The sequence below is a fragment of the Gluconobacter sp. OJB genome (genome assembly GCF_039638275.1).
Lineage (GTDB): Bacteria > Pseudomonadota > Alphaproteobacteria > Acetobacterales > Acetobacteraceae > Gluconobacter > Gluconobacter cerevisiae.
Map to the genome: position 1 here is coordinate 1,144,858 of NZ_JBDIWH010000001.1, position 56,292 is coordinate 1,201,149.

At 60.7% G+C, this 56,292-nt stretch carries 57 protein-coding genes, 1 tRNA gene and 1 riboswitch (2 of these 59 cut by a window edge); of the genes, 31 read left to right on the plus strand and 27 right to left on the minus strand.

The window, feature by feature from the left end; translation table 11 throughout:
• From argJ to ABDK74_RS05335, 4 genes are all read left to right on the plus strand, one after another.
• Positions 1–747: the 3' portion of a bifunctional glutamate N-acetyltransferase/amino-acid acetyltransferase ArgJ gene (argJ, locus tag ABDK74_RS05320; RefSeq protein WP_346003003.1), read on the plus strand. 489 nt of this gene lie to the left of the window's left edge; the window shows 747 of its 1,236 coding nt (coding positions 490–1,236); the start codon falls outside the window, past its left edge; its stop codon occupies positions 745–747.
• Positions 748–879: 132 nt separating this feature from the next.
• Positions 880–2,109, plus strand: coding sequence for an NAD(P)/FAD-dependent oxidoreductase (locus ABDK74_RS05325; protein ID WP_346003004.1), 1,230 nt, complete (start codon positions 880–882; stop codon positions 2,107–2,109).
• A gap of 80 nt (positions 2,110–2,189) precedes the next feature.
• Positions 2,190–2,939: a 2OG-Fe dioxygenase family protein gene (locus ABDK74_RS05330; protein ID WP_346003005.1), complete on the plus strand. Its 750-nt coding sequence runs from the start codon at positions 2,190–2,192 to the stop codon at positions 2,937–2,939.
• 52 nt (positions 2,940–2,991) lie between these two features.
• The gene (locus ABDK74_RS05335; RefSeq protein WP_346003006.1) at positions 2,992–3,531 is read left to right on the plus strand and encodes a hypothetical protein; all 540 of its coding nucleotides are present in this window, start codon (positions 2,992–2,994) and stop codon (positions 3,529–3,531) included.
• 22 nt (positions 3,532–3,553) lie between these two features.
• Here the strand turns inward: ABDK74_RS05335 and ABDK74_RS05340 are convergent.
• Positions 3,554–3,627 (minus strand) — tRNA-Gly (locus tag ABDK74_RS05340).
• 119 nt (positions 3,628–3,746) lie between these two features.
• Positions 3,747–3,826, plus strand: a riboswitch (SAM riboswitch).
• Positions 3,827–3,900: 74 nt separating this feature from the next.
• Here ABDK74_RS05340 and metZ point away from each other — a divergent pair.
• The 4 genes from metZ (at position 3,901) to ABDK74_RS05360 (ending at position 7,346) form a co-directional block, all read left to right on the plus strand.
• Complete coding sequence (gene metZ, locus ABDK74_RS05345) at positions 3,901–5,094, plus strand: O-succinylhomoserine sulfhydrylase (RefSeq protein ID WP_346003007.1); 1,194 nt, start codon at positions 3,901–3,903, stop codon at positions 5,092–5,094.
• A gap of 41 nt (positions 5,095–5,135) precedes the next feature.
• Complete coding sequence (apaG, locus tag ABDK74_RS05350; protein ID WP_194254230.1) at positions 5,136–5,609, plus strand: Co2+/Mg2+ efflux protein ApaG; 474 nt, start codon at positions 5,136–5,138, stop codon at positions 5,607–5,609.
• Between the two features lie 96 nt (positions 5,610–5,705).
• Entirely contained in the window at positions 5,706–6,872 is a 1,167-nt protein-coding gene (locus ABDK74_RS05355) for a bifunctional 2-C-methyl-D-erythritol 4-phosphate cytidylyltransferase/2-C-methyl-D-erythritol 2,4-cyclodiphosphate synthase (protein ID WP_346004166.1), read from the plus strand.
• A gap of 39 nt (positions 6,873–6,911) precedes the next feature.
• Complete coding sequence (locus ABDK74_RS05360; protein ID WP_346003008.1) at positions 6,912–7,346, plus strand: lysozyme inhibitor LprI family protein; 435 nt, start codon at positions 6,912–6,914, stop codon at positions 7,344–7,346.
• 83 nt (positions 7,347–7,429) lie between these two features.
• Here the strand turns inward: ABDK74_RS05360 and ABDK74_RS05365 are convergent, their stop codons facing one another.
• The 11 genes from ABDK74_RS05365 to aat all read right to left on the minus strand — a co-directional run bounded on the left by ABDK74_RS05365 (position 7,430) and on the right by aat (position 20,046).
• A complete protein-coding gene (locus ABDK74_RS05365) occupies positions 7,430–7,561 on the minus strand; it encodes a hypothetical protein (RefSeq protein WP_255314061.1) in 132 nt (43 codons plus the stop codon).
• Between the two features lie 154 nt (positions 7,562–7,715).
• The gene (locus ABDK74_RS05370; protein ID WP_346003009.1) at positions 7,716–8,411 is read right to left on the minus strand and encodes an ATP12 family protein; all 696 of its coding nucleotides are present in this window, start codon (positions 8,409–8,411) and stop codon (positions 7,716–7,718) included.
• On the minus strand, positions 8,408–10,903 hold the full coding sequence (locus ABDK74_RS05375; protein WP_346003010.1) for an AsmA family protein: 2,496 nt from the start codon (positions 10,901–10,903) through the stop codon (positions 8,408–8,410). The genes ABDK74_RS05370 and ABDK74_RS05375 overlap by 4 nt, the downstream gene beginning before the upstream one ends.
• Positions 10,900–11,910 carry an RluA family pseudouridine synthase gene (locus ABDK74_RS05380; protein WP_194254226.1) on the minus strand — a complete coding sequence of 337 codons (1,011 nt, stop codon included), beginning with the start codon at positions 11,908–11,910 and terminating at the stop codon, positions 10,900–10,902. Before ABDK74_RS05380 ends, ABDK74_RS05375 begins: the two co-directional genes overlap by 4 nt.
• Positions 11,907–13,292 carry a replication-associated recombination protein A gene (locus ABDK74_RS05385; protein ID WP_346003011.1) on the minus strand — a complete coding sequence of 462 codons (1,386 nt, stop codon included), beginning with the start codon at positions 13,290–13,292 and terminating at the stop codon, positions 11,907–11,909. Before ABDK74_RS05385 ends, ABDK74_RS05380 begins: the two co-directional genes overlap by 4 nt.
• Before the next feature lie 96 nt (positions 13,293–13,388).
• The gene (locus tag ABDK74_RS05390; RefSeq protein WP_346003012.1) at positions 13,389–16,577 is read right to left on the minus strand and encodes an AsmA-like C-terminal region-containing protein; all 3,189 of its coding nucleotides are present in this window, start codon (positions 16,575–16,577) and stop codon (positions 13,389–13,391) included.
• A gap of 125 nt (positions 16,578–16,702) precedes the next feature.
• Complete coding sequence (gene bcp, locus ABDK74_RS05395; RefSeq protein ID WP_346003013.1) at positions 16,703–17,206, minus strand: thioredoxin-dependent thiol peroxidase; 504 nt, start codon at positions 17,204–17,206, stop codon at positions 16,703–16,705.
• Positions 17,207–17,269: 63 nt separating this feature from the next.
• On the minus strand, positions 17,270–17,677 hold the full coding sequence (locus ABDK74_RS05400; RefSeq protein ID WP_346003014.1) for a hypothetical protein: 408 nt from the start codon (positions 17,675–17,677) through the stop codon (positions 17,270–17,272).
• 163 nt (positions 17,678–17,840) lie between these two features.
• Complete coding sequence (locus tag ABDK74_RS05405; RefSeq protein ID WP_346003015.1) at positions 17,841–18,455, minus strand: hypothetical protein; 615 nt, start codon at positions 18,453–18,455, stop codon at positions 17,841–17,843.
• On the minus strand, positions 18,452–19,372 hold the full coding sequence (locus ABDK74_RS05410) for a hypothetical protein (protein WP_346003016.1): 921 nt from the start codon (positions 19,370–19,372) through the stop codon (positions 18,452–18,454). The genes ABDK74_RS05405 and ABDK74_RS05410 overlap by 4 nt, the downstream gene beginning before the upstream one ends.
• Positions 19,369–20,046, minus strand: coding sequence for a leucyl/phenylalanyl-tRNA--protein transferase (aat, locus tag ABDK74_RS05415; protein WP_346004167.1), 678 nt, complete (start codon positions 20,044–20,046; stop codon positions 19,369–19,371). The genes ABDK74_RS05410 and aat overlap by 4 nt, the downstream gene beginning before the upstream one ends.
• A gap of 116 nt (positions 20,047–20,162) precedes the next feature.
• On the opposite strand from aat, the gene ABDK74_RS05420 reads away from it, so the two are divergent.
• Positions 20,163–20,366, plus strand: coding sequence for a hypothetical protein (locus ABDK74_RS05420; RefSeq protein WP_194254219.1), 204 nt, complete (start codon positions 20,163–20,165; stop codon positions 20,364–20,366).
• On the opposite strand, the gene ABDK74_RS05425 is transcribed toward ABDK74_RS05420, so the two are convergent.
• Entirely contained in the window at positions 20,353–20,742 is a 390-nt protein-coding gene (locus ABDK74_RS05425) for an MAPEG family protein (protein WP_346003017.1), read from the minus strand. The two genes, ABDK74_RS05420 and ABDK74_RS05425, sit on opposite strands and share 14 nt — an antisense overlap.
• 27 nt (positions 20,743–20,769) lie before the next feature.
• Positions 20,770–21,609: an EcsC family protein gene (locus tag ABDK74_RS05430; protein ID WP_346003018.1), complete on the minus strand. Its 840-nt coding sequence runs from the start codon at positions 21,607–21,609 to the stop codon at positions 20,770–20,772.
• A 154-nt stretch (positions 21,610–21,763) separates the two neighbouring features.
• On the opposite strand from ABDK74_RS05430, the gene ABDK74_RS05435 reads away from it, so the two are divergent.
• A complete protein-coding gene (locus ABDK74_RS05435; protein ID WP_194254216.1) occupies positions 21,764–22,282 on the plus strand; it encodes a hypothetical protein in 519 nt (172 codons plus the stop codon).
• Positions 22,283–22,291: 9 nt separating this feature from the next.
• On the opposite strand, the gene ABDK74_RS05440 is transcribed toward ABDK74_RS05435, so the two are convergent.
• The gene (locus tag ABDK74_RS05440) at positions 22,292–22,711 is read right to left on the minus strand and encodes an EVE domain-containing protein (RefSeq protein WP_346003019.1); all 420 of its coding nucleotides are present in this window, start codon (positions 22,709–22,711) and stop codon (positions 22,292–22,294) included.
• Positions 22,712–22,922: 211 nt separating this feature from the next.
• Here ABDK74_RS05440 and ABDK74_RS05445 point away from each other — a divergent pair, with 211 nt between their 5' ends.
• The 12 genes from ABDK74_RS05445 (at position 22,923) to ABDK74_RS05500 (ending at position 34,922) form a co-directional block, all read left to right on the plus strand.
• Positions 22,923–23,684: a heme ABC transporter permease gene (locus ABDK74_RS05445; RefSeq protein ID WP_099285589.1), complete on the plus strand. Its 762-nt coding sequence runs from the start codon at positions 22,923–22,925 to the stop codon at positions 23,682–23,684.
• Positions 23,681–23,848, plus strand: coding sequence for a hypothetical protein (locus tag ABDK74_RS05450; RefSeq protein WP_167315815.1), 168 nt, complete (start codon positions 23,681–23,683; stop codon positions 23,846–23,848). Before ABDK74_RS05445 ends, ABDK74_RS05450 begins: the two co-directional genes overlap by 4 nt.
• Positions 23,845–24,348: a cytochrome c maturation protein CcmE gene (gene ccmE, locus ABDK74_RS05455; RefSeq protein WP_062030116.1), complete on the plus strand. Its 504-nt coding sequence runs from the start codon at positions 23,845–23,847 to the stop codon at positions 24,346–24,348. The genes ABDK74_RS05450 and ccmE overlap by 4 nt, the downstream gene beginning before the upstream one ends.
• 7 nt (positions 24,349–24,355) lie before the next feature.
• Positions 24,356–26,335: a heme lyase CcmF/NrfE family subunit gene (locus tag ABDK74_RS05460; RefSeq protein ID WP_346003020.1), complete on the plus strand. Its 1,980-nt coding sequence runs from the start codon at positions 24,356–24,358 to the stop codon at positions 26,333–26,335.
• Positions 26,336–26,347: 12 nt separating this feature from the next.
• The gene (locus ABDK74_RS05465; protein ID WP_099285486.1) at positions 26,348–26,902 is read left to right on the plus strand and encodes a DsbE family thiol:disulfide interchange protein; all 555 of its coding nucleotides are present in this window, start codon (positions 26,348–26,350) and stop codon (positions 26,900–26,902) included.
• On the plus strand, positions 26,899–27,369 hold the full coding sequence (locus ABDK74_RS05470; protein WP_346003021.1) for a cytochrome c-type biogenesis protein: 471 nt from the start codon (positions 26,899–26,901) through the stop codon (positions 27,367–27,369). Before ABDK74_RS05465 ends, ABDK74_RS05470 begins: the two co-directional genes overlap by 4 nt.
• Before the next feature lie 5 nt (positions 27,370–27,374).
• The gene (gene ccmI / locus ABDK74_RS05475) at positions 27,375–28,115 is read left to right on the plus strand and encodes a c-type cytochrome biogenesis protein CcmI (RefSeq protein WP_346003022.1); all 741 of its coding nucleotides are present in this window, start codon (positions 27,375–27,377) and stop codon (positions 28,113–28,115) included.
• The gene (locus tag ABDK74_RS05480) at positions 28,112–28,393 is read left to right on the plus strand and encodes a hypothetical protein (protein WP_194254210.1); all 282 of its coding nucleotides are present in this window, start codon (positions 28,112–28,114) and stop codon (positions 28,391–28,393) included. The genes ccmI and ABDK74_RS05480 overlap by 4 nt, the downstream gene beginning before the upstream one ends.
• 78 nt (positions 28,394–28,471) lie before the next feature.
• On the plus strand, positions 28,472–29,368 hold the full coding sequence (locus ABDK74_RS05485) for a DMT family transporter (RefSeq protein WP_346003023.1): 897 nt from the start codon (positions 28,472–28,474) through the stop codon (positions 29,366–29,368).
• A 125-nt stretch (positions 29,369–29,493) separates the two neighbouring features.
• Complete coding sequence (locus tag ABDK74_RS05490) at positions 29,494–30,897, plus strand: class II fumarate hydratase (RefSeq protein ID WP_346003024.1); 1,404 nt, start codon at positions 29,494–29,496, stop codon at positions 30,895–30,897.
• Positions 30,898–31,016: 119 nt separating this feature from the next.
• Positions 31,017–32,516 (plus strand): S10 family serine carboxypeptidase-like protein, encoded by a 1,500-nt coding sequence (locus tag ABDK74_RS05495; protein ID WP_346003025.1) that lies wholly within the window; start codon positions 31,017–31,019, stop codon positions 32,514–32,516.
• A 183-nt stretch (positions 32,517–32,699) separates the two neighbouring features.
• Positions 32,700–34,922, plus strand: a complete 2,223-nt coding sequence (locus ABDK74_RS05500; protein ID WP_346003026.1) for a histidine kinase dimerization/phosphoacceptor domain -containing protein — start codon at positions 32,700–32,702, stop codon at positions 34,920–34,922.
• Between the two features lie 72 nt (positions 34,923–34,994).
• On the opposite strand, the gene purF is transcribed toward ABDK74_RS05500, so the two are convergent.
• Genes purF through ABDK74_RS05515 form a run of 3 tightly spaced genes read right to left on the minus strand, consistent with a single transcriptional unit; the run spans position 34,995 to position 37,327 of the window.
• On the minus strand, positions 34,995–36,434 hold the full coding sequence (gene purF, locus ABDK74_RS05505) for an amidophosphoribosyltransferase (RefSeq protein ID WP_346003027.1): 1,440 nt from the start codon (positions 36,432–36,434) through the stop codon (positions 34,995–34,997).
• Between the two features lie 25 nt (positions 36,435–36,459).
• The gene (locus ABDK74_RS05510; protein ID WP_346003028.1) at positions 36,460–37,023 is read right to left on the minus strand and encodes a CvpA family protein; all 564 of its coding nucleotides are present in this window, start codon (positions 37,021–37,023) and stop codon (positions 36,460–36,462) included.
• 1 nt (position 37,024) lies between these two features.
• Positions 37,025–37,327, minus strand: a complete 303-nt coding sequence (locus tag ABDK74_RS05515) for a hypothetical protein (RefSeq protein ID WP_194254203.1) — start codon at positions 37,325–37,327, stop codon at positions 37,025–37,027.
• Between the two features lie 290 nt (positions 37,328–37,617).
• Between ABDK74_RS05515 and ABDK74_RS05520 the strand changes: the two genes are divergently transcribed.
• A complete protein-coding gene (locus ABDK74_RS05520) occupies positions 37,618–38,463 on the plus strand; it encodes a hypothetical protein (protein WP_346003029.1) in 846 nt (281 codons plus the stop codon).
• Positions 38,441–39,481 (plus strand): Hint domain-containing protein, encoded by a 1,041-nt coding sequence (locus ABDK74_RS05525; protein WP_346003030.1) that lies wholly within the window; start codon positions 38,441–38,443, stop codon positions 39,479–39,481. The genes ABDK74_RS05520 and ABDK74_RS05525 overlap by 23 nt, the downstream gene beginning before the upstream one ends.
• Before the next feature lie 105 nt (positions 39,482–39,586).
• Here ABDK74_RS05525 and hemA read toward each other — a convergent pair whose 3' ends face one another.
• Positions 39,587–40,804 (minus strand): 5-aminolevulinate synthase, encoded by a 1,218-nt coding sequence (gene hemA / locus ABDK74_RS05530; RefSeq protein WP_346004168.1) that lies wholly within the window; start codon positions 40,802–40,804, stop codon positions 39,587–39,589.
• A 191-nt stretch (positions 40,805–40,995) separates the two neighbouring features.
• On the opposite strand from hemA, the gene ABDK74_RS05535 reads away from it, so the two are divergent.
• Together ABDK74_RS05535 and ABDK74_RS05540 are read left to right on the plus strand one after the other, a co-directional pair.
• Positions 40,996–41,700, plus strand: a complete 705-nt coding sequence (locus ABDK74_RS05535) for a pirin family protein (RefSeq protein WP_346003031.1) — start codon at positions 40,996–40,998, stop codon at positions 41,698–41,700.
• A 164-nt stretch (positions 41,701–41,864) separates the two neighbouring features.
• Entirely contained in the window at positions 41,865–42,254 is a 390-nt protein-coding gene (locus ABDK74_RS05540) for a YidB family protein (RefSeq protein WP_194254200.1), read from the plus strand.
• Between the two features lie 56 nt (positions 42,255–42,310).
• Here the strand turns inward: ABDK74_RS05540 and ABDK74_RS05545 are convergent, their stop codons facing one another.
• Entirely contained in the window at positions 42,311–43,282 is a 972-nt protein-coding gene (locus ABDK74_RS05545; protein ID WP_346003032.1) for an EAL domain-containing protein, read from the minus strand.
• Between the two features lie 289 nt (positions 43,283–43,571).
• On the opposite strand from ABDK74_RS05545, the gene ABDK74_RS05550 reads away from it, so the two are divergent.
• Complete coding sequence (locus ABDK74_RS05550; protein ID WP_346003033.1) at positions 43,572–44,852, plus strand: MFS transporter; 1,281 nt, start codon at positions 43,572–43,574, stop codon at positions 44,850–44,852.
• Here ABDK74_RS05550 and ABDK74_RS05555 read toward each other — a convergent pair.
• The 3 genes from ABDK74_RS05555 to ABDK74_RS05565 all read right to left on the minus strand — a co-directional run bounded on the left by ABDK74_RS05555 (position 44,849) and on the right by ABDK74_RS05565 (position 47,731).
• Positions 44,849–46,456 (minus strand): FAD-dependent protein, encoded by a 1,608-nt coding sequence (locus ABDK74_RS05555; protein WP_346003034.1) that lies wholly within the window; start codon positions 46,454–46,456, stop codon positions 44,849–44,851. The genes ABDK74_RS05550 and ABDK74_RS05555 overlap by 4 nt on opposite strands.
• Positions 46,456–47,085: a TIGR00645 family protein gene (locus tag ABDK74_RS05560; protein WP_346003035.1), complete on the minus strand. Its 630-nt coding sequence runs from the start codon at positions 47,083–47,085 to the stop codon at positions 46,456–46,458. The genes ABDK74_RS05555 and ABDK74_RS05560 overlap by 1 nt, the downstream gene beginning before the upstream one ends.
• 64 nt (positions 47,086–47,149) lie before the next feature.
• Positions 47,150–47,731 carry a DJ-1/PfpI family protein gene (locus ABDK74_RS05565; RefSeq protein WP_194254197.1) on the minus strand — a complete coding sequence of 194 codons (582 nt, stop codon included), beginning with the start codon at positions 47,729–47,731 and terminating at the stop codon, positions 47,150–47,152.
• 152 nt (positions 47,732–47,883) lie between these two features.
• Here ABDK74_RS05565 and ABDK74_RS05570 point away from each other — a divergent pair, with 152 nt between their 5' ends.
• From ABDK74_RS05570 to ABDK74_RS05580, 3 genes are all read left to right on the plus strand, one after another.
• A complete protein-coding gene (locus ABDK74_RS05570) occupies positions 47,884–48,927 on the plus strand; it encodes a cation diffusion facilitator family transporter (RefSeq protein ID WP_346003036.1) in 1,044 nt (347 codons plus the stop codon).
• Positions 48,928–48,936: 9 nt separating this feature from the next.
• Complete coding sequence (locus ABDK74_RS05575) at positions 48,937–49,830, plus strand: cation diffusion facilitator family transporter (protein ID WP_346003037.1); 894 nt, start codon at positions 48,937–48,939, stop codon at positions 49,828–49,830.
• Between the two features lie 188 nt (positions 49,831–50,018).
• A complete protein-coding gene (locus ABDK74_RS05580) occupies positions 50,019–51,461 on the plus strand; it encodes a chloride channel protein (protein WP_408874468.1) in 1,443 nt (480 codons plus the stop codon).
• 28 nt (positions 51,462–51,489) lie between these two features.
• Here the strand turns inward: ABDK74_RS05580 and ABDK74_RS05585 are convergent, their stop codons facing one another.
• Positions 51,490–52,284, minus strand: a complete 795-nt coding sequence (locus tag ABDK74_RS05585) for a phosphatase PAP2 family protein (RefSeq protein WP_346003038.1) — start codon at positions 52,282–52,284, stop codon at positions 51,490–51,492.
• A gap of 138 nt (positions 52,285–52,422) precedes the next feature.
• Here ABDK74_RS05585 and ABDK74_RS05590 point away from each other — a divergent pair, with 138 nt between their 5' ends.
• Positions 52,423–52,722 carry a SelT/SelW/SelH family protein gene (locus tag ABDK74_RS05590; protein ID WP_346003039.1) on the plus strand — a complete coding sequence of 100 codons (300 nt, stop codon included), beginning with the start codon at positions 52,423–52,425 and terminating at the stop codon, positions 52,720–52,722.
• On the opposite strand, the gene ABDK74_RS05595 is transcribed toward ABDK74_RS05590, so the two are convergent.
• The 3 genes from ABDK74_RS05595 to ABDK74_RS05605 form a co-directional block, all read right to left on the minus strand.
• The gene (locus tag ABDK74_RS05595) at positions 52,723–53,094 is read right to left on the minus strand and encodes a response regulator (protein WP_346003040.1); all 372 of its coding nucleotides are present in this window, start codon (positions 53,092–53,094) and stop codon (positions 52,723–52,725) included. It abuts the gene before it with no gap.
• Between the two features lie 25 nt (positions 53,095–53,119).
• Entirely contained in the window at positions 53,120–55,171 is a 2,052-nt protein-coding gene (locus ABDK74_RS05600) for a GAF domain-containing protein (RefSeq protein ID WP_346003041.1), read from the minus strand.
• 86 nt (positions 55,172–55,257) lie between these two features.
• Positions 55,258–56,292, minus strand: the 3' portion of a protein-coding gene (locus ABDK74_RS05605; RefSeq protein ID WP_346003042.1) for a WD40 repeat domain-containing protein. It continues 6 nt past the right edge of the window; 1,035 of the gene's 1,041 nt are visible here — the last part of the coding sequence; the start codon falls outside the window, past its right edge; its stop codon occupies positions 55,258–55,260.

Below are 56,292 nucleotides of genomic sequence, written 5' to 3' on the forward strand. Positions count from 1 at the left end.
CCGAAGGCCGCACGCCGCGATGTGAAAATTGCCGGAACGCCTGTCCGTATTCAGGGCATTGCCAAAGGATCGGGCATGGTCGCCCCCGACATGGCCACGATGCTGGCCTATGTCGCAACCGACGCAAAGCTGCCGCAAAACATTCTTCAGTCCCTGCTGGCCTCTGGCTGTTCCCAGAGTTTCAACGCCATCACCGTCGATTCGGACACGTCCACGTCGGACATGCTGATGCTGTTCGCCACCGGACTGGCTGACAATCCCGAAATCGACGATATCAACGACCCCGCTCTCGCCGAATTTACCCTTGCGCTGAACGACCTCCTGCTGGAACTCGCGCTCATGGTGGTCCGCGACGGCGAAGGAGCGACGAAGCTCGTCCGCATCGGCGTCATGGGCGCTGAAAGCAATCTTTCCGCCCATCGGATCGCGCTTTGCATCGCCAACTCCCCCCTCGTGAAAACTGCCATCGCAGGCGAGGACGCCAACTGGGGTCGCGTGGTTATGGCCGTTGGAAAAAGCGGCGAACCTGCGGACCGCGACCGGCTTTCCGTCGCTATCGGCGGGACGTGGATCGCTAAAGAGGGTGGCGTTGTCGAAAATTACGACGAAGCCCCCGTGGTAGCCCACATGAAGGGTCAGGAAATCGAAATCGTTGTCGATCTCGGCCTCGGTGACGGCGAAGCCCGCGTCTGGACCTGCGATCTGACGCATGGCTACATCGACATTAACGGCTCCTACCGCAGCTAGACGCTCCCAACACGTCAGCGAGAGCGGGGCTTGTGCGGTCCCGCCTCTGTCGATAGCAAAATCTGTTGTTGATATACTTCAGGCGCTCGCAAAACCGGGTGCCGTTCCGCACCTGATATAAGGAAAATGTCCATGTCTGCTGCAGCTCGCGTGCTTGTTCTTGGCGGTGGCGTCGGTGGGCTTGAAGCCGCTGCGGCTCTGGGCCGTCACCAGAATATTTCCCTGACACTTGTTGATCGCAGCCCCGTCCATTACTGGAAGCCTGCCCTTCACGAATTCGCTGCGGGCACCATGCAGCATCAGGGCAACTGCATCCCCTTCACCGAAACGGCAGCCAAATTCGGCTTCACCTTCGTTCAGGGCAGTCCCACGACGGTCAACCGTGACAACAAAACTGTCTCGCTCGATACGGGTGCCACGTTGCCCTACGACTATCTGGTGGTGGCCCTCGGTTCGCGTGCGAATGATTTCGGCATCCCCGGTATCGTCGATCACTGCATGTTCATCGACAGCCTGAACGACGCTGATGCTCTGTTCGCCACCTTCCGCGAAGCGGTTCAGAAAGCCCGGACGGCTGGCGAAAAGCTCTCCGTCGGCATTGTGGGCGGCGGTGCGACGGGCGTTCAGCTCATTGCTGAACTGTGCAAATCCATTGACGATGCCCGCGGTCTCGGCCCTGCCGTTCGCAAATCCCTGCTGAACGCTGTGCTGATCGAAACCGGGCCTCGCATTCTTCCGGCCTTCCCCGAAGCCGTCTCCTCGGCAGCTGCACGCCAGCTCGAAAATCTCGGCATTGCCGTCCGCACCGAAGCCATGGTCGTTGGTGCGGACGAAACGGGTTTCAGCCTCAAAACCGGTGAGCATATTCCCGCCAGCCTCCGCGTCTGGGCCGCTGGCGTCCGTGCCTCTGATGCCACGAGCCTCCTGGAAGGTCTCGAACGCGGGCGCTCAGGCCAGCTGGGCGTCACCACGACACTTCAGACCACGCAGGACCCGACCGTCTTCGCAATCGGCGACTGCTCCCGCATTGACGCCGCACCAATTGCACCCACGGCACAGGCTGCACGGCAGCAGGGCCAGTATATTGGTCGCGCCCTGCCGGACATCATCGCTGGTAAGACCCCTGCCCCATTCGCTTATAACGATCGCGGCGCCGTCGTGGCCCTTGGGGACTATAACGGCTGGGGCATGCTGGACGCCAAGCGCAGCTTCGGCGGCGGTCTGCTCTCGGGTCTGGCTGCTCGCCTGATCCATGAAGGACTGTACCGTCAGCATCTTGCGGGCATTCTGGGCATCACCCCGACGGCCTGCAGCACGCTGCGCGAGCATCTTTCTCCGGTCAAACCTGATCTGGGGGGCTGAAAACCCTTTTCAGAATTCCGTCAAAGGGGGAATGTGGAACGTAGTGTCCCCAGACCCTGCGTCCCCTGTTCCGAGGATTCATGAGCCCTACCGATCTCTCCCCACCCTTTGACAGGGTTCTGACCGACATCGAAGACACCCTGCTGGAAAAAGGGTTTGCCTTCCTTCAGGCCCAGACCACACGTCCGCTGCTCGATCATGAAGGCCTGACTGACTGGCAGGGCTTCGCAGAGAGCTGGAATCATCTGGGTCTTGACCGCTACATGGCGGATGGTGGCCGTTACCGCCGCCGCCGTTACGCGACTTTCGCCGTCTCGGGCGAGACCATCACACGCAAGAAACATCAGCCCCATTACCAGAGCCGGGACTACAACCTGCTCAATGGTGGGGTTGAACGCTGGTTTCCGGCCGTCGCGGATTCGATCGCGTCCCACCCCGCCATGATAGCCGCAATCCGCACCATCAGCACGATCGCGGATGCCCTGACCCCGCCGACGGAAAAGCCCCCGTCATGGCATGTGGAAGTACATCAGTTCCGCATTGAGGCCCGCCCCGGCAATGAAGGACGCCCCACGCCAGAAGGTCTACACCGCGATGGCGTGGACTGGGTTCTGGTCCTCATGGTTGCCCGTCACAACGTTGAACAGGGCGTCACCACAATCCATGATATGCGCAAAGAGCCTTTGGGGTCTTTCACCCTCATCAACCCGCTCGATGCCGCAATCGTGGACGATCACCGCGTCTATCACGGCGTTACAGCGGTGCAGCCCGTAGATCCGTCGCAACCAGCCTATCGGGACGTGTTGGTGGTTACGCTGCGCCATGAATGACATCAAAACCTTCACAGATGCCCGTTTTCAATTCCGTGTTATGACAGGTCTTATGTCCATCCAGCAGATTCCTTCCCGTCTTGCAGCGGTTCTGGCCCTGTCCTTCATGCTTCCAGCAGTTCTGTCCTGTGCGGACGCTGCGACGGGCAAAAGCCATCACCACACGCGCCATGCCGCGCAGCCCGCCAATGCGGGTGCAGCGCCCGTCATCCTGACGGCGCATCCGGGCACGAAGCTGGATGAAGACGCCCGCAAACTGAACGAGGACGATCTTCAGGACGCAGCCAAACATCACGATCAGCCGGTCGTGCTTGTCGGTTCCGCATCGCTGTCATCAGGCAAGAATGACGAAGCCCTGTTCGTTCAGCTTCAGTCCGCCCGTCTGTGCGGCTCCGCAGGCTGCACGACCTCGGTCTATCTGAAGCACAATGACACCTGGAACACGGTTCTGGACTCGGTGAACGGCGATATCTCCGTCCTGCCCACACGCCATAAGGGTATGCACGACCTTCTGGTTAGCCCGAACGACCGCTGGGTCTGGAACGGCAAGGAATATCAGGACACGCTCAGCGCACCGCCGATGCCAAAATAACCGCTGATTTTTCTGGAAATTCTGGAGCGGGCGAGGGGAATCGAACCCCCGTGTGCAGCTTGGGAAGCTGCCGTTCTACCATTGAACTACGCCCGCACTCGGCATGAAGCATAACCGCTCCACCCTTCTTTCGCAATCCACCCCGTCCGAACTTCAGGGTGTTGACGCAAAACCGAAATACAGCCCATAGTCTTGGTGTCACAAACGCCCTTGGCGTGACTGACCCTCGTGATTTGAGCGGCCGGCTTGCGGCGAGGTTAAAAAATTGCGCTAAAGAGGCCCTGCGTCGTTATCGAACGATTCCCAGGACTTCCACGGCCCGCCACATGCGCCCTTCCTCTACGAGGGCGTCTTATGGAGGGACACATCATGTCTTCAGAAAACTGGCGCACCGCCACGCGCCTCCTGCACGAAGCCCCTAACCGCACCGAATTCGGCGAGACGTCGGAAGCGCTCTTCCTGACATCTGGCTTCGTCTATGACAGCGCCGAACAGGCCGCCGCGACCTTCACAGGCGACGTCCAGCACTTCCAGTATTCCCGCTTCGGCAACCCGACCGTTGATACGCTTCAGGAGCGCCTCGCCCTCCTCGAAGGCGCTGAAGCCTGCGTTGCCACCGCGACCGGCATGGGCGCCGTCTCCTCGGCCATCCTGTCGCATGTAAAAGCCGGTGATCGTGTCGTGGCCTCCCGCGCTATTTTCGGCTCTTGCTACTGGATCGTGACCAATCTCCTGCCCCGCTACGGCATCGAGACCGAACTGGTGGACGGCACGGATTACAACACCTGGGCGCGCGCCCTGTCCAAGCCGACAGCCGCGGTTTTGATCGAAAGCCCGTCCAACCCGATGCTCGACGTCCTCGACATCGCGCGCGTGGCCGAACTGACGCACAAGGCTGGCGGTCTGCTGATCGTGGACAACGTGTTTGCAACACCGCTCGGACAATCCCCGCTCAAGCTGGGCGCCGATGTGATCGTCTATTCCTGTACGAAACATATCGATGGACAGGGCCGCGTGCTCGGTGGCGCGGTACTCGGTTCCAGCGCATGGATCAACGAGACGCTTCAGCCCTATACCCGCAATACCGGCAATGCTCTGTCGCCATTCAACGCCTGGGTTCTGCTCAAGGGTCTGGAAACGCTCCAGCTCCGCACGGATGCCATGGCCCGCAATGCCGCTGCCGTGGCCGATGCGCTGGCCGAACTGCCGGGTGTCGTTCAGGTCCGCTATCCGGGTCGCGCCGACCATCCGCAGCATGACCTCGCCAAAGCCCAGATGAGCAATGGCGGCTCCATGGTGGCGTTCGTGGTGGACAAGGGCCGTGAAGGCGCATTCGCCTTCATGAACGCCTTCAAGGTCATCGCGATTTCCAACAATCTCGGCGACGCCCGAAGCCTGGCAACGCATCCCGCCACGACGACCCATATGCGCGTCAGCGAAGACGAACGCGCACGTCTTGGCATCACGGACGGGGCCATCCGTCTCTCCGTCGGTCTGGAAGATGCGGCAGACCTGATCGACGATCTCAAGCGTGGTGCCGCAGCAGTTGCGGTCCTTGCATAAGTTTTCCTGACAAAAAGCCAGGATGGCTTTACAATGGTCTTATGCCTGACAAGTCATCCCATCCCCTTCTCCATGCCGATCCCGAAACAGCGCTCGCTGAAGCCATGGAAACTGCGCCCTGCTTCAGCAAAACCACGGACGACGTGACGGTCACGGTCCGGACCTTCTGGCTGGACGACCAGTCCCACCCCGAAGACCACCAATATGCGTGGGCCTATCACATCAGCATCGAGAACGAGCGGAAGGACACCTTCCAGCTTCTGTCCCGCTCCTGGGAAATCGTGGATGGATTAGGCCGCAAGGAACATGTTCATGGTGATGGCGTTGTGGGCGAACAGCCCGTGATCGGCCCGCAGGAACAGTTCGACTATACGTCTGGCGCCATGCTGACCACGCCCTCAGGCTTTATGCACGGCACCTACCATATGCTGGAGCCACGTTCGGGCCATCGCTTTGACGTCAGCATCCCCGTGTTCAGTCTCGACAGCCCCCACGACAGCACACTGATCCACTGACAGGCCGTGCCGGGTAGCCTTAGGGAACAATGCGGAGAACGGCGCGGGCAGCCGCGCGAGCTTGACGTCTCTGCCGTCCCGGCCCATTCCTCCCCCATGCGTATCGCTGCCCTTCTTCTCGCTGCCGGTCGTGGCCGGCGCTTCGATGCGTCCTCACAAAACGGGGACAATTCTTCCAAGCAGTTCCGGATGCTGCGGGGCAAACCCGTCATCCGCAGAGCCGCCGAAGCCCTCCTGCCGCATGTGGACGTGGTGCTGCCGGTCGGGGACGATCCTCTGCTGGCTGACAGCCTGAAAGGGCTGGACGTTCTGCCGCCCGTCAACGGCGGCGCGGAACGCCATGACAGCGTGCGCAACGGTCTTGAAGCCCTCGCAGCCCTGCCCGAACCGCCCGATCTGGTGCTGGTCCATGACGGCGCCCGCCCCTGCGTCCCCGCAGAGGTGGTGCAGAACGTCATCAACGCCCTGAAAACCCATGAGGGCGTGATCCCGGCCGTCGCCGTCATCGACACAATCAAGAAGGCCGCCGACGGCATCATCGTCGATACCGTCCCGCGTGACGGGTTGTGGCGCGCCCAGACCCCGCAGGGTTTCCGCTTCGGCACCCTGCTCGAACTTCACCGCACCCTGCGCGATGCCCGCACCGACGATGCCGCCCTGCTCGAACAGGCTGGCCATCCGGTGGCGATCGTTCAAGGGTCGGAAGACAATATCAAACTGACTGTTGCGGAGGACCTGATGCGTCTTGAAGGTGTGATTGACCGGAACCTGCTGCCCCGCGTCGGACTGGGCTATGACGTCCATGCCTTCGAGGAAGGCCGCAAGCTGATCCTGTGCGGCATCGAGGTACCCCATACCAAGGGCCTCGCCGGACATTCCGACGCCGATGTGGGCATCCACACGCTGTGCGACGCCATTTACGGCGCGCTGGCCGAAGGCGATATCGGCCGCCACTTCCCGCCTTCGGACGATGAATGGAAGGACATGGACTCGGCCCGCTTCCTGATCCACGCCGGCGAGCGCATCCGTGAGCGGGGCGGCTTCCTCGTGAACGCAGACGTCACGCTGATCTGCGAACGCCCCAAGATCGGCCCGCACGCCGAAGCTATGCGCAACCGTCTGGCCGATCTGCTGAAGGTCAGCGTCAGCCGGATCTCGGTCAAGGCCACGACATCGGAACGCCTGGGCTTTACGGGCCGCGAAGAAGGCATCGCAGCCACCGCGACCGTCAGCATCATGGTCCCGGATAACGGGGAAGCCTGACCGTTCGTCCCGCTCACTCACGGATGCTGGAAACCATCGATGAAATTTCGCTATCTCTTCGCCTGCTGCTTCACAACGGCGCTACTGCTTCGCCCGGCTCTGGCGGCCTCCCCCTGCGACGGAAGCAGCACTCGGGATAACGAAGCCTGCGAAAGCTTGCATCTTTCAAAGGCAGAAGCGGAACTCGAGCGGTATACGCAAGCTGCCATTCATAAGATGCAGACCGGCACTGCACCTGTTCAGACACTGGCCCATTTCCGGCAGGCGCAAACCGAATGGAAAAAATTTCGGAAAGAAGAATGCAACGCTATTTACAGCGCATGGTCCGATGGAACGATCAGAGGCCTCATGGCAGTGGGCTGCGCAACGCGACTGACCGAAAACAGAACCTACGAAATCTGGTATAACTGGCTGACATTTCCAGACAGCACGCCACCGGTTCTTCCCGAACCACTTCTGAGGCGCGGGCGCTGAACAGGCGTCCCATGCTGCCATATAAAAAGCCCGGCCTCTGTCATGAGAGACCGGGCTTCTTCATTGACTGAATTACCAGAAAATCAGCCGTGAATGGCGCAGACCACAACAATCAGCGGTGTCGCAGCCAGAAAGAGCCAGGCTCCGATGGAGCAGGTCTTCACAACACGGGTACCCATGTGACGCAGCAGGGGCCTACGAACGGATACAGACATAACTTCCTCGACTCTGACAGTGTTCGACAGATCCGGGGATAGCGCCCGATCCCCGGTCGGGGCGAGTCACCAATCATCTCGTTCTGTCACATGGCAGGGCCTTCAATGATCCCCGAATATGGCAAGATCATGCCCCATTCAGGGCATTTTCTTCTCAGATCGAAACCTTGCGCCCCAATGTCAGGAACAGTCCCGAATCGAGAATATCCTTCTCGCGATTTTCCATGGTGCGGACGAGTTCATCATCCTGTCCCCATGTCGTAAGCTGGGATTTTTCATCATTATTGGCCCAGAGAACCGCATCCACAAGGCTGACGGCCCCGCCCACGACGGCAAGCGACAAAAGCAGGCTGCCCGTCGCCTGCGCCAGAACGCCCAGAACCGCAAGCTCCAGATCATCCCGCACGGCCAGTAGCTGCGCCAGAGCGTCCAGATATCCGTCCGACTGCGCTACTGGCATGAGACCATCTGTTACACTCGGGTGGATCCCGTAACCCGAAAGCCAGGCGAAAACCTGCTTCGCAACCGGCCCGATCCCGTCTTCACAATAACAGAGCCCGTCATCCACCCCGAGTCCGAGCAGCATATCCCGTGCGGCCTGCGGATCAGGCGCGATCCGCTCGATCATCGTCCCGGCAATCCGGGTCAGGGGCAGAGCGTCCGGCGTGAAAGACGCACTTTCCGCAATCCCTCCCCACTCTCCCGCAATGGCCTCAGCCAGAGCAGACGACCGGACGGCCAGAACCCAGCCCTGTGGCAGACGGATCGGTCGTCCATCCAGACGCGGCTCGAACAGGCCGCCCTCAGATACTACTGAAACAGCTTTCCAGAAACGCTTGTGCCCGCTCAATGCAGAACTCCCAGAGCCCGAAGGATATCCCCGGCCTTCGAATGATGGGGCTTGATCGCCGCAGGCGTCGGACCGGGCTGTCCTTCACGTGCAGCAGCGAGAGGTGCCGTGCACGGATCAGCGGCATTGCCGTCTCCGCCGATCGTGACATGAAAATTCCCGCCCGCGTCCCGGTCCTGCGCGACATGCGGGGCCGCCAGCGTTCCGGTCAGTACAACCGGCGTGGACGCACCCGTACCTTCAAAATCCACAACCGGCAAAAGGCGCAGATCCAGAACCTGCGCTCCAAGACCGACCGTGCCACTTCCGGAGACGGCGAAACGCCCTGACTGAAGCCCCAGCGTGTCGATATGCGCCGTATCGTTTGCAATAGTCATATGCAGCCCCAGACACCGCAGCGAGCGATCGCCTTTTCCGAGGACCACGCTGGCCGCAGACCCCGCCATCTGTCCGAGCAACGCACTCTGCACCTGACCATCCACCATCGACAGGCCCAGATGGCCCTCCAGTGACTGCCTCAGTTCGTCAGCACTGTTGCCCTTGGCCGAGAGATGCCCCACGACCTGCACAGGCCCCTGAAGCAGAAGCGGCATTCCAAGACGCGTCTCCAGCAAACCGGCTGGCAAAATAAGCGGCTGGAACGTCACGTTTCCCGAAACAGGCAGCACACTGGCATCCAGTTCCGCCATTCCTGAAAGCGCCAGACCCTGCGCCTGCCCGGAAATCGGGTCCAGACGCAGATGACCGCCTGACAGCGTCACTCGCGTCGCCAGATCGGTATAGTCCCGCCCCGCAAACACGACGTGATCGGCTGTCAGATGCAGGTTCACATCCTGCGCCCGCAGTCGTTTGACCCAAGAGGGCGTCAGGTCCGGAGCACTCGGCACTGCGGCAGGATGCTCCTCCTGCGCCGGAACAGTCTTACCACTCTGCGGCATAACGGGTGTTGCAGTCGGAACCACCGCTGCCGGAGGCTCGGGTTCAAGCCAGAGCCCTTTGAGCACGTCCAGATCCATTTTTGCGGCATGAATGTTTCCGCTCACGACCGGCGGCACATCCTGTCCCAGAACCACCTTGAGCGCCCCATCCAGAGCCAGCTCCTGACTGCCGACGGTCAACCCGTCGAGCGAAATAATCTCGCGGTCATGCGTCTCCAGCGTAGCATGCAGGCTTACATCATGCAGAAGCGCACCGGGCAGATGGAGTGTCTTGCCACTGCCTTCCGCCACCAGATGTCCGTTCTCCGCACCGATCGTCCCCGAAACGGCGACACGCGCCTTGTCCTGCCCATTGAGGGCCAGCGCACCAGAGAGGAGCATGGTCTGGCTACGTAGTTCCGCCGTCAGCGGCACTGCGGTCTGCAGGCCGTTTCGCCATGCAGCAACCGCCTGCTGCATCGTCCCGGCTCCAGCTTCCACATGCCACGCCGTATCGCGCCACTGCGTATCCGCCGTAACCGTCAGCGCCGCATCCGGTCCAGCGGAATCGAGATGAAGATTCTGAATCGCCCCCTGCCTGAGCACGACAGAACCGGCATGCAGGTGAAGGCGCGTTGGCGTCATCGTGTCCACAAGGCGATGCAGTAGCGTAATTCCATCCAGACCGCTCAATGACCCCGGACTGCCCTGAAGCGCGACCTCTCCACCCAATGCCGGAACATCCGGCAGATTGGCGTGCGGGAACAGACGATGCGCGTCCTGAAGGTTGGGCCACTCGCCCTGTACCGTCAGCAGCACGTTTTCAATCCGGGATGGATTGCCGATCCGCCCGTCCAGATTTAACCAGTCGCGCCTGTCGCCCTCACCCAGCGTCGTACCGATACTGAACGCCCAGGGTTGAGTTCCCTGAAGTTGTGACAGGTTGCCGACATGCCCCTTAAGGGTGAAGGGCGTCCCGGCATGATGTCCCTGAAGGCTGATCCACGGGCTGGGACTGCGCAGCCCCGCCAGGTCCAGCGAATCCAGCCCAAACGATCCGCTCGTATGAGTCAGGCGATCGTTCCAGAACACGGCGGTCTGCGTGACATGCAACCCATCGAGCGACAGATCCCAGTGCGCCTGGATCCGCTGGCCGCTCCGTGTCTTCACCGGTAGAGAGGCGTCTTCGTCCTCACGGTCCGGCGTCAGGGACCAGTTGGCCTGTCCGTCCAGACCGCGCACAAGATTGACCGTCGCCTTCTCGATCACAACGTCCTGAAACCGCACCTCACGGTGCAGCAGGGCGAAAATGGCAATCCCCGCATGGATCGTGTGAGCCTTGAGAAGCGGCGTTTGCCCATCGCGCGTCAGCACAACGTCGGACGCCTCAAAGGCGGGCCAAGGCAGAAGCTGCACCGACGAATGACGGACCTGCATCGAAAGCCCTGTCTGATGCCGAAGCGCCACGGCCACGCGCTCACGCAACGCGTCCTGATCGATCAGGACATGCGTGGCCACACTCACACCGACAAAAGCAACGATGACGGCAATCAGACCGCCGGTGAGCTTCTTCATTTCGCAGGCCCCCGGCCCTTTGCGCTGCTGCTGCCTCCACGAACACGTTTGGGCGCGGGCGTCTCACCCGGCACAAAGCCCAGCGTCCGGAATGTCTCGCGCATATGCGGCGGCAAAGGGGCCGTCACGATCAAACGCCCACCGGCGGGGTGGGGAATATCAAGCTGACGCGCATGAAGATGCAGGCGGTCGATAAAGCCCTCCGGATGTGCAGCCTTTCCGCCGTAACGCGGATCGCCAAGGATCGGCGTACCGATGGATTCGGTATGCACACGCAACTGATGCGTCCGGCCCGTCAGCGGAGACAGCTTCAGCCAGCTCAGCTTCTTTCCGGCCGCATCAAGCGTCGCATAATCCGTCTTGGCCGAAGCCGCGTCTTCCTCATCGCGTGACGCCGCGATCACCAGCGCCGCGCCACCTGCGCCGATCTTGGCCAGAGGCTGATCGATGATGCCGGATTCCGGCGATGGCCGCCCGACAACCACAGCCCAGTATGTTTTTTCCACATCGCGTCCACGAAACGCGGCTGCAAGCTTGGCCGCCACACCCGGCGTCCGCGCGATCAGCAGAATGCCAGACGTGTCACGGTCGATACGATGTACCAGACGCGGACGATCGCCGCCCTCAGGCCGCAGGCCGTCCAGCATCATGTCCACATGCTTGAGAATGCCCGGACCGCCCTGCGTCGCAAGACCCGACGGCTTGTCGAGAACCAGCAGATGCTCGTCCTCGTAAATCACCATCTTGCGGATCTCGCGCTCCAGCATCGGGTCCGGCGGCGGCAGGGGCGCGGGCTTGTCCACATCCGGCAGCGGCGGGATGCGGACGGTCTGTCCGGGGATCAGGCGCGTATTGGTCTGAACACGCCCTCCCTCCACGCGGATCTGTCCCTTGCGGCACAGCTTCTGGAGCGCGCCCTGCGTCAGATTGGGGTAGTGACGTCTGAACCAGCGGTCGAGGCGAATATCGGCCTCATCCTCGGTCACAATGCGGTTGGTAACTGTCATGGTTCGCGGGATGCCCTCTTGGCGGCCCGCATGTCCAGAAGTTTTCTGATACGCCCCTCATGTCCGCGGTCCGTGGGATGGTAAAGAGACGCTCTGGGCATCCCTTCCGGAAAGTAATTCTGGCCCGAAAATCCGCCCTCGCTGTCGTGGTCGTATTCGTAGCCCTTGCCGTATCCGATATCCTTCATCAGGGACGTCGGCGCGTTCAGGATATGGGAGGGCGGCATCAGACTGCCCGTATCGCGCGCCAGAGCACGGGCTGCCTTATAGGCCGTATAAACCGCATTCGATTTCGGCGCAGTCGCCAGATGCACCACGACCTGCGCCAGCGCCAGTTCTCCTTCCGGAGAGCCCAGCCGTTCATAAGTCTGCCACCCCGCCACAGCCATCGGCAACGCGGACGGATCGGCCTGCCCCACATCCTCGGCCGCAAAGCGAGTCAGGCGACGGGCAATGTAGCGCGGATCTTCTCCGCCCTCCAGCATCCGCGCGAACCAGTACAACGCCGCATCCGGATCACTGCCGCGCAGCGATTTGTGCAGCGCGGAAATGAGATTGTAGTGCTCTTCCCGGTCCCGATCATACAGGATGGCCCGGCGCGACAGGATTGCCGCCAGATCGCGCGGCGTCAGCACCTGCGACGGATCAAGCGCCACAAGCTGCTCGACCATATTCAGCAGATACCGCCCGTCCCCATCCGCCATGGCGCGCAGACTGGCCCGCGCTTCCGGGTCGAGCGGCAGTGGACGACCGACCTCCTCTTCCGCATGTTCCAACAGGCTCTCAAGGCTCGCATCATCCAGCCGGTTCAGCACCAGAACCTGACATCGCGAGAGCAGCGCCGCATTCAGCGCAAAGGACGGGTTCTCCGTGGTCGCCCCGACCAGAACCACCGTCCCGCGCTCGACATACGGCAGAAACCCATCCTGCTGCGCGCGGTTGAAGCGATGGATTTCGTCCACGAACAACAGCGTGCCCTTGCCCGTCGCCGACTGTTTCTGATCCGCTTCCTCAAACGCCCGGCGCAGATCCGCCACGCCGGAAAAGACTGCCGAAATCTGGGAGTAAAACAGCCCAGCACGTCCGGCCAGAAGACGCGCGATCGTCGTCTTGCCACAGCCCGGACCGCCCCACAGGATCAGACTGGACAGCGTGCCCCGCGCCAGCATTCGCGTCAGTGTGCCCTCAGGGCCGAGCAGATGATCCTGCCCCCGCACATCCTCCAGCCGCTTTGGACGAAGACGGTCCGCCAGAGGTTGGGTGCGCGAGGGCGGCCGACGCTGTACCTGCGGCGCTTCGACCGAACGCTCCTGCCGTGCAGATTGCGGCGCATATCCGGACGGACGCTTTGCTTCGGGAGCACCGCCGAAAAGATCTGTCATATCCGTCACTGGCGTCCTGCGCTCCCCGAAATGTTCTTCGACTTCTCGATCAGAGATGGGACTTCCGCCCCGTCAGGATAATCCCCAAGCCCAACCTTAATGCAGAATACGCCGAAGAACGCCCGGCAACAGCATCGACAGCGGATTAACCGACAGATCGGGTTTTTCGACCGTTCCATGCAATTCAAAAGTCGCCGCCAACAGCCCGCCGCCCTTCTCGGGGGACATCAGATGCCCCAGAACCGGCAGCTTCCCCGGAAGCGCATTCAGCCCGAAAACCGGCACGATCGTCCCGTTAAGGTTCAGCCCTGACGTTTTCAGATCAATCGGCCCTTCCATCGTGGCCCCTAACGCCTGATTGCCGATCACCCCGTCACGCAGCACCAGCATATTCCCCGCCAGACTGAGCCGCGTGGACAGATGGGTGATTTCAAACCGGTCCAGATGATTGGTCAGCCAGTGCAACGGCGAGAGGTCGGACACCGCCGTCAGCGTCAGCGGCGGCCGCAGGAATTCGGACGGTCCCATGTCCACATGCCCACGGAACGGCGGCAAACCGCCCCATAGCCCCGCCGATCTTGCGCTGCGTCCTTCTGGAACTTTCCGCACACTGGTTTCATCCGGCGTAAACACCCCGTCCAGATGCGTCTTTCCACCCCGGATGCGATCATACAGCCCCAGATTTTGCAGCAGCAGGCCCAGATTATCGATATCCAGAACGAACGGATGCTCCCGCCCCGTATCGCCCAAAACAGCCCGCACCCGCGTCGGCGCATCCAGTGCAAAGCGCCCCGATGTCAGATGTCCGTTGCGCAGTTCGATCTGCGAGACGACACCGCCCACCTGCGCTTTCGGGCCATAATAGACATGCGGCGCGTTCAGAGAGATGGACCAGCTATCCCCCATCGACGCGCTTTTCCCGCCCTGCGATCCCGTGTCCGCAACCAGAGGATGCGGCGCGAACATCGGCGCCAGATCCAGCGGGTCCGCATTGACCGTCACACCAACAGGCTGGTCCGCACTCTGCGGCATGGCAATACGTGCATCCCCCTGCGTCCGACCAATACGGAAGCCTTCCAGTACGATCCCGGTCAGCTTGCCCGCACGCGTCACACCGCGCCCCGCCACGGAAAGTTCGGTTCCATGCGCCTGCAATCCGTCCAGAACGGACATTTTCCCGTCCTGAAACCCGATATGCACCATAGCCGTCGCAGGCTCACCCAGCGGCTTGGCCCAGATCGGCACACTCAAAGCCGCCTGCGCCATGTCCAGCGACAGTTTCAGATCGGACGTCTCGTTCGCCTGCTGCACGAAATGCGCATTCAGCACCGCATGGCCGTCAAACAGTCCTGCCGGGGCAAGCCGGGCTTTTGCCGCGGACTGCGGGTCCAAAACCGAGCGCGCATCGATCGTCTGCAACACACGCGACGGCGCACCATTCCGGAAGTTTTCATGCAACACAATATGCGTGGGAATGCCCGCAAGCTGGCCATCACCCGTTAGGTCCAGCGCATCTTCGGTAGCAGACATCTTGCCCGACGCCCCGTCCACCGCATGTCCCATCAGGACATTCCCCAAATGCACGCCCGAAAACGCCGCCTGCGTCCAGACATGCAACGCTCCGTCCGGGATATGCGACACAAGCGGCAGCGTCATGCGGACATGCGCGTCCACCGTGCCTGCTGGCTGCGTGAACGGCAGTGGATGTCGTGACAGCAGATGCAATCGCGGATGCGCCAGAGCAGACATGAACCCCGCCAGAGGCCCCGTCAGATGCGCGGAAATATCGCCCGTCTGGTCTTTGTCATAGAGCTTGCCGATCCGGATTTCCCCATCCGGCAGCAGCACGTTTTGCTTCACATCCGTGGGCTGGACACCCCGGCTCAGATCAATGACGAGCGTTTCGGGGCCGTCGAAATGCAGGGACGCATCAAGCCCCGTCGCGGGAGGGACAGGACGCAGCCAGTGGACCGTCAGGTCATGTCCGGTCAGTTGTCCCTCAACCGAGGTCGGCAGGATTTGATCCGGCCCATGATCGCTGTGCAGATGGGCTTTGACGTGCAGATCCCGCCCGGTCCCGTCGGTGACGTTCTTTGAAACCCAGCGTCGACCGCCCTTGACGATCGTGGCCGGCCAGATGGAACCCAGCGTTGCAAAGCGGATCGCATCCAGCCCGGCCTCTGCATCTCCGTCCAGCACATTCGGCTTGAGCAGATTATCCAGCCTGACACTGGCCGAAGCCTGCAAATGGGTCAGCGCACCGTCGGTATCCGCCACGTCCAGCGTTGCTGAAGGCACATCGAGCCGCCCACCACCCTTCAGCCCTGGACGGTCCATCCGCAGACGCACGCGGGCCTGTCCCGCATGAAGATGGATCGGATCAGCGGTTTTTTGAAAAACCTGCCCATCACCGACAGACACGTTCAGCGTCAACTCCGACGGAAGCGCATCCATCCCTTTCGGCACGAACACCGCGTCAGCCCCGATGGATACCGGAACATGCCAATAAGCGGCTTGTGGACTGAAGACCCCAAGCTGAGCCGGTTCAAATGGCGTCGCCTTCAGATGCAGCACACCGTTATGTCCGACCTGACGGGCCTGTGCGGTCAAAGTGGTATGGAATCCATCGAGCGCAATCGCGGCCTGCCCGGACCCAATCCAGACGAAATCCCGTGAATGCGGCGCCACCCGGATGCGGCGCGCTTTCATGTCCACATCGCCAATCACGGCGGTCCGATCCTGTGGAAGTCCGGCAAACGTAATGGAGACGTTATGGATATCTACGGCCCGCAGGCGGTCGAGACGCGTTGGCACGCCCCGGCCACCGCGTTTCTGCTCTGGCAAATCCATGTCCACATCGCCGTCAGGCAAACGACGCAGAGCAAGCGTAGCCCCTTCGAGACGCAGGGTACGCGGCGCAATCACGCCTTCAAACAGCGCACTCAGGGAAAGAACAGCGTCGGCCTCAGTCGCGCGTTCCGCCACCAGATTGTCAAACCGGGTGACTTTCAGCCCGCGCGCCATCAGCACCAGCCCGGCGGGAACCCCGCCCGCACTCGGCTGCCACTGGATCCAGAGCCTATCCCAGCTCAGCCGACCAGCCGGATGTCCGGGACGTTTGCCCGCCGCAATCGAGACCGGCTCCACAAGATGGGAGACGCGCGTGATCTCCACGGGGCCGTGGGCCAGTTTCCACAGGAATACACTGCCCGCAGCCGCCACGAGCGCAACAGGCGTGACGCAGATCAGACCAACCCAGCGCGCCACATGCCAGTGTCGTGGCATGTGCGGGCCTGGACAAAACGGATTCAAACGCCTGCGGGGAGGACGCGGGAAGTCGTGGACGGCCATAGACGGTCATCGGCGCGTTTCCGGCCTGTCTCCCTCGTGAGAGTTGGGGGTATAAGCCCTCAGGCTTCCGAAAGGTTCCGGAAAGCCTCTGCCACCAGAGCGGCATGTGTCGCGGGTTTTACCTTGCGCCACACGTTCCGGATGACACCCTGGTCATCCACCAGAAAAGAACTGCGCTCCATTCCCATGTAGGTCCGGCCATACATGGATTTCTCGACCCAGGTTCCGTAAGCCTCGGCAACCGTATGGTCTTCGTCCGAGGCCAGCGGGAACTTCAGACCATATTTCGTGGCGAATTTTTCAATCTTCGCCACCGGGTCGGGGCTCACGCCGATGATCGTCAGACCCTCGGCATCGAATGCGGGCAGGACCTCCTGAAGGCCACAGGCCTGCGTCGTACAGCCGGGTGTGTCGGCTTTCGGGTAGAAATACAGCAGATAGGGCTTCCCGCTCAGTGCAGCACTGCTGACAGTGCGTCCGGCAGAAGCGGGAAGCGTAAAATCTGGCGCCCGGTCACCCGGTTGCAGGTCTGTATTCTGTGAAGAAACGGTCATAACCGGCATGATTGCCCGACCCGTCCGATCCGATCAAGGCAAACCGGACGAAAACCGTTCAGTATTCCGGGATCAGTATCCCGGATACATCACAACAGGCGGCGGTCCGTAAACCACTGGCGGCGGAGGCGCATAGATGACCGGCGGCGGAGCATAAACCACCTGCGGCGGGGGAGGAGGAGGTGGCGGACCATAAGGCTGCGCCAGAAGAGCACCGCCGACAGCTCCAAGAGCCAGCCCGCCCAGAATGCCGCCGACAATGGCGCCAGAGTGGTTATGATACCCGCCACGCCAGCCACCACCGCGCCAACCGCCCGGGGGGCCGCCATATCCATAGCCGCGACCATAATAGCCCGGACCATATCCCGGACCGCCACCATGCCAGTGAGCCTGTGCCTGCGGCACGATAGCATTCGGGACAACTGCGGAACCGATCAGCAGCGGAGCGGCCATAAGAACTGCACGTGTGATGCGACGCATGGCATCTTTCTCCTCGAAACACGTGGAGCAGAAGAGCCTCTCAAAACGGCTCTTCTGTCCATGAAAAAGATCATGCCTGCTGAAAATGGCAGCAAGAGGCGTCAATCATGGCAGGAGCCGGACAAATTGTAACAGACAGCAGCCCTATCCCGGAGAACGCCCCTCAGTGCGGCGATTCGACCCGGCGATAGCCCGGCGGTGGGTCGAAAACGTCGATCGGCTGCGGAGAACGGCTGACCGAGACCGCTTCCACAACCGGCTTTCCGTCATGAACCGCCCCCAGCATCAGGCCGTCCTCCGTGTAACAGAAGGTGGTCGGGTGACGGTCAGTGTCCGTGCTTTCCCAGATCGTGCAGGCCTCTCCGGCAATCCGCCCCTGCCCCATTTTGCGCCATGATCCGGCAGCGGGGGTTCCGGGGGCCGCAAAGCCTGCACCCGGCGCGGGCATGACCGTGGCAGTACGCTTCGTACCGTCCAGCACCATCAGAATATGGGAGCGGTAATCCGTCAGCATGATCGTGGCCGACCCTTCGGGCTCGATCCGCTGGCGCCATAATGCGGACGTCCAGCGCATCCGCTGATGCAGATGCTGTCCCGCAGGCCCTGTCAGGACATAATCGATATCGGCATCATGCAATGGTGTGACGAGAGGGGCCGCAATCTGTGGCTGGGCCTGAACCGGCGCCGACGGTACATCCGCTCTGGCGGCAACTCCAGCAACAGTCCCCGTCAACAGACAGGTCGCTGTTCCGACAGCACGCAGCAGCATCATTCTCATTTGCGGTTTCCATCGGCCGGACCACTCGGCGGCTGATCGGGCGCAGACACGGAGCCATCTCCCGAAGAATCGTTAGAGACGGACGGCTGCGTCGTATCAGGCTGAGCAGTCTGTCCCGGCAGCAGCGTCGTATGCGCGCCCGGCGTTGTTGTTGCCGGCGCGGGCGTATCCCTGTCCCCGAGCACGGGCGTGTCTGAATCCGGCACATCGGACGTCGCGGCTTCGTGCGTCGTCGTCTTCATATCTGTGCCCGAGGCTTCCGGCACCGGAGAGGGCGTCGCACTCCCCGCCTGACTCTGATGGGCCGGACGCATTTTCGGCTCCAGCACATGAAATCCTGCCGGCGGCTCGAATGTGGAAGACGGGATGTCCTGATAGGAGACCGAAAGCGCCTTGATGGAGCCTTCCACGCCGTCAGCATCCACGCCGTTTTCAGCCAGAATGACACCATCCGGTGTCACACAGGCGCTGGCCTTGCCGTGGCTGCTCTGAATGGTCCAGCGATCGCACGCCACTCCCGCCACCGTGTCATGACCGGCAGCCGTGTACTGCATATCCAGATCGAGCATGAACGGATTGTGCAAACCATGGCTTGGATGAAGGCGCGTATAGACCTGCTGCTTCATCATCACGAGCGTGACCTGCTGCGCCGGGCGATCAAGAATCGTCACGCCATTGCCGTCCTGCGAATCGATCCGCAACAGGTCACCCGCGCCCGAGAATGCCACCTTGACGGTATCGGGACGGCCTTTCGCCGCACTCGAAGGGGTAGAAAGCTCATACACAACCGTGACATCCCGCGTCGGCGTCAGCCGGGGATGATCGTCCGCATGGGCCGGTGTCATCACAGACAGACCAGCCATAAGCAGGCCGAGTGGCACGGCGCTCGGAAAAACAGGGCGCGTAAAAACAGTCATGGCGGATCTCCGGCAGGCGCGCGCCCGGGAAGCGCACGCAGGGACGCAATGGATTCATGCAGGGCCTGAAGGCTGAAATCGTCAGGCCAGACCGCACGCACGGTCAGCGCCTGATGAAGCAGGGACTGATAATCCTCCGCCGAAATACCAATCCCACCCAGCCCCGTCAGATGAGGTGTGGTGTATTGCGTATCCAGCAGCGTGTATCGCCCCTGTCGCAGCCCTGCGACAAGATGGACCAGAGCCACCTTAGAAGCATCACGTTCCCGCGAAAACATGCTCTCGCCGAAAAAAGCCCCTCGCAGCGACACGCCATACAGGCCGCCAACCAGCGCCTCACTATCCCAGACTTCGATGGAATGGGCGTTTCCCTGACGGTGCAGATCACCATAAAGGCTGCGAATGCGCGCGCTGATCCATGTCGTCTCACGCCCCGGAGCAGCTTCTGCACAGGCGAGCATGACGTCATCGAACGCCCGGTCCGCCGTCACTGCCATTTTTCCCGACATCACGAGACGCATGAGCTTTTTCGGAACGTACATTCCGTCTAACGGCATGATTCCGCGCTCTTCTGGCAGATACCATGTCAGTTCTGTGCTTTCCGCGTCTGGGGCCATGGGGAAAATCCCCGATGCATAAGCCTGAAGCAGCAGGTCCGGCGTTATCTCGTCCATGATGACACAGTCTTTACCCGTTTCCTGAACCGTAGCATCCCCGGCCCCGTCACGCGAATTCATGGCTGTGGGCACAGCGATCATGGTAAAGGGGGGCATCTTCAGGGAGACCACCCGTGCCGCTTGCCTTCATTTACGCCATCATTCTCGTCATTCTCGGCGTTTTGCGACTGCTGATGCCTGAAATACATGGCCTGTTGATGGTTCTGGCCAAAGTCAGTGCGACCTGTCTGGTCATTTCAGCGCTCATAGATCTGTGGGTGATGCGCAAAGGCGTCGAGCCCCCGTCCATGACCGAAGCGTCACTTACAGCAGACTGATCAGCACCAGCAGCAACCCAGCCATCGAAACGCCCCAGATCAGACTGCGGACCATATCCCAGCCAAAAGCATAGGCCGGGATATAGATCGCACGCGTCAGAAAATACATTCCCGCGCCCCAGCCCGTCAGCGGGCTGTAACGGCCCGACACCCATGCCAGCAGAACTGCGCCGATAAAGATCGGCAGAGTCTCCGCCAGATTGGCCTGCGCCCGTTTCAAACGGGCTGCCACTCCGGTGTAACGGGGCGGCTCGCCATCACGGTTGCCAGTGGCCCATTGCAATCCGTCCTGCTGCCGACAGGCTGCCGCGGTCAGCAAAAGCTGAACGAACGCCAGCACCAATGTCCATCCAAGCCAGACAAGACCGATCGGCATGGGCGTTTCTCCGGGAAGTCCTGAAAATCAGGAAAATGTTTCAGACGTGCCCATTCCCCCTGCACGCAGGTCGGCAGCAGCTTCCTTAACGGCCAGCCCATGCGTGCGTTCCAGACGACGGATTGTGAAATGGGCCCGTGCCAACGCACGGTAATGCGCCAGAAACGCCGTGTTGAGCGACGCCCCGCAGAGCGCACCCGCCACCGGCACCATCTGCAACGCGAACTTGCGCGACAGCCCGACCCCATAATGCGACGCCACTTCTGCCATCAGCATCACGATGGGCCGTCCGCGCAGCAACGCACGCGCCGAGAAGAAACCCAGTTCGCCTTCTTCATCGCTCTGACGCGCCGGAAAACTCCGCAGCGCGAAGACTTCCAGACAGGCCCGGCGCGTATCCTCGTTGCGCAGGTCTTCGCCTTCCTCCCGGGCAATGCGGGCGATTTCGCGCATGATGGTCAGCGTCGTGAAGCCGATATCCGGCGCAAGACCGAAAATTCCCCCAAAGCCACCAAGCGCACCTGAGACGGCCACGGCGGCCTGCCCCAGATTCTCCCGCATGGGATCACGAGGGGCGGGCGCATCATTATCGATACCCAAAACAGCCACACGGAACGCCCGTTCAATGGCGACTTCTGCCGTCTTGTGGAATTTTTCCTGCACTGATGGCGCCAGCCCGAGTCCCTGCATACCGAGTCGCGCGGCCTGCCCGACCGCGCCGCCCATCAGGTCGGCCAGACGCACAAGAACCCCACGGCCCTGCTCCACCTTTTCAAGAACCGACTGAAGCTGTGCAAGGGAATCCCCGTCCAGCGCCGTCGAGGCGAAATTGCTGGTCGGAAGCTGCGTGTCATTCACTGAGGTCATGACGATCAAAACTCCTGTTCGTAAGACCCGAAACCGTTTACCGGATAGCAGGTTTCATATCCTAACATGGCACCATCATGGGGATATCGACGCCAGAAGACTACCCGGGCCAACTATCCGGACGAGCACCGTCGGGGTGAGGAGAATTACACCAATGACCGCATTATCGCGCTTGATCCTGTCTGCGCCGCTGGCAGCCAGCCTCCTCGTTCCGGCCGTTTCTCCGGCTTTTGCCGCCCCGAATCACAGTCACCATCACGCCTCTCACGGGACGGCCAACCTGCCGCAGATGGGCCCGACCTCGGGGCAGATCGTGGGCGCACCAGCGAAGTCGCTGACCCCGGCACAGACGGCAGCACTCCCCGATGAAGGCGCACCGCCTCCGCCGCACGGCTATACGGAAGTGGAAGACTCGGAAACTGCCCTCGCCAGCTACAGCGACCGGGTGCGGACTCATCTGCCAGTCGGCATGCCCGGTCCGAACGCACAGCAGAAAACCAACGGTCCCAACAACCTGCCGTCCCATTTCACGCTGTTCGGCATGCCGGTAAAGTTCAACGCCCCGGTACAGTCGCCTTATGAAGACGAAGACTCACCCACAAGCTATGCCGGTCATCCGGTCAACGGCCAGACGAACATCCTCGTCAACGGCGATGCCTCTCCCATTCACTAAGCCCATTCACTAAGAGAGACGCACCCATCCCCCGATCCGCGTCAGGTGACGGAACTCCTCCTCCGTTACCGGCGCCACGGACAGTCTGGACTGCTTGAGCAGCGCCATCTCCGCCAGAGCGGGATCGGCCTTGATCTCGGCGAGGCTCACGGGACGGCCAAAAGCCCCCATCGCCTTCACATCCACACAGACCCAGCGCGGATCATCCGCAGTCGGGTCCGGATAAGCTTCCCGCACGACCTCCACCACGCCCACAATCCGCTTCTCGCTGACGGAATGGTAGAAAAACGCCAGATCGCCGTTTTTCATCGCCGCAAGATTGTTGCGTGCCTGATAGTTGCGTACGCCCGTCCACGGCTCGACACTATTCTGGACCTGCTGCGCCCATGAGAACGCCTCAGGTTCCGATTTCACCAGCCAGAAAGCCATCTCTCACTCCCGCCACAAAGGCCGCTCCAAGGGCCGTCCCAAAACCGCCCTTGGGGTATTTTGCGCTCAATTCCGTGAAACGTGATAACAGTGATCGGAACAATGGGACAACGCGCCTCTTCCGAATATGATTGCTTCGGACTATTTCAATGGGGAACCTTTCGCGGGGAACCCATCGCCGCGTTGCCACTCTGCCGAGGTCCGTGTCCCAGTGCGCCCTACCCCCAACCTGCTCCATCGCTATGCCAATCCGGGGCAGTTCCTGCGTCTGGCGCGCACGCTGCTGCCCTGGCTGACCGGTGGCGCAATCGTGTTTCTCGTGGTCGGTGTGATCTGGGGTCTCTTCATCGCCCCGGCCGACTGGCAGCAGGGCGACACCGTCCGCATCATGTATGTGCATGTCCCGATGGCCTGGCTGGCATCGTCCTGTTACCTCGGGCTTGCAACCTGCGGCGTGCTTTCGTTGGTCTGGCGCCACCCGCTGGCCGATCTGGCCGCCATTGAAATCGGACCCGTCGGCGCTTGCGCCGCCGCTTTGTGCCTGATTACCGGCTCACTGTGGGGCGAGCCGATGTGGGGCACCTGGTGGGTCTGGGACGCGCGCCTGACCTCCATGCTGGTGCTGTTCTTCCTGTATCTCGGTCATATCGCCCTGATCCGCGCCTTCGATGAGCCCGCCCGCGGCCAGCGCGCCGCCGCGATCCTCGCACTGGCCGGTGTCATCGACCTTCCGATCATCAAGTTCAGCGTCCAGTGGTGGAACACCCTGCACCAGCCCGACAGCATCACCCTGACCGGCGCCCCCACCATGTCCATGATGATGCTCTGGCCGCTGCTGATCTGCACGATCGGCTTTACGCTCGGTGTTGCGGCCGTCATTTTCACCCGGCTCAGCGCCGCCATCCATGAAAGCCGTGCGCGCCAGATGATGGCCCGTTCGCGTCTCGATCGCAGGGACAGTCAAGCAGCATGATGCATCTCCCGAACCACTGGCCGTACATCGCGGCCTCCTATGCCCTGACGCTGGGCTGCTCCCTTGTCCTCGGTGTTGGTGCCGCCCTGCGCCTTCGGAAGTCCAAGGCCCGTCTGGCCGCCGTCGAAGGCCATGCCCGCCGCCGTGAAAGGTCAGCATCATGACCCGCAAGACCCGTCGTCTCTGGATCGTCATCGCCTGTCTGGCCTGTGTCGGCTCCGCCGCCGCCCTGACTCTGCGCGCTTTCTCGTCCAACATCGTGTTCTTCATGGCCCCCTCGCAGGTGAAGGCCAGTCCGCCCTCACCCGATCGCACCATCCGCCTCGGCGGCATGGTCATGGCCGGCAGCCTGCACCGCATCAACGAAAACGGCACGCCCGTGAACGCCTTTCAGGTAACGGACGGACAGGCCGCGGTCGAAGTCCATTACACCGGCATCCTCCCCGACCTGTTCCGCGAAGGACAGAGCGTCGTTGCTCTCGGCACCGTGCAGAAGGATGGTGGCTTCACGGCCAGCGAAGTCCTCGCCAAGCATGACGAGACCTACATGCCCAAGGAAGTCGCGGACGAACTCAAACGCACCGGCAAATGGGACCCGCGCTTCGGTAAAGCGCCGGACGCCTCAAGCTGGGACACCATGACCGCAAAGAAAGCAGGGGGCTGATCGCCTGATGTTCGGACCAGAACAGGGCCATTTCGCCCTGGCCCTCGCCTGCGTGCTCGCCCTCGTGCAGTTTGCCGTCCCGCTCTGGGGCGCCAGCCGCCGCGACGCGCGCCTCGTGGGGCTTGCGCCCTATCTCGCGGTCTCACAGTTGCTTGCGCTGGGCTATTCGTTCCTCTGCCTCGTGATGTGCGCCGTCAGCGACGATTTCTCGGTCCAGAACGTCGCGGCGAACTCCGCCGTTTCCAAGCCGCTGCTTTATAAGATTACGGGCGTCTGGGGAAACCATGAAGGCTCCGTCCTGCTCTGGACGCTGATCCTCGCCGTCTGCGGCGGCGCGGTCTCACTGTTCGGCCGCAACCTGCCGGACATCCTGCGCGGGCGCGTTCTGGCTATTCTCGGCGGCGTCTCCGCCGGGTTCCAGATGTTCTGCCTCCTGACGTCCGATCCGTTTGAGCGCGTTTTCCCCGCACCGATGGACGGTCAGGGCATGAACCCGCTGCTTCAGGATCCCGGCCTCGCCTTCCATCCGCCCATTCTCTACACCGGCTACGTCGGTTTCGCCGTCCCCTTCGCCTTCGCCGTCGCCGCCCTGATCGAAGGCCGCGTCGATGCCGCCTGGGGCCGCTGGGTCCGTCCCTGGGCCGTGGCCGCCTGGTGCTTCCTGACCTGCGGCATCGCGCTCGGTTCGTGGTGGTCTTATTATGTGCTGGGCTGGGGCGGCTACTGGTTCTGGGACCCGGTGGAAAACGCCTCCCTCATTCCATGGCTGACGGGCACGGCCCTCGTGCATTCCGCCATCGTCGTGGAAAAGCGCGAAGGTCTGAAAATCTGGACGGTGTTGCTGGCCATCGCGACGTTCTCGTTCTCGCTATCGGGCACGTTCCTTGTCCGCTCGGGCATCCTGAACTCGGTCCACGCCTTTGCCAACGATCCCGCCCGCGGTGTGTTTATTCTGGCCCTGCTTGCCATCGTCATCGGCGGCTCGCTCGCTCTGTTCGCATGGCGCGCGCCCTCCCTCACCTCGACCGGCCTGTTTTCTCCGGTTTCGCGTGAAGGCTCGCTGGTCCTGAACAATATCCTGCTCTGCTCGATCTGCGCCGTCGTCGTCACAGGCACGATGTACCCGCCCTTCATGCAGCTTCTGGCCGGGCGGACCATTTCCGTCGGTAAGCCATTCTTCGACGCCGCCACGATCCCGCTGACCCTGCCGCTTCTGCTGGCCATGGGCATCGGCACTGCCCTGCCGTGGAAACGCGCGCAACTGGCCCGGACGTTCTCGCACCTCTATGCTGCAGCTGGCATTGCCGCAATCGGGCTGGCCCTGTGCTTCTGGAAGCTTTCCGGCATCCTACCCATCGCCTGCGGCGCGCTGGCCGTTTGGGTCATCACAGCGTCCGTCTCCGACGTGCTGCGCCGGATCGGCATCGGCCATACGTCCGCGCAGGGCGTGTGGGAGCGCATGAAGAACCTGCCGCGTTCAAGCTGGGGTGCAGCACTGGCCCATATCGGCGCAGGCATCACCATCCTTGGGCTCTGCGGCATGTCCCAAGCCGAGCACGCCATCGTTGAAGTGCATATCGGCGAAACGCGCTCTCTGGCCGGAGACGACTGGACCCTTCTGGACGTGCACGACTATATCGGCCCGAACTACAAGGCCATGCAGGCCGACATCGCCATCCGCCACAACGGCAAGCTCGTGACCATCCTGCATCCTGAAAAGCGCGACTTCACGACGCAGAGCCAGACCACGACCGAAGTTGCGATCCACACCAACTTCATCACTGATCTGTACGGCGTGGTGGGTGACCGGCACGGTACGGGCAAGGACACCACCTATGTCCTGCGTCTGCACCGCAATCCGCTCGCGCCCTGGATGTGGCTGGGCGGACTGGTCATGGCGATCGGCGGTGCGTTCTCGCTGTCTGACCGCCGGATGCGGATCGGCGCGCCCAAGCGTGCCGCCGCCCGCAACATGGCCCGCGCCTGAGGAGAAACGGACATGAGCGTAACACGACGCGGTATCCTCACGGCCGTGCCCATTATCGGTGCGGGCGTCCTCGGCGTCGGGTTCTGGCGGATGCTGAGCGACATGCGCAGCGGCGCCTTCGACCCGCGCGCCATCAAGAACCCCAATGTCGGCAAACCCATCCCGACCTTCGCCATGCCGGGCCTCCCCGGCCTTGGCGACGGCTTTACAGATGCGGAACTCAAAGCCCAGCACCGTCCGGTTCTGGTCAATTTCTTCGCCTCATGGTGCATTCCTTGCGTGGCGGAAATGCCCGGCCTGCGCGCCATCTCGCGCAACATGCCGATCTGGGGCATCGCCTATGAGGACAAGCCCGAAAACGCCAGCGCCTTCATCCAACGCGACGGCTCGCCTTACGCCCGCGTCGCTTCCGACCGTCATGGCCGCGTGGCGATCGACTGGGGCGTGACCGGCGTGCCCGAGAGCTTTCTGGTTGCACCGGGAGGCCGCATTATCTGGCATGGCAGCGCCGCCCTCGACCCGCAGATCTACGAGGCGGAAATCCGCCCGAGGCTGGCCGGACTATGAAGGCTTCCAGACGCTTTCCGGCCCTGCTCCTCGCGGTTGGACTGATCGGCGGCGGCGTAGCCCTTGCCGTGGACGATCCCGCCGAAATGCTGCCCAACCCGGCGCAGGAAAAACGGGCTGAAGCCATCGGCGCGCATCTGCGCTGCCTCGTTTGTCAGAACGAGAGCATCGAGGACAGCAGCGCGCCCCTCGCCCGTGATCTCCGCAAGGTTGTCCGCGAACAGGTCGCGGCAGGCAAAAGCGATCAGCAGATCATGGACTGGATGACCGAACGCTACGGCGAATTCATCCGTCTGGCTCCACAATTTTCATGGTCCACCGCCCTGCTCTGGCTGATGCCGGCGCTGGCATTGGTGGCCGGACTTGTCATCGCATGGCGTGCGGCCAGACGCCGCGTCGTCGCCACGCCTGCGCCGCTCACGGATGACGAGCGAGCGCGTCTGGATGCCCTTTCGGGCCGGGAGTAAACTTTTTGTTCTGGTTGGGAATCCTGATTATCGCCGCGGTGGCCCTGTGCCCCGCCTTTCTGGGCCTGCGAACCCTGCGTCGCCGCGTAAACGCCCGCGACTCTGCCCTCACGCTGTATCGTGGACAGCTTGGCGATCTAGAGCGCGATCATGCGCTTGCCCTCATTAATGGCGAGGAATATCAAGCCGCGCGCCTTGAAGTTCAGCGCCGCCTGCTGGCTACGGACGGAGAAGCCGCCGTCGAAGATCTTTCGGCTGAACCGGCAAAACGCAGCCGGGTTCTTCCTGTTCTGGCGGTCGGACTTGGCATCCCGGTGCTGGCGTTTGCGCTCTACATCGTCAACGGACACCCTTCCCTCCCCCCCCAGCCGCTGAGTCAGCGTCAGACGGGACCGGACGCAAAGGGTCTGGAGACGATCCATAAACTTCAGACTGAAGTCGCCACGATCCCGGCCACATCTTCGACCTATGCAACCGGGCATTTCATGCTGGGGCAGGTCGAAGCCAGCTCCGGTCTGACGGATGACGCGATCCGGGACTGGAAGATCGCTCTCGGCGCCCATTTCGAGCCCGAGCTTGCCATTCGCCTCGCCGAGCTTGAAAGTCGCAACGGCAGCCATATTTCTGGCGAAAGCCTCGACCTCTATCGCCGCGCCCTGGCCGCGGCACCGGCCGATGCGCCCTGGCGTATGGCCGTGGAAGCGCGTATCGCGGTCGGCGAACATCAGGAGAATAACGGCCAGTGAGAAAACCCGAAGCCAACGCCATCGCGCTGTGCCCCGTCTGTCGCAACGCCATGCGCCCGACATCGGAGAAATGCCCACATTGCGGTGCTGAGCGTCATTACGGCCCGCGCCTTCTCGAATCCGCAGTCTGCGCGTTTGCCGGAATGGTCCTGCTCTCGGCGGTTTCCACCCTGCTTCTGCCGATCTCGCTATGGACCATCATGTTCGCCGCTATTGGACTGGTGGCCGGTTTTCTCTTTTCCCACAACCGTTTCAGCGGCGACCGCTGGCTACGATGACATACCGGGATGAGCAACGCGCTTATCCCGCTTTCGAGACTCTTCCCGCTTCCGAAACATTCCTGCTAATAAACAGGAATGACACAATCTTCCGGACGCACCCTGCCGTTTTTCGTCGCCGTGGCCATTCTGTCCTGGGCCAGCGCCTATCCTGTCGTCCGGATTGCCCTACATGATTTTGCACCCGTGCCGCTGGCAGCATTGCGCTATGCCGTCGCAGCCATCATGGCGGCCTTCTGGCTTTGCTGGAAACGTCCCGCACGCCCCCTGACAACCGATATTCCGCAGATTCTCGCCTGCGGCATGATCGGTATCATGCTCTACAACATCCTGTTCAACTGCGGAGAAATGACCGTTTCGTCTGGAGCGGCCAGTCTTCTCATCAGCGCGGCACCGCTCATGGCGGGGCTTCTGGCCATGGTGTTCCTCGACGAGCGCATGTCCCGCTGGGGCTGGGCCGGATCGGTCCTGAGCTTCAGCGGCGTCGCCATGATCGCCAAAGGACAGAGCGGCGGTCTCTCCTTTGGCTCCGGTGCCACGCTGGTGTTTGGCGCCGCCGTCTGCGCGGCGTTTTACACGATCCTCCAGAAGGGCCTGATCCGCCGCTACGGCGCCCTGCCCACCATCGCCTATGTCCTGATTTCGGGTGCAATTTTCCTGACCCCGTGGCTGCCTCAGGGCCTCACGAGCTTCTCTCACGCCTCATGGCAGGGACAGGCCGCCGTGCTGGAGCTTGGCATTTTCCCGGCAGCGTTCGGCTATGCCGCCTGGGGGTTCGTCATCGGGCATCTCGGCGCCTCCCGTGGTGCGGCGCTGCTGTATCTGCTGCCGCCCGTGACGATGGTGCTGGCCTATTTCCTCACCGGCGAAGTCCCATCCCTGCGAACCCTGATCGGCGGTGCGGTCGTCATGGCCGGTGTGATCCTGACAAATACCTATGGCCGTCATCCGGTTGCCCAGATCGTGGAATCCTGAAGCCGTTCCCTTGCTGTGACGGCATCCGGATTTTCTATGGCCCGGTTCCTTTGTCCTGAGGCGATTGTGCGATAATTTCCCCGTGAAATGAGCCCGATCACCCGCAGGAAAGCCGAAAAGAGACAATGAGCCGTACCGAAACCGATGGCATGGGCCCGATCGACGTCGCTGACGATGTGCTGTGGGGCGCGCAGACCCAGCGCTCCTTGAAATATTTCAGCATCGGCCGCGAACTGATGCCGCATGAAATGATCGAAGCCTATGCGATCATGAAGCGCGCCTGCGCGACAGCCAATGCCGCCAGCGGTCGCCTGTCGCAGGAGCGGGCAGATCTGATCCAGACCGTTTGTGACGAGATCATCAAAGGCGAGCATGACCGGATGTTCCCGCTCCGTGTCTGGATGACGGGTTCGGGCACACAGTTCAACATGAACGTCAATGAAGTGATCGCAAACCGCGGCTGCCAGATCACAGGCAACCCGCTCGGCAGCAAGACGCCGCTGCACCCTAACGATCACGTCAACATGTCGCAGTCCACCAACTGCAACTTCCCGACCGCCATGCATATCGCGGCCGTCCTCGGCACGCATCGCAGCCTGATCCCGGCCCTGACGCGCCTGCGTGACGCCATGGCCGCCAAGGCCGAGGAATGGCGCGATCTGGTCAAGGTTGGCCGCACGCATCTTCAGGACGCCGTTCCCATCACGCTGGGTCAGGAATGGCACGGCTATGCCGGGATGCTGATGGACAACATCGCACGTCTGGAACAGGCCCGCGACGGTCTGTTCCCCCTCGCCCTCGGTGGTACGGCACTCGGCACCGGCGTCAGCACGGACGAAGGCTTCGACCGCCGCGCCTCTGCTGAAATCGCTCGCCTGACCGGCCTCGGCTTCACGGCTGGCGAAAACAAGTTCGCGCTTCAGGGCGCGCATGATGCGCTGGTGCATCTGTCGGGCGCGCTGCGCACGACGGCAGGCAGTCTGTTCAAGATCTCCAACGACATCCGTCTGCTCGCCTGCGGCCCCCGCGCCGGTCTGGGCGAACTGCACCTGCCGGAGAACGAGCCGGGATCGTCGATCATGCCGGGCAAGATCAACCCGACGCAGGCCGAGGCGCTGGCCATGCTCGCCCTTCAGGTCATGAGCAACGATGTTGCGGTCGGTCTCGGCGGGGCTGCGGGCATGCTGGACATGAATGTCTACAAGCCGCTCATGATCCACAACATCATGCAGGGCATCACGCTTCTGCATGATGGTTCGGAAAACTTCCGCCGCTTCCTCGTCGAAGGCACGAAGGCCAATACTGAAAAGCTGAAACAGGATCTGGAGCGTTCGCTGGTCCTTGTCACGGCCCTCTCCCCGGCCATCGGCTACGACCGCGCCGCACAGGTCGCGCATCACGCCATGGAAAAGGATCTGAGCCCGCGTGACGCGGCGCTGGAACTGGGCTTCATGACATCGGAAGAGTATGACCGCGTCGCCGATCCGCGCCTCATGCTGCGCCCGAACATCACGCCCCCCAAAGCCTGACCGAACACCCGCTTCAGACCGCTTCCGCATGACGAAAACTTCATGCGGAAGCGATGGTCGTTACAGCTCAGGACTGATAGGGCGGACTCTTCTGCTTTTTTCCCGGAGATGCCCGTCAGATGATGACCCGCCGCGCAGCCCTGCTCGCTTTAACGCTCCTCACCCCCGTCTGTACGGCTGCGGCGGCCGATGCCCCCAAAACCGACACCAGCAAGGTCGAAACCGGCAAGGCAAACGACGCCTTCACGGGCGAACCGGCCCTGCTCCCGGCAGATTCCGTCACCCAGCATCATCTGAACGGCATCGCCTACACCGCCCATGCCGGAACGCTCATCCTGCGCGGCCCCGACGGCAAACCCACGGCCCGCATGTTCTATGTGTCCTACACGAAGGACGGCGTCCCTGCTGGCACCCGTCCAGTCTCGTACTTCTTCAATGGCGGACCGGGTGCGGCCACGGCCTATCTGAACCTCGGCGCGGCTGGCCCCAAGGCCCTGACCATGCCCGCCAAAGACCCGACGGACGGCACCCATGCCCAGCTTGCGGACAACCCTGACAGCTGGCTCCCCGTCACCGACATGGTCTTCATCGACGCCGTGGGCACGGGTTATTCCCGCCCCACCGATACGGCTAAGGCCGGAGACCAGTTCTATGGCGTCAAGCAGGATGCCAGCACCTTCGCCAAGGCCATCGGCCTGTGGACAGCAGCAAACGGTCGTGAAGCCTCGCCGCATTATCTCGTGGGCGAAAGCTATGGCGGCATCCGCTCCATTCAGGTCGCCAATGCGCTCCAGATGGAACAGGGCATCCTGCTCAACGGCATCGTCATGATCTCCCCAGCCATCGAGATGCCCCTGCTCGATTCGGATGACAATCCGCTCTCCGCCGCTCTCATGATGCCAAGCCTGATCGCCGCGCATCAGAGCCCGACCGTGACGGAAAAGACTGCTGACGAAGCCTATCAGTGGTCTCTGAACACATATCTGCCGAAAATCGCCGGAAAGCTGCCGTCAGGAAGCGAAGGTCAGGCGCTTTATGCCGAAATCGCCCAGCGCACCGGCCTGCCGCAGGATGTCATTGCACGCCAGCATGGTGTTCCGGCAATCGGCTCGCATGACATCATGTCCCGCGACGGTCGCCTGTACGGACTGTATGATTTCACACAGTCGATCGCCGATCCTTCGGCCGACGGTCTGGACGAAAGCCCTGATCCGACGCTGTTCGGCTTCGGTCGCGCCTATGGCAATGCCTTCTCGGGCTATGCCGCAAACGACCTCGGCTTCAAAACACCCCTGACCTATGATCTGCTGTCCTTCAAGGTGAACTCAAGCTGGAAATGGAGTGCAGGCGGCCCGTCGCCCATCCATCAGATCCCGGTTCTGAACCGCCTTCTGGCGCTTGATCCCGGTCTGCGCGTTTTCGTGGCAAACGGCTATTATGACGTGGCCTGCCCATTCGCGACCGCACGCTGGATGAAAGATCACCTGACGGTTGGTGCAGATCGCGTGTCGCTGCATCTCTATCAGGGTGGCCACATGCTCTACACGCGCCCCGCCAGCCGCCACGCCCTCTCGGCCGACGTTGCCTCCTGGATTCAGGCAGACAGCCGCCAGCCCTGAAATAAAACGCCATAAATTGACAGCAGGCGGTGAGGAACAGATAATGGACATGGTAAATTCTGGACCTCACCTGACCGGACTTTTCGCGCTGAACAAGGTGGCCGCTAACAAAGAGGTCTTCATGTCCGCTGTCTTTCAGCCTACCCTCCGACTGCGCTTTCTTTCCATCAGGCGGATCGCCGGTTGACGGCCCAGCGCCCTGCGGGCTCAGAACCGGGCTATTCGCTGGCACATGCCGTCACGACGTCCTGTGACCGCGAACCCATTCATCGTCCGGATGCCATTCAGCCGTATGGCCTTCTGCTGATCGCCGACAGCGCAACCCTGACCGTCCTTGGTGGGGCGGGGGATATCGAGGGCCGTCTGAATCCTGACTGGCTTGGGCGCAACCTCACAAGCCTCCTGAACGTCCCGACAGGGCGTCTGCAGGACGAAAAACGCGCGTCCCTATCGGATCTGCGTATTACCGGCCTGGCGGGTGAAACCTTTAGTGTCGTGCGTCATACGCAGAACACGCATCTTCTTATCGAACTCGAACCCGTCGACGTCCATAACCTGTTGACCTGGGACATTTTCGGCGAGATCGACAGAGCCGCAGACCGCTTCGAGCGCTGCCCGGACATCGCGTCCGTCTGTCGCCACGGCGCAACGCTCTTCCAGAGCCTTACCGGCTTTGACCGTGTCCTGATTTATCGTTTCATGGAAGATGGCACGGGCTGCGTTGTCGGAGAAAGCCGCAACGATACGTTCCCGTCCCTGATGAATCACCATTTCCCGGCCAGTGATATTCCTGCGCAGGCGCGGACTCTCTATGTCCGCAACCGTATTCGCGTCATCCCTGACATCACCTATGAGGCCGCCCCCATCCGTCCGTCCGACGCCGGACTTGCGGGGATCAATCTCAGCGACGTGCAACTCCGCAGCGTTTCGCCGATCCACCTCCAGTATATGGCCAATATGGGCGTCCGCGCCTCGGCTTCAGTCTCGCTGGTTGTCGATGGCATCCTGTGGGGCCTGATCGCCTGCCACAATTCTTCTCCGAAGCCTCTTTCTGAAGATGTCCGCGCGGCCTGTCGGACTCTGGCCGGTGTCATGTCCCGCCAGTTACGGAACAAGGAAGAGCTGGTCACTTATCAGGAACGTCTGCGCCTGCGGAACGCGATGGAATCAGTCACGTCCCATTTCGATGTGCGCCGTCCGCTTGAAAACAATCTTCGCAGTTGCATCAACGAATTGCAGGCCCTCTTCCCCTGCAACGGTTTTGCCGTCATCGGTGGCGCAACCATCAGTGCAACGGGCGTGCTTCCCGATACAGAAGACCTGCACAGGCTGCATGACTGGCTGAAAGCGGGCAACAATGGTGGGATCTTCAGCAGCGCCATGCTGGGCCGGGACTATCCTCCAGCAACCGATTGGCCAGAACGCTGCGCCGGCCTCCTTGCCATCATCCTCCCACTCCGTACGCCCATCTGTCTTGTCTGGAGCCGGGTCGAAATCATCCAGACCATCGAATGGGCCGGAAATCCGCACAAGGGCGATGCGGACAGCGACGGCATTCTACGCCCACGCACTTCTTTCAGGACATGGGAACAGACCATCCGCGGGCACAGCATCCGCTGGACAAACGAACAGAGGCAGGCCGCCCGCCGCCTGCGCCGTGTCCTGATCGCTGACGATCAGACCCAGCAGCTCCGCGAACTCAATGCGACCCTCGCCGCCACACTGGAAGAACGCGAAGACCTGCTGCGCCAGAAGGACTTCCTGATCCGCGAAGTCAATCACCGCGTTCAGAATTCGCTTCAGATGGTCGCCTCCTTCCTCAAGCTTCAGGCCCGAAGCGCGTCAAATGACGACACCACGACGGCCCTAAAGGAAGCGCAGCACCGGATCGCCGCCATCGGCCTCGTGCATCGTCGCCTTTACCGTGACGAACATGTCGGCGTCGTCGATCTGGGCCGCTATATCGAAGAACTGATGGAAGAGCTGTGCACGTCACTGGGCGAGGGCTGGCACGACCAGATGCATCTCTCCCTCTTCCCGATCATGATTGCCGCAGACCGCGCCATCAATATTGGTCTGGTCCTGACCGAACTGATTATCAACACCAGCAAATACGCCTATGACGGCAACGCCGGGCCGCTTTATGTCGGGCTTGCCCAGACTGGCACCCGGCTGGTCCTGACGGTTTCTGATCAGGGTGCCTGTACGCCGCAGCTCAAGGGAACCGGGTTCGGGACGCGCATGATGAATGCCGTCGTCAGTAGCCTTGCCGGAACACTGACCTACACAACCCTGACCCCGGGCCTGGAGGCGGTCATGACCCTGCCTCTGGACTCCCTGCTCCCGACAGACACACACACCCGCCCCAAAACCGCCTCTTCAGAGGCGCCTTACCCATATCCCTGAACAGCTGACAAATAAAAAGGCGCCAGACCATCAGGTCAGGCGCCTTTTTCATAGGATCTCAGCGAAAAGACGTTACGCGACGAGATTACCTTCCTTGTCCACCAGTTCGATCGGATAATCCCCCGTGAAGCAGGCGTCGCAATAGCGGCGCGCACCCTCGGCGCGGTTCGCATGGCCCAGCGCCCGGTAGAGCCCGTCGAAACTGACAAACGCCAGACTGTCGACACCGATCGCCCGCGCCATTTCCTCAAGCGTATGGGTCGCAGCCATCAGCTTGCTCTCCTCGGGCGTATCAATGCCGTAGAAGCAGGCATGTTTGGTCGGCGGAGACGTGATGCGCATATGCACTTCCGTCGCACCGGCAGCCCGGACCATGTCCACGATCTTGCGCGATGTCGTGCCGCGGACGATTGAATCATCCACCAGAATGACGCGCTTGCCCGCCAGAACCGGCCGGTTGGCGGAGTGCTTCATCTTCACACCCAGGTTACGGATCTGATCCGTCGGCTCGATGAAGGTCCGGCCTACATAGTGATTGCGGATGATCCCGAGTTCAAACGGGATACCGCTTTCCGCCGCATAGCCAATCGCAGACGGCACGCCGGAATCCGGCACCGGCACCACGACATCGGCCTCAACCGCGCTTTCCCGCGCCAGCTCGCAACCGATCTGGCGACGCGCTTCATAGACGGGCTGGCCTTCAAGAACGGAATCAGGCCGCGCGAAATAGATGTATTCGAACACACAGAACCGACCGCCCTGATCCCCGAAAGGACGCAGGGAGCGCAGGCCGTCATTATTAATGACGACAATCTCGCCCGGTTCGATGTCGCGGACATAATCCGCCCCGATAATATCCAGCGCACAGGTCTCGCTGGCCAGAACCCAGCCACCATTCCCCTGTTCGTGACCCGGCATCCGGCCCAGAACGAGCGGACGCACACCGAGCGGATCGCGCATGCCAATCAGACCGTCATCCGGCGTCAGTGTAATCAGCGAGTACGCGCCCTTGACCTGTTTGACGGCGTCAATGAAGCGATCGAGCACGGTCGTATAGAGCGAAATGGCGATCAGATGGATGAAGACTTCCGTATCCGTCGAAGAATGGAAAATGCATCCCCGCTTGACCAGCGCCTGCTTGAGCGTCGCGGAATTCGTCAGATTGCCGTTATGCGCGACTGCCAGACCACCGAACTCATAATCGGCATAAAGCGGCTGTACGTTGCGGACATGCGTTCCGCCGGTCGTGGCATAGCGGTTATGGCCAATCGCAACCGTGCCGGGCAGCGTCGCCATAACGCGGCTGTCTCCGAACACGTCGCCCACCAGCCCCAGCCCCTTGTGCTGGTGGAATCGTTCGCCATCGAAACTGACGATACCCGCCGCTTCCTGTCCACGATGCTGGAGGGCGTGCAGGCCTAGGGCGGTCAGGGCCGATGCATCAGGCACACCCCAGACGCCAAAAACCCCGCATTCTTCATACGGGCGGTTGAGACTGTCGGACTGGGTCATGCGGCGCGGCCTTTCCGGACTGGTTTCACAAGGACGCCTCATGGCCGCTTGTGACCTCAGACGCAAGATGCGGTTGCAGGAAATGAGGCAGATAACCTGTCAGATGGGTTGCCCCGGCGGCAATGTAAGGACCGATGAGGCTTCCTTGCATCACATAGGACATCCACGAGCCAAAAAAAGAGCCTGCCAGCAGATAAAGGACGATCAGGGCCACATAACCACGCGCCACACCGAACACTGCACCCAGAATACGATCCACGCCTCCGAACAGGACACCCCTCGCCGCAGCCCCAACCCTCGCACCAATCATGGTGAAGAACAGCAGCACAACAACGAACAGAATCGCCGTGCTTGCGCTTCCCGCCAGCGCGGTCTGATGCAGATAGGGCGTTAAATAAGGTTCGAGCAGTCCATGAAACCGATAGGTCAGGACGATTGCTCCGACCCAGGCCAAAAGCCCGGCAAGTTCGGTCGCAAAACCCCGCGTCAGCCCCCATAAGGCCGAAAGCGCCATGATACCCAGCGCAACGAGGTCAAGACGCGTCAGATCTGCAAGCGTAATATGGGAAAGGTCTGGCAGGGGCGGCATGTCACGGCAGCTTCGTCGAACGAAAACGGCCCCCCTTGTAGGGACGTATTCCTCCAACACGCAACTCGTCCGCCAGACGGAGGCGCTCTTCAATCTCCGTCCAGATCAACTCGGCCTCGACATCCCGCGCTTTCCAGATTTTCTCCAGCAACACAATAAAAGCGGCGCTGTCGCGCACCAGAGCATGTCGATCATTGACCATGACATCCAGAACACACGCCGCCGTCGAAACTCCCAGACGTTGCGAAAGCTTCGTTACTTTTCGATTCTTACGGAACGGAACTGATTTTTCCTGTGATGCCATCACAACATGATGAGCTGAAGATCCGCGTCAGGCAAGCCGTCGCATCCTCTTTTCCTCAGTAATTCCGGGCTATTTTCCGCGAAAAATATTTATTGCAATGACGGAACACATTTCAGCAGAAATATTAGCGTGATAATTTGTCATTGATGTTTTTCTTTTTAAAACTCGAATAATCTTGAACCTGAGTTGATCAATAATTAACTCTTTTGGTGAGACAATGCTTCACAGGTCAGGTGTGGAACTCCTTCTTCTCGGGGGGATAACTCCTGACATCATCAGGACTCAACGAGATGACAAACTACTGGATTGGTGGTGCAAACGGCGACTGGTTCGCAGACGCAAACTGGAGCGAAGGTAAAGCCCCTCCCAGCAAGGGATGGGTTGATGTCCTTGCTGGCAAGCCGGACGGCAGCGCAGTTACGATCAACGTCGCACAGGCTAACGCAACGCAGATCACGACGTTGAAGGTCGGCAGCAACGCTACGCTTAATGTCACCGCAACATCCCCCACACCTGGCGCAACGGCTTTCTACGCGAACAGCCTGACCGTTGCTCAGGGCGGGACCATGCTTGTCGACACGTCCAGCACCGTCAATCTTGGCAGCAACCCCACAGTCAACGGCACCCTTCAGATTTCCGGCAATCCGGCCATTTCCATCAACAGCAACAGTGTCGGCGGTACAGGGACGCTGATTTTGGACCAGACGACGTTGGGAAGTTCCAACGCGCAATTCCAAATGGGATCTTCCCTGACGACGGTCCTGCAGAACGGGGCGTCACTATACGTCAACAATGCGACGGCTGGTGGTAGGATCGTGTTCGGCCGCGACGCCGTAAATAGTGCCCCGAACCAGCTCATCTTCGCAGACTATAATCAGACAGTCTCCACACCCATCACGGGTTATGACGCCGCGTCCGTCATCACTATCGGCCACGGCGGGACACCTCCCATCAGTGCAACATTCGTTGCGAACAGCAGCGGCACCTACACACTGAAAATCGCTTTCGACCACTATAATAACGGCATTACACTTTCGAACATTTCCTTCGGCCCCAACTCAACGCCCCGGTACGCCCACAATCGTTCAGAACGCGAACGGAAGCTGGAGCGTTGTGGGTGGCGCGACCGGCTATAACGGGCAGATCTGCTATTTGGCCGGCTCCATGATCCTCACTCCCGAAGGCGAATGCGCCATCGAGACGCTTGAGGCTGGCGATCAGGTCATGGTCCACGAGAATGGGACTCTTCACTCCCGCACAATTCTGCGCGTCGGACATGCTCACACAACAGTCGGTACTACCGGGCAGGCGGACATGGACGCTGTTCCTGTACGTATTCGTGCGGGTGCCCTGGCAGATGGCATTCCCAGTCGAGATCTTCTGGTCACCCCAGAGCATTGTATGATGCTTGAAGGCACCTTCATTCCCGTTCGGATGCTCGTCAACGGCATGACGATTGCCTACGACCACTCCATCACGGAGTATGACTATTATCATATCGAAACTGAAAAACACGCTATCCTGATTGCCAACGGCGCGCTGTCGGAGAGCTTCATGGATGTGGGCCATCGTCCGGATGCCCTTATGAAGGGCCATCAGATCGCCCGTCTGCATCCTCTGAGCTGGGAAAAAGATGCCGCCGCACCGCTGGTTACGGACCGCTCACACGTCGAGCCAATCTTTGCGGCAATCGCATTGCGCGCACAGGCTCTGGGCTATGCCGACACTCAATCGGCTCCTTCAATAGAGACCAAAAATACAATCCACCTCGTGCTAGAAGACGGTACGATCCTGTATCCCATTCGCACAAGTGGCGAGCATTTTGTCTTCATGCTGCCAGAAGGCTGCCAGAGCGTCCGCATTCTGAGTCAGGCCGCACGTCCTGCTGACAGGATTGGACCGTTCGTCGACGACCGTCGGATGCTTGGTGTTCTGGTTGGGGATGTAACCGTCTGGAACGACGAGCAAACTCAGCACCTCTCCAATCATCTGTCGGACCCATACGCCGATGGTTGGTGGAGCATCGAAAGCAGTCACGCCCGCTGGACGGCCGGCAATGCCCGGCTGGACCTGGGGCGGACGTTAATGACGTCCGGAGGAATTTTAAGCCTCCATATCCTGTCGCATGGAGATCAGGCAGCAGTCGCAGCCTGATTTTCAGCCCCCTAAGCACAAACAAAAAAAGGCAGACCTTAAAAAAGGTCTGCCTTTTTCATGATCTAATAGAAAAGGGTGGAAACGCTGGCCCACCCCTCCGTTTCAGGCTGCGGCAGATTTGGACGTCTTGAGCTGACGTTCCTGCCATAACGTGGCGAGCGCCTCGACCAGTTCGTCAATCATCTCGTTCGTGTGAAGTGGCGTCGGCGTGATCCGCAGCCGCTCCGTTCCGCGCGGTACGGTCGGGAAATTGATCGGCTGGATATAATTCCCGAAACGATTCAGCAGCTCATCCGACAGGCTGCGGCACAGTTCGGCCTCCCCCACCATGACGGGCACAATATGGCTCGGGTTCATGACATGCGGCAGACCTGCCTTGTCCAGCGCCTGACGCAGGTAAGCTACAGCCCGCTGCTGACCGTCACGCTCGGCACTGCTCCGGCGCAAATACCGCACACTGGCCAGTGCACCAGCCGCGATCATCGGCGGAAGAGCCGTGGAGAAAATGAAGCCCGATCCAAACGAACGCACAAAGTCACAAAGTGCGGCAGAGGCGGCGATGTAGCCGCCTACAACGCCATATCCCTTGCCCAGCGTTCCCTCGATCACCGTCAGACGATGAAACAGACCGAGCTTCTCGGCCACACCCGCACCATGATCGCCATACATGCCAACCGCATGAACCTCGTCGAGATAGGTCATGGCGCCGTATTTGTCGGCCAGATCGCAGAAGGCCTCGATCGGAGCGATATCACCGTCCATCGAATAGACGGACTCGAATGCGATGATCTTCGGAACGTCGGCAGGAAGCTCCTTCAGACGACGCTCCAGATCCGCGACATCGTTGTGGCGGAAGATCTGCTTCTCGGCCCGCGAGTGACGGATACCTTCAATCATGGAGGCATGGTTGAGTTCGTCAGACAGCACAACGCAGTTACGAAGCCGCCCTGCAATGGTCCCAAGCGTCACCCAGTTCGACAGATAGCCGGAATTGAACAGCAGCGCACTTTCCTTGCCGTGCAGGGACGCGAGTTCTTTTTCCAGTTCCACATGATAATGGTTGGTGCCCGAGATATTGCGGGTTCCACCAGCTCCGGCACCCGTTTCGTCGAGTGCATCATGCATAGCTGTCAGGACTTCGGGGTGCTGCCCCATACCGAGATAGTCGTTCGAACACCAGACCGTCACATCACGGCCCAGGCCATGATGGAAAGCCTTGGGAAAATGACCTGCCCGGCGTTCCAGATCCGCAAAGTAACGGTAGCTGCCATCCGCATGCAGACCGTCGAGAGCGGACTGAAACATCGCATCATAGTTCATCGCGTTTTTCTCCTGCCCGGCACTGTAATCCTGCGACACGGTCTCGCCAAGCTCTCTCCAGCCAGGACCGTACAGCATCAGAGAGATCTCCATGTCTTTTCTGGAAACTGTGTATTTCCATACTTTCCATTTTCTTCATGGCTGCTGCGCCCCATTATCTTTAACAAGACATCACTCAGGAGCATGTAGCCATGCTGGACATCAGACCTTTCGCCACTCTCGGTCACGCCGATCACGGCTGGCTCGACGCCCATTATCATTTTTCTTTTTCGGACTATCAGGATCGCAACCGGATGCACTGGGGTCGGCTGCGCGTGTGGAACGACGACCGCATCGCACCCCATAACGGCTTTGGCGCGCATCCGCATCGCGACATGGAAATCATTACCTATGTGCGGACAGGTGCCATTACGCACGAAGACAGTCTCGGTAATCGCGGCCGAACCGAAGCTGGCGATGTGCAGGTCATGTCGGCAGGCAGCGGAATCACACATTCCGAGTTCAACCGTGAAGACGACGCCACGACGCTCTTTCAGATCTGGCTGATCCCGGACGAAACAGGCGGCAAACCGTCCTGGGGCACCCGTCCGTTCCCACGCCATGAGCGCAACGGGCGCCTCGTCCCACTCGCTTCGGGTTTTCCGGAAGACAACGCCCTTCCCATCCGCACCCGCGGGCGGGTCTGTGGCGCTACACTCAAGGCCGGAGAAACCCTGACCTTCCAGACGGACCGCACCATGTTTAGCTACCTTGTTCCTGCCACAGGCAGCGTAGAAATAGACGGGCAAATCGTTGGACACCGGGACGGTGCGGCCCTTCATGATGTGGAAAGCATCACGATCACCGCGCGGGAGGATGCGGAAATCGTCCTCGTGGAAAGTGCAGCCTTGCGCTGACAGGAGAGACTGTCAGAGTTTGTGACAAGAGGAGGAAGTTCTGTGACAAACAACACAGAAAGGTGTTTCCTCCTCCTCGCATCCCGATCAGGAAACAGACGTTATGAAACTGGGGCCACTAGCCCGGAAAAGGCCCGTTTTCTTCTAACAGAAGGAGCCTGACAATGACCGTCCAGAGCACATACACAACGAAGTCCGGCAAGGGGCAGACCGAAGCCCAAGCCGCAACGTCCGTTTTCACCCGCTTTGGTGACTGGTTAAGCGGCGCGAGCACGGATCGCTCGGGCCTGACTCAAGTCACAATCAATATGATGAAAGAAGATTGTGAGTTTGCAACCACCATCAGTGAAATTCGCACGTCCTCTTTAACCCCTCTGTCACCAGAACAGGTCGAGGACCTCATGGGAGCAAAAAGAATAAAGCATATCTGCGATCAAACAGGTCAGTCCCCGGAAGCCGTGGAAACCGCGCTGACCGAAGTGCTCCCCATGCTGGCTTCCATGCTTCGGGAAAACCCCGAACGCCTTTTCAGTTATCAATGCAAGATAAACTGAGCGCTTGATTCGATCGCTGATCGGGAAATCCAGACTTCAGAACGGTGGAGGCCTCGTTAAAGACCTTCCGCCGTTCTTGCCATACGACGCCGCCGTGGCCGTCCTGCACTTTCTTCAAACCGTTCACTGATCTGGGCTGTCGTCTCGGGACCTGCCAGAATAGTTCCGGAAGCTTCAACACATCCGACCTTCTGTACGAATGCCAGAAGATCCGGAAAATCCACCCCTACACCCCGCACTTTGAGACCTAGCGCCTTCACAGCTTCAAGAGCGGCTCGATAGAAAACCATAGCGCTTTCGTCCAGAAGTGGGGCCTCTCCTGACTGCTGCCATGTCGTGCCTGAAGGGGTCAGGAGAGAGGCATCAAACTGCACTCCATCCAGCAGTCCCCCAACAGCACGTTCGCGCAGAAGACTCAGACTCGAAGGGGCAGTTCCAAATCCTCCAAGAAAAATCTGACACCCCTGATCGCGCAGGGCGGACAGCGTATAGCAGGTTTCTTTGTCATCCTGCGCCAGGCCACTTTCCTGGAAAACAAGATCCAGACGGCTAACCGGAAAACCGCTACTCTGAAGAACCGTGTTCAGACGTCCGTTAAAATCTCCATCGGGAGCCTGATCGTCTTCCAGAGAGACCATTAGACGCATTGCATCAGGCCATGTCGCGGCCTGTGAGCACGCATTGCCCAACAGATCCGCGTCAAACTCCCGTTGCTGCTGTCCCAGACTCTTGCGTCGGCTTTTGCGCAGGGTTCGACGTGGCACCGAGAGCCAGAGCTGGCTCATATCCACCTGCGCCCCGATCACCTTGTCTGTTCCGTTACGCCCGAGCACAAAGCGAGGCAGCCATCGCAGAGGAGGTAGTGCGCTTTTTTGCCGCGCCCTGCGACTCCGCAATGTCGTGGCAAACATTCCTGCGCTGGACGCAGCCATAGAGGCCACATAGTCCAGCTTGCCTTCAGGCAGCTCAGACAGCTCATCCACCATGGCTGTCTGGCCGACATGCAGGTCCTGGGGGATTGCCGCCACCGAAGTCGCCCCCCGTCCTAGATCATCCAATGCGGACACCTCCGTTCTTCATGTCAGAACAATGCCGCTCAACACCCTAATTTTTCCTTAATGATACGGGTTTTTCTGGTGTCGTTTGAACCGTGATTGATGGCCTATACCCGCCCGGTCTATCCGCTCCGGACAGCCTGAAACTCTTCGTTCGATCAATCCGGACAAAGCTGCTACGGTTTCGCGCCCGGACCTTCTTCCGGGCCTGTGACACCCTTGGGCGTGGGGTCTTTTCCCCTCCGAGACAGGACCATTCTGCATGACGGATGCCACAACCCGCTCCGCCGTATCTACATCTTCCCAAGGCTCTCTTGTTGCGCTCCTGCCCTACTGGCAGGTCACTTTTGCCTCCTTTCTGGGCTGGTTTCTGGATGCTTTCGACCAGACGACGCTCATGTTCACGCTCCCCGACATCGCCCATGATTTCGGATGCACGATCGCCGATCTGGGGGCCGTGCTGATGGGGCAGTCCATCGGGCGTGCCGTCGGCAATACCGGCTGGGGATGGCTGGCTGACCGGTATGGTCGCAAGCCCGCTTTCATGCTCGGCGTCGTCTGGTTTGCGGTCTTTTCCGCCATGACCGGACTCTCTCATCACTTTTATGTGTTGATGGCCGTGCAGTTTCTTTTCGGAATCGGCTTTGGCGGCGAATGGACTGCCTCAGCCGCTCTGCTGATGGAAAGCGTACCGGCGTGGACACGCCCCATGGCCTCCGCACTCATGATGTCCGGCTATGAAGTCGGCTATTTCGTCGCGGCTGGGGTGCAGGCCTTGATCCTGCCGCATTATGGATGGCGCGTACTGTTCTTTATCGGTCTCGCCCCCGCCGCACTCGCACTGTTCATCCGCATCGGCGTACCAGAAAGTCCGGTCTGGCTGCGCAATCGTGAAGAACGTCTGGCCGGGAAGCAGCATCACACAGCCCCCCCACCACGGCCCAAATTCCGCCTGACGGGTGCAGCGCTTCAAGCAATCGCTTTCATGAGCTTTCTCGAATTCCAGAAAGCTGCGATCTACACCTATTACCCGACGATCCTGCGTGGCAGCCACCACCTGACGCAACAGGCGGTTTTCTGGCCGGTCACGCTGTATTGCATCGGATCATTCGGCGGAAAGGTCTTCTGCGGCTGGCTAGCCGAGCGGTTCGGAGAAGTCCGCGTCATGCTCAGCGCGCTGGTCGTTGTGATGCTGACGATCTGGCCGTTCCTGAGCGCACCGACCTGGACCATACTGCTGACCGCAGCCTTCGTCATGGGTGCTGCGGCTTCGGGTATTTTCGCTCTTGTCCCGCATTATCTGGCGCAGCGTTTCCCATCAGACACCCGCAGTTTCGGCATGGGGCTTGGCTATGCGCTCGGCTCCATCGGACAGGGCATGGCACAGAAGCTCGTGCCCATGTTCGGCCCGACAATCCTCACCCTGCCCCTCTCAGCCGAAATCTTCGTGCTTGGCACCAGTGTCGTGACGGGAGCCATTGCCCTGATCCGCCCGAAAGAGCTTCCCGGCGAACATATGGAAGGCGATGAAAAGGCCTCTTAAAGAGAAGCCGCCAGCCACTCCGCTGCCCGGATGCCATCAATCCCGGCAGAAAGGATGCCACCAGCGTATCCTGCCCCCTCACCTGCCGGAAACAATCCGCGCAGGGTCGGGCTTTGCCCGTCACGGTCACGACGCAGGCGGATCGGCGAGGACGTGCGCGTTTCCACACCTGTCATGATGGCATCATCCATGGAAAAACCGCGCAGCTTGCGTTCAAACTGCGGCAGGGCCTCGCGGATGGCGTCCGTCACGAAAGGCGGCAGGCACAGCGTCAGATCCGTCGGCGTCACACCCGGCTGATAGGACGGCACGACGTCACCCAGCGACGTGGACGGACGCCCCGCCAGAAAATCCCCGACCCGCTGGGCAGGGGCGTTGTAATTGCTCCCACCCGCGACGAACGCTGCTTTTTCCCACTGTCGCTGAAACGCCATGCCGCCCAGAACATCGTCCGGAAAATCAAGCTCGGGCTTCACTTCAACGACGATGCCGCTATTGGCATTGCGCTCAGCACGGGAATACTGGCTCATCCCGTTAGTGACGACCTGCCCTTCCTCGGACGTTGCCGCCACGACCTGCCCGCCGGGGCACATGCAGAACGAATAGACCGCACGACCATTCGAGGCATGGTGGACGAGTTTATAATCCGCAGCCCCCAACATTTCATGCCCGGCACTCGCACCAAAGCGGGCTACGTCAATCACGGATTGTGGGTGTTCGATCCGTACGCCGATGGAGAACGGTTTTGGGTCCATCTCCACATGGGCTTCACGCAGCATTTCAAACGTATCGCGCGCCGAATGCCCGACCGCCAGAATGACCCGCTCCGCCGGAAGCGTTTCACCGTTCGACAGATGCAGACCGCGGAGACGACGTTCCTCGCCCTCGCCTTCCATCTCAAAGCCCTCAACACGGGTCTCGAACCGGTACTCGCCACCCAGACGCTCGATTTCAGCGCGGATGAACATGACCATCGTGACCAGACGAAACGTCCCGATATGAGGCTTGGAAATCGTCAGGATTTCTTCCGGCGCACCCGCACGGACGAATTCTTCCAGAACATGCCGCCCCAGATGTCGCTGGTCAGACACACCGGAATAGAGCTTGCCGTCCGAGAACGTCCCGGCCCCGCCTTCGCCGAACTGGACGTTGCTCTCCGGCGTCAGAATGGATTTGCGCCACAGGGCGAACGTATCGACCGTCCGCGCCTTCACGTCCTTCCCCCGTTCGATGACGATGGGTTTCAGCCCGGCCTGCGCCAGCGTCAGCGCCGCCATGATCCCGCACGGTCCGGCCCCGATGACCACAGGACGCGGCATTCCCTCGGGCAGCGTCGCCTCGGGCAGATGATAGGTCGTGTCCGGTTTCGGGCGAATATGCTGATCGTTCGCATGGGCGGTCAGAACAGCAGCTTCGTCCGCAACGTCACAGTCCACATTATAGACAAGCACGATATGACCACGCTTACGGGCATCATATCCGCGCCGCGCCACGATCAGGCTCTTCAGGTCTTCAGATGCGATGTCCAGCCGCGCGAGCACGGCTTCACGCAGCGCCTCCGCCGGATGATCGAGCGGGAGGCGCAGTTCGGTAATGCGGATCATCAGTGGTGTCCGTTCCCCGAATCATTCCCGGCCTTTCCTGCACCCTGCGGTGCGGGGTCGGCATGATGCGTATCCGGTGAGCCTTCCATGATCCGGTCCATGACGGCCATCAGCACACCCGAGACCACGAAGGCGAGATGGATTCCCACGCTCCATTCCAGAGCGCGCGTCGAGGTCTCGTCCACGCGGATGAAATCCGCCAGCACATGGATCGCGGACATGGCCACGATCGAGGCCATGAGCTTGATCTTGATATCCCCGAACGTGACATGCCCGATCCAGCTCGGATAATCCTCATGTGTGCGGATATCGAGGCGCGAAACAAAGTTTTCGTAGCCCGAGAACATGACGATCAGCAGAAGATTGGCCAGCAGGACCAGATCAATCAGGTCCAGCACGCCGACGAACACATCGTCGAAATCCAGCCCCGCCGCCTTCAGCACCAGTCCGATAAGCTGCTGGAAGAACTTGAACGCCACCAGCAGCAGCCCGATCGTCAGGCCGAAATAGAGCGGTGCGGCGATCCAGCGGGTCGCGAAGAAGGCGCGCTCCATCATGCCTTCGGCACGGCCGAAACTGCCGGTACGTCGGGTGGACTGCGGATCGGGAGAAGGAGAGGAGCTCGTCATGCTTCCTCTCTACGATTTCAGGGGATTTTTCGCCACAGTGTTGTGAACGCTGGGTGTAAATCCCTTACGGTGTGATCTGCGTGCCCAGAACCTTGAGGAACTGCCCGATCCAGGCCGGATGCGCGGGCCATGCCGGGCCGGTGACGAACTGCCCGTCCGTCACGGCGCCGTCCATCGGAAGAGACTGGTACTCGGCCCCGGCGAGCAGCACTTCCGCACGACAGGCCGGATAGGCCGAAATCTTTTTGCCGCTGATGACGCCCGCTGCCGCCAGAAGCTGCGGACCGTGACACACGGCCGCCACCGGCTTGCCGCTCTCGACGAACGCCCGGACCAGATCCAGCACGCTTTCGTCGGTGCTGAGCTGTTCTGGCGCGCGTCCACCCGGAATGACCAGCGCGTCGTAAGAATCCGCCGCCACGCCCGCATAGGTCGCGTTCAGCGTGAAATTATGGCCGCGCTTTTCGGTGTAGGTCTGATGGCCTTCGAAATCGTGAATCGCCGTTGCGATCTGCTCCCCGGCCTTCTTACCCGGCGACACCACATCGACCTTGTGCCCGACCAGAAGCAGCATCTGGAACGGCACCATGATTTCGTAATCCTCAACGAAATCACCCGCGATGATGAGAATACGTTTTTCAGCCATCGTTTCCTGTCCTTCTTCGTAATCGCAGCGCTAACATGACGACACCACGCCCTGCGACGTTCGGCAATATCGTCCCGCATGAGGATATAGAGATGGAACGGCTGCGTCACATGCGGTAAGGTCGTGCTTCCATTCTTGCAGCACTGGCCTCCATGACTTCAGATCCCCACCACGCCTGCGATCACCCCCATCATGACATCGCCGCCCCGCATGATCATGCAGGACACGACCATGCGGGCCATGACCACCACGATCATGACCACGGGGATTGTGACGGGCACAGTCATGGCTTCGGATTCGGCCATCAGCATGTCCATGCCCCGACAAGTTTCGGTGCGGCCTTCGCCATCGGGATCGCCCTGAACACGGCCTATGTCGCCGGGGAAGCGCTTTGGGGCGTCTGGGCGCATTCGATGTCCCTGCTGGCCGATGCAGGGCACAACCTGTCCGACGTGCTGGGTCTTGCGGGTGCATGGCTGGCGCAGGTTCTGGCGACGCGCCCCTCCAGCGCGCGCTTCACCTACGGCCTGCGCCGCTCCACGATCCTCTCTGCTCTTGCGAATGCCACGATCCTGCTGCTCGTGACCGGCGGCATCGTCTGGGAATCCGTCCTACGCCTGTTCTCCCACGAGATGGTTCAGGGTGAGATCATCAGCTGGGTCGCGCTGGTCGGGATTGCCGTCAACGCCGTCACAGCCCTGCTGTTCATGAAAGGCGCATCGAGCGACCTCAACATCCGTGGCGCTTTCCTGCACATGGCGGCAGATGCCGTCATGGCGTTTTCGGTCGTCATCGCCGGACTGCTCATTTCGTTTACGGGCTATACGATCATCGACCCCATCATGAGCCTGATCGTCTCGGCCTCCATCGTCATCGGCACGTGGTCCCTGCTGCGCCGTTCACTGGATCTGGCGCTGGATGCGGTCCCGACAGGAATCGATCCCGAGGCGGTTCAGACAGCCCTCCTTTCCGTCGAAGGCGTGTCCGGGCTGCATCACCTGCATATCTGGGCCATGAGCACGACCGAAACCGCCCTGACCGTCCATCTCCTCTGCGACCCGGCACATCCCGTCCCTCCGGACCAGATCATCGCCAACGCCGCCGCGCTGCTGCGGACGCAGTTTGACATCGCCCATCCCACTTTCCAGCTTGAAACACAGCCTTCTGTCTGCGACACGCACCAGCCCTGCTGCTGAGGACGCGTCATGACATCAACCCGCATCAAGGTCGCCCGGGCCTCCATCGCGCTAAGCGTGGTGGTCCTTGCCATCAAATACGCGGCCTATGTGGTCTCGGGCTCCAGCGCCCTGCTTTCGGACGCGATTGAGACCATCCTGAACGTGGTGGCGGCTATCGGAACGCTCTGGGCCATGTCCGTTGCGGCCCTTCCGGCCGACGACAACCACCCCTACGGCCACGGCAAGGCGGAATATCTGTCCGCCGTCCTCGAAGGCGTTCTGGTCGTTCTGACAGCCGTCGGCATTCTGGTCATCGCCGTTCACGACTGGCGCCATCCCGAACCCATCCGCGCGCCCTTCTCCGGCGTGGCACTCAATGCACTGGCCGGACTGGTCAATCTCATCTGGGGCCGCATCCTGATCGCGGTCGGGCGCAAACAGTCCTCACAGGCGCTTCAGGCCGCGGGCGAACATGTTGTTTCGGATGTCTGGGCGACCGTGGCACTCGTGATCGGCGTCTCCCTGATCCCGCTGCTGAAATGGGACCGCCTAGACGCCATTCTGTCTGGACTGGTCGCTCTGAACGTCATGCGCGCAGGCTTTTCCATGATGAAGCATTCCCTGTCCGGCCTGATGGACGAAGCGCCGTCCCCCGAGCAGATGGAAGCGGTCAAGGCCATGATTTCCTCAAGCGCAACCGGCGCGCTGGAAGCCCACGATCTCCGCATCCGCAAGGTCGGCGCCCTGTCCTTCGTGGAGTTTCATCTCGTGGTGCCGAGCGCCCTGACCGTCCATGACGCCCACGAAATCTGCGACCAGATCGAGGCCGCCATCCGCTCCGAACTGGGCCGGGCCTCCATCCACATCCATGTCGAGCCTGAAGACAAGGCCAAGCATTCCGGCGCTCTTGTCCTGAGCTGAAGATAGGGTAAGCGGCGCTGACTGTGCGGTTTATGACACAATCCGAAACGGATTCGGCCACCTGCGCCTCATCGGCGGAGAACCCTTGACCCTCCTCCCGCGTTGATGGCAGGTGCTCCTCATCAGCGCACGGGCCTGAACCGGGCGTATCCTCCACAGCCCGACCCTCCTTCCCGGACGTCCGAATATTGGCCGATACACCGCCTCCTTCTCCTGTTGCCGCTGTTCCCGCAGAGTCTCCTGCTTCGGATACGCGCTCTTCACAGCACGCAATGCGTCGCAAAGACCGCATTCTGCATCTGAGGCGTTCAGCAAAAGTTACGACGAACCAGTGGCGCCGCACGGCAGTTTACTGGCTGGGCGCGGTTCTGGTTGGCACGGTGGCGGTGCTCTTCGCGAGAATGGGCAATTGGGCAGCGGACGTGCGCCATCAGATCGTCGCCTGGCATCCAGCCGCCATGCTGGTCGTGGCTCCCGCTGGACTGGCGCTCATCACATGGGCCACGCGGACCATCTTCAAGGGCGCGCAGGGCTCCGGCATTCCCCAGACAATCGCAACCCTGCATATCGAGAATGTCGCGGTCGTCGACCGGGTCCTGTCTCTCAAGACATCTCTCGGAAAAATTCTGCTGACGTCCTTCGGCCTGATCTGCGGCGCGTCCATCGGGCGTGAAGGCCCGAGCGTTCAGGTTGGCGCGTCCATCATGCACGCCTTCTCGCGCCTGCTGGGACAGTCAAACATCGCCGCGCGGCGCAGCATGATCCTTGCAGGCGGCGCTGCAGGCATGGCCGCGGCGTTCAATACGCCTCTGGCCGGAATCATGTTCGCCATTGAGGAACTCTCCCATTCCTTCGAACAGAAGACCTCGGGCCGTACCCTCACGGTTGTCGTCCTGTCTGGCGTCACGGCCATCGCCCTGATCGGCAACTATACCTATTTCGGCCATGCGGACGTAGATGTCCCGGTCGGTACGGCGTGGATCGCGGTTCTGACCTGCGGCATTCTTGGCGGCCTTGCTGGAGGCAGTTTTTCAGCCATTCTCATCAAGGCTTCACGCGGCATTCCGGGGCGGGTCGGGCAGTTCGCCGCAACACGCCCAATCGCCTTCGCAGCAATCTGCGGCTTCATACTGGCCCTGATCGGCCTCGTCTCCAAAGGCGCCACCTACGGCACCGGCTATGATCAGGCCAGCGCCATTTTCAACGGCACCGAGCACTATCCCGCCTCGTTCTTCGTCCTCAAATATCTGGCGATGATCGTCTCGTACTGCTCCGGCATCCCCGGCGGCATGTTCGCCCCGTCTCTCGCCATCGGTGCAGGAATTGGCGGCTGGGTGGAGCAGTTCCTGCCGCACACTACGCCGGGCGCGGTCGTACTACTTGGCACGGTGGCATATTTCTGCGGCATGTCGCAGTCCCCGCTGACCGCTACGATCATCGTCATGGAAATGTGCGATAACCAGCAGGTCACCCTTGCGCTGCTGGCCACGTCCTTTCTGGCGTTCGGCGTCTCGAAGATGATCTGCCCGCATTCGCTCTATAGCTGCCTTGCCGACCGCTTCATGGAAGCGAACGATCGCGCCGCCCATCACAACCCGCCCCCGTCGGACAAGAAAAAACCGGCGCCCTGATTTTTCAGAAGCGCCGCCTGTCCGCGCCTTACTGTTCGCTCAGCAAAGAGTGCGTCGCGGCATCCTGTTCCACCGCACAACGTGCCGCATCAGGTGCGGCGGGATGCTCCTGCATCGCCAGCAGTTCGTGCCGCGCCGCTGTCAGATCGTCCTGAAGTTCCGGATTGGCCAGAAGCGCATCCATCAGGGATGACGCATTCAAATAGCCAGCCTGAACGTCGGATTTCCAATGCACACCACAAACGATCCGACTTTCCCCGAACACGCGGCCGCGCTGGAGCAGCGCCGTAGCATGTTCTGGCATCAGATGCGCCAGAAGGAGCGCCATTCCATATCCCGCCGTCGTATGTCCTGACGGGTAGGACGAATGCAGGCCAAGCCCTTCGGGAGCCGTACAGATCGGCAAATTCGTCCCGACAAAGGGGCGCGTCCGGTGCCAGTATGTCTTGGCTTCGGATGTCCGGTGTCCGACAGCATGACGGATCCGCTCCAACACCCGCGCCAGATGCGGTGCTTTTGCGAGGTCGATATCAAAGCCTGCCGCACAGGAAAAATCCCGGACCAGGTCTGCTGGCTCCAGATCCGCGTCGCTCTGCGCCAGTTGCCAGCGTGGCGTATCCTTCAGAGCGCGGGTCGCGCGGAAAACCCGGTCATCGTCAAGCTGCGCCGCGCTGCCTGCCACGGGAGGCGGTGCCAGAACGAGCCGTTCGTCCGGTGCGGCGCTTTCAGGCAATGCCTCGTTGTGCCGCGCTGATGGCGCGCAGGCCGAAAGAACAGTCGCACACAGAAGCAACGCTATAGGCAAACGAGTGGCAGAACGCATGGGCCGGAAAATCCCGTCAGAGCAGTGAAACAGAATAACACCCCGTACCCTTAACGTCCGCCGGCTCTGACGCGAAGGCTTTTCCACATGAAGCCCTCATGACAATCTCCGAATTCCAAAACCCGACAGGATCGCCCCATGACGTCCACTACGCCCCGCGTCTCCATCCGCTATTGCACACAATGCAACTGGCTGCTCCGTTCTGGCTGGATGGCTCAGGAACTGCTTTCGACATTTGGTCAGGCTTTGGGCGAAGTCGCGCTGATCCCCGATACCGGCGGCCGGTTCGAAATTCATGTCAACGAAATGCTGGTCTGGGAGCGCAAGCGCGACGGAGGGTTTCCCGGCCCCAAGGAACTGAAACAGCGCGTGCGGGACGCTATCGACCCCGACCGTGACCTCGGACACACAGACCGCTCCTCCGGTCAGCAGCCCTGATCAGGTCATCGTCTCAAAAGCTTTTCTGACCTGATCGAGACTATAAGGTTTGGGGACGAAAAGGCCACGGATCGGCAGCCGGACCTGATCTGCGGGCATGTCCGCGGAGGTCAGAATGATTTTGACGGGAGGCCAGCATTTTCGTGCTGTTTCAGCAAGCCTCGGACCATCATCACCGTCCGGCAGGTGGATGTCGGCAAACAGGTAGCGGATTGTCGGATCCGTTTCGAGAAATGCAATCGCTTCCCATGTCGAGCGGGCACTCAGAGTTCTGAAACCGGCATTCTCGAAATAGTCTTCCGTCATCATGCGAATAAACACAATGTCTTCGACAATCAGGATTGTGGGCCGCGTGTCAGGGTCCTCCAACATGAAAGATACGGGTCTCCAGGCAGTCTCAGAGTGTTGCAAGTGACAGGGTCGGGGCAGTCAGGTCTGCACATAAACCCGTTGGAGCGTAATGAAGTTCCGTTTTTCCGTACCGGCCCAATCCGGCTTTGAGAAGACGTACACCAAACCCGGTTCGTTCAGGTGGCGTAACTGGCGGGCCGTCAGCCTCCCGCCATGTCAGAGACATCACCGCAGCTTCACCTGTTCCTGTAATCGTCCAGCTCAAAAACACCTTCCCGTCCGCAACACTCAGGGCGCCATATTTCATGGCGTTCGTCGCCAGTTCATGCAGCACCATCGAAAAAGATGTCGCCGTATCAGGACCCAATTTGAGAAACGGCCCCGAGACCTCGACCCGGTTTTCGATGCCCAGTGGCGTGAGCACGCCACAGACCAGACTTGCCAGATCCGTGGACTGCCAGTTCCGTCGCATCAGCAGGTCATGCGCGGCGCTAAGCGCAACGAGACGGGATGTGAATGTTGTGAGTGGTCCCTGATCATCCACGTTCCGGAACCCCTGATGTGCAAGGCTTTGGACGATGCTGAGGGTATTTTTCAGACGATGCAGGATTTCATGGTTGACGATGTCCTGCCGCACTTCGGCATCCCATTCATCCAGCGCCGTAAAGATCCGGTCTGCGGCCGTGCGAATGAAGGATGTTTCATCCAGCGTCCAGTCGCGTGGTGTGGCGCTGTGAACGAACAGACATCCCGTCAGCTTGTCATGATCCATTTTCGGAACGACAATCTGCGCTTCCATCTGCAATGCCCGACAGGCATTCTGCTCCTCCTGCATCCAGGGCGGGCTGGAAATATCGTCCACAATAAGGACAGCCCCGCTACGCAGGAAATCAGACGTCCTGCGAAAGACCCGAAACTGCAAATTTCCCGAAATCGGTGACACATCCGGGCTGCACCAACCGAGATCAATAGTAAAAACCGCATCACAAACCGCAATAACGGCAAACCCGACACGCTGCACATCAAGGCGTCCACCCAGAAGCTGACATGCTTCTGTAAGAGCCTGCCTGCGCGTCGTCGCCATCCTCAGGGCATCCCCCACCGCCAGAAGTGTCGTCAGGCGGCTGGTGGCGTTTTTTTCGGGCGTGATATCCTGAATTGTTCCGATCAGCCGGATCGGGCGCCCAGCCCAGTCCCTGTCCAGCATCCCCTGTCGCAGTATCCATCGCTCCTTCCGGTCGCCCGCCCGGATGACGCGATATTCAAGTTTCAGAGGCGCCGAGCCGTCCATGAGCTGTGACACAAGGGGAATCCGTTCCCTGTCGTCCTCATGAACCCTCATGGCCCACTGAACGGCCGTCACGACTTCGGTAACAGGAATCCCAATGATACGGCAGACTTCAGGGGAAACCGTAATGTCTCCACTGACCAGATCATATTCATAGATGCCCACGCCACCTGCCGCCCCCGCAGCCTGCTGGAGAGCATATTTTTCCCGTGCCTGTCGGCGCTCCAGATCCACCTGTTGCGCCTGAAGAGCCAGACGTTCCCGACGCAGCCCCATCAATCGCATAGCCTGTCGCGCCAGAGCCGACAGACCGTCACTTTCCTGCTTAGACAGCCCCTGCGGTCGTGTTTCCAGGTCCATGACACACAGAGTGCCGAAAATCCTGTTCTCAGCCGTGACCAGCGGATATCCGGCATAGAACCGCAATCCCGGCTCTCCACAGACAAGGCCGTTTTTCTGCGTTTCAGGATCCATCATCAGATCGGGAATCACCACCGAGGTCCCGTGGGCTAAAACTGCCGCACATCCCGAACCGGCCAGCACCCCGTAAACCTGATCCGTTCCGAAACGGGCCGGAAACCAGAGGTGGTCTCCATCCAATATACTGACAAGAGCAATCGGCGCGCGACACAGTGCAGCCGCAGAGACTGCAATATCGTCCAAATCGAGGTCTGAAAAGGCTTCCAGACCTCGATCAATATCCAGACCGGAAGGTCTTCCCCCCAGCGCTGCCAATGGTGATACAGCCTCCAGATACGCCTCCTGAACGAGAGCTCTACTCTGCGTCAGACAGACATAGCGCGTTTCCACACTGCCAACAATTAAATCAGCATTTCAGGCCACACCGCATCCGGAGCCTGGATTACTTCAGGAACCAAATAGATTGATTGTGAAACTTAATCACCTTTGGACAAGTCAATTGCAGCCAGAACGCCGTCTTCGGTCCCAAAGACCAGCGCCCCACCCTGCGGCGTGAAGCCCAGAGACGTCACCTTGCCGCGCTTCGTATCCTGCCCCGAGCACAGCGGCAGCACGCGCTGGTCCCCGCCGCCGATTTCCGCCAGAACGACCGTTCCGTCTTCATAGCCCGCAGCGATGATGTCTTCCTTGGGATTTGGACAAACCGCACTGACGAACAGACCCGGCAACCGCGCCAGTTCCGCCGGAGCCTTGCCCATCGGCCCACCACCCGTAAACGGCCACAGGACGATCGCATCGGCCCCCGCCGTCGCAAGCCAGCGTCCGTTACGCGTAAAGCCCATGGACTTCACCTGTTTCGAATAGCCGCTCATACGCATGTTGTGCCCGTCAGACAGACGCCAGCCATGCAGATCATTTTCCTGCATGGACGTCACGAGCGCCTCTCCGCCCGGATGGATGGCAATCGCGATATGGCTGCCCTTCCATTCGAACGGCCGCACGCTATCGACCTTGGCCTGCACGAACCACATCGACACACCATTATAATGTGACGCCGCAATTCGCTTGCCCTTGGCATCGAACACGATGCAGGTCACGGTCGAAGGATGTTCCAGAACCTTGAGCGTCTGGTGCCCTTCCGCCGCACGGACCTCGATCTGCTTTCCAGACGAAAACGCCAGATGATCCGTCGTGCTGGCCACGCAGTCGATCCAGCGGCGCCCTTCGTGCAGCACATCCGTGCGGCCATCGGCAAAGGTCCGAACGAGCTTTCCGTCCTCGCCACCGGACAAAAACGAATCAGGTTCGCAGCCCTGAGCCAGACACAACCCGCCATCATGCGCGGCCACGACCGTCCAGCTTTCCGCATCCCGCAGACGATCGCGCGGAATGAGAACAAGCTCTCCATCCACTGTCAGCGCCGCAAAGCTACGTCCGTCGCGGGAGGAGACCACATGAACAATCGGGCTCTCGAACCGGCGCTCAGCACCCCGGTCCGCCAGAAGATCCTG

Coding starts and splice junctions, on each gene's coding strand:
- ABDK74_RS05410 (WP_346003016.1), bottom strand. CDS start 19,372: ATGACTGTTTTTACGCGCCCTGTTTTTCCGAGCGCCGTGCCACTCGGC.
- metZ (WP_346003007.1), top strand. CDS start 3,901: ATGTCTTCAGAAAACTGGCGCACCGCCACGCGCCTCCTGCACGAAGCC.
- ABDK74_RS05375 (WP_346003010.1), bottom strand. CDS start 10,903: ATGAAGAAGCTCACCGGCGGTCTGATTGCCGTCATCGTTGCTTTTGTC.
- ABDK74_RS05490 (WP_346003024.1), top strand. CDS start 29,494: ATGAGCCGTACCGAAACCGATGGCATGGGCCCGATCGACGTCGCTGAC.
- ABDK74_RS05595 (WP_346003040.1), bottom strand. CDS start 53,094: ATGTTGGAGGACCCTGACACGCGGCCCACAATCCTGATTGTCGAAGAC.
- ABDK74_RS05380 (WP_194254226.1), bottom strand. CDS start 11,910: ATGACAGTTACCAACCGCATTGTGACCGAGGATGAGGCCGATATTCGC.
- ABDK74_RS05485 (WP_346003023.1), top strand. CDS start 28,472: ATGACACAATCTTCCGGACGCACCCTGCCGTTTTTCGTCGCCGTGGCC.
- ABDK74_RS05460 (WP_346003020.1), top strand. CDS start 24,356: ATGTTCGGACCAGAACAGGGCCATTTCGCCCTGGCCCTCGCCTGCGTG.
- ABDK74_RS05425 (WP_346003017.1), bottom strand. CDS start 20,742: ATGCCGATCGGTCTTGTCTGGCTTGGATGGACATTGGTGCTGGCGTTC.
- ABDK74_RS05590 (WP_346003039.1), top strand. CDS start 52,423: ATGACGTCCACTACGCCCCGCGTCTCCATCCGCTATTGCACACAATGC.
- ABDK74_RS05430 (WP_346003018.1), bottom strand. CDS start 21,609: ATGACCTCAGTGAATGACACGCAGCTTCCGACCAGCAATTTCGCCTCG.
- ABDK74_RS05465 (WP_099285486.1), top strand. CDS start 26,348: ATGAGCGTAACACGACGCGGTATCCTCACGGCCGTGCCCATTATCGGT.
- ABDK74_RS05355 (WP_346004166.1), top strand. CDS start 5,706: ATGCGTATCGCTGCCCTTCTTCTCGCTGCCGGTCGTGGCCGGCGCTTC.
- aat (WP_346004167.1), bottom strand. CDS start 20,046: ATGGACGAGATAACGCCGGACCTGCTGCTTCAGGCTTATGCATCGGGG.
- ABDK74_RS05515 (WP_194254203.1), bottom strand. CDS start 37,327: ATGGCATCACAGGAAAAATCAGTTCCGTTCCGTAAGAATCGAAAAGTA.
- ABDK74_RS05440 (WP_346003019.1), bottom strand. CDS start 22,711: ATGGCTTTCTGGCTGGTGAAATCGGAACCTGAGGCGTTCTCATGGGCG.
- ABDK74_RS05390 (WP_346003012.1), bottom strand. CDS start 16,577: ATGCCACGACACTGGCATGTGGCGCGCTGGGTTGGTCTGATCTGCGTC.
- ABDK74_RS05400 (WP_346003014.1), bottom strand. CDS start 17,677: ATGCGTCGCATCACACGTGCAGTTCTTATGGCCGCTCCGCTGCTGATC.
- ABDK74_RS05555 (WP_346003034.1), bottom strand. CDS start 46,456: ATGATCCGCATTACCGAACTGCGCCTCCCGCTCGATCATCCGGCGGAG.
- ABDK74_RS05495 (WP_346003025.1), top strand. CDS start 31,017: ATGATGACCCGCCGCGCAGCCCTGCTCGCTTTAACGCTCCTCACCCCC.
- purF (WP_346003027.1), bottom strand. CDS start 36,434: ATGACCCAGTCCGACAGTCTCAACCGCCCGTATGAAGAATGCGGGGTT.
- ABDK74_RS05540 (WP_194254200.1), top strand. CDS start 41,865: ATGACCGTCCAGAGCACATACACAACGAAGTCCGGCAAGGGGCAGACC.
- ccmE (WP_062030116.1), top strand. CDS start 23,845: ATGACCCGCAAGACCCGTCGTCTCTGGATCGTCATCGCCTGTCTGGCC.
- ABDK74_RS05435 (WP_194254216.1), top strand. CDS start 21,764: ATGACCGCATTATCGCGCTTGATCCTGTCTGCGCCGCTGGCAGCCAGC.
- ABDK74_RS05570 (WP_346003036.1), top strand. CDS start 47,884: ATGACTTCAGATCCCCACCACGCCTGCGATCACCCCCATCATGACATC.
- ABDK74_RS05510 (WP_346003028.1), bottom strand. CDS start 37,023: ATGCCGCCCCTGCCAGACCTTTCCCATATTACGCTTGCAGATCTGACG.
- ABDK74_RS05470 (WP_346003021.1), top strand. CDS start 26,899: ATGAAGGCTTCCAGACGCTTTCCGGCCCTGCTCCTCGCGGTTGGACTG.
- ABDK74_RS05330 (WP_346003005.1), top strand. CDS start 2,190: ATGAGCCCTACCGATCTCTCCCCACCCTTTGACAGGGTTCTGACCGAC.
- ABDK74_RS05325 (WP_346003004.1), top strand. CDS start 880: ATGTCTGCTGCAGCTCGCGTGCTTGTTCTTGGCGGTGGCGTCGGTGGG.
- ABDK74_RS05585 (WP_346003038.1), bottom strand. CDS start 52,284: ATGCGTTCTGCCACTCGTTTGCCTATAGCGTTGCTTCTGTGTGCGACT.
- ABDK74_RS05385 (WP_346003011.1), bottom strand. CDS start 13,292: ATGACAGATCTTTTCGGCGGTGCTCCCGAAGCAAAGCGTCCGTCCGGA.
- ABDK74_RS05565 (WP_194254197.1), bottom strand. CDS start 47,731: ATGGCTGAAAAACGTATTCTCATCATCGCGGGTGATTTCGTTGAGGAT.
- ABDK74_RS05575 (WP_346003037.1), top strand. CDS start 48,937: ATGACATCAACCCGCATCAAGGTCGCCCGGGCCTCCATCGCGCTAAGC.
- ABDK74_RS05550 (WP_346003033.1), top strand. CDS start 43,572: ATGACGGATGCCACAACCCGCTCCGCCGTATCTACATCTTCCCAAGGC.
- apaG (WP_194254230.1), top strand. CDS start 5,136: ATGCCTGACAAGTCATCCCATCCCCTTCTCCATGCCGATCCCGAAACA.
- hemA (WP_346004168.1), bottom strand. CDS start 40,804: ATGAACTATGATGCGATGTTTCAGTCCGCTCTCGACGGTCTGCATGCG.
- bcp (WP_346003013.1), bottom strand. CDS start 17,206: ATGCCGGTTATGACCGTTTCTTCACAGAATACAGACCTGCAACCGGGT.
- ABDK74_RS05560 (WP_346003035.1), bottom strand. CDS start 47,085: ATGACGAGCTCCTCTCCTTCTCCCGATCCGCAGTCCACCCGACGTACC.
- ABDK74_RS05535 (WP_346003031.1), top strand. CDS start 40,996: ATGCTGGACATCAGACCTTTCGCCACTCTCGGTCACGCCGATCACGGC.
- ABDK74_RS05360 (WP_346003008.1), top strand. CDS start 6,912: ATGAAATTTCGCTATCTCTTCGCCTGCTGCTTCACAACGGCGCTACTG.
- ABDK74_RS05405 (WP_346003015.1), bottom strand. CDS start 18,455: ATGAGAATGATGCTGCTGCGTGCTGTCGGAACAGCGACCTGTCTGTTG.
- ABDK74_RS05365 (WP_255314061.1), bottom strand. CDS start 7,561: ATGTCTGTATCCGTTCGTAGGCCCCTGCTGCGTCACATGGGTACCCGT.
- ABDK74_RS05520 (WP_346003029.1), top strand. CDS start 37,618: ATGACAAACTACTGGATTGGTGGTGCAAACGGCGACTGGTTCGCAGAC.
- ABDK74_RS05450 (WP_167315815.1), top strand. CDS start 23,681: ATGATGCATCTCCCGAACCACTGGCCGTACATCGCGGCCTCCTATGCC.
- ABDK74_RS05335 (WP_346003006.1), top strand. CDS start 2,992: ATGTCCATCCAGCAGATTCCTTCCCGTCTTGCAGCGGTTCTGGCCCTG.